This window comes from Modestobacter lapidis (assembly GCF_054780755.1).
Window position 1 is genome coordinate 230,687 of the sequence record NZ_BAAGVS010000001.1, and the last position, 56,561, is coordinate 287,247.

Annotated in this window: 52 protein-coding genes (1 of these 52 cut by a window edge); 25 read left to right on the forward strand and 27 right to left on the reverse strand. The window is 73.9% G+C overall.

Annotated elements, in window-relative coordinates:
- Positions 1-34, reverse strand: partial view of a thiamine pyrophosphate-requiring protein gene (locus ACYVG5_RS01040; protein WP_222045177.1) — the 5' portion only. It extends 1,754 nt beyond the left edge of the window; only the first 34 of its 1,788 coding nucleotides appear in the window; its start codon is at positions 32-34; its stop codon lies off the left edge, out of view.
- Positions 31-732, reverse strand: coding sequence for a DsbA family protein (locus ACYVG5_RS01045; protein WP_222045179.1), 702 nt, complete (start codon positions 730-732; stop codon positions 31-33). The genes ACYVG5_RS01040 and ACYVG5_RS01045 overlap by 4 nt, the downstream gene beginning before the upstream one ends.
- 132 nt (positions 733-864) lie before the next feature.
- Between ACYVG5_RS01045 and ACYVG5_RS01050 the strand changes: the two genes are divergently transcribed.
- Both ACYVG5_RS01050 and ACYVG5_RS01055 read left to right on the forward strand, forming a co-directional pair.
- Positions 865-2,430: an alpha/beta hydrolase fold domain-containing protein gene (locus tag ACYVG5_RS01050; RefSeq protein WP_222045181.1), complete on the forward strand. Its 1,566-nt coding sequence runs from the start codon at positions 865-867 to the stop codon at positions 2,428-2,430.
- Complete coding sequence (locus tag ACYVG5_RS01055; RefSeq protein ID WP_460682898.1) at positions 2,427-3,536, forward strand: L-dopachrome tautomerase-related protein; 1,110 nt, start codon at positions 2,427-2,429, stop codon at positions 3,534-3,536. The genes ACYVG5_RS01050 and ACYVG5_RS01055 overlap by 4 nt, the downstream gene beginning before the upstream one ends.
- A gap of 73 nt (positions 3,537-3,609) precedes the next feature.
- Here the strand turns inward: ACYVG5_RS01055 and ACYVG5_RS01060 are convergent, their stop codons facing one another.
- The 3 genes from ACYVG5_RS01060 to ACYVG5_RS01070 form a co-directional block, all read right to left on the reverse strand.
- Positions 3,610-4,821 (reverse strand): zinc-dependent alcohol dehydrogenase, encoded by a 1,212-nt coding sequence (locus ACYVG5_RS01060; RefSeq protein ID WP_222045183.1) that lies wholly within the window; start codon positions 4,819-4,821, stop codon positions 3,610-3,612.
- 85 nt (positions 4,822-4,906) lie between these two features.
- A complete protein-coding gene (locus ACYVG5_RS01065; RefSeq protein ID WP_222045185.1) occupies positions 4,907-5,149 on the reverse strand; it encodes an acyl carrier protein in 243 nt (80 codons plus the stop codon).
- Between the two features lie 98 nt (positions 5,150-5,247).
- Complete coding sequence (locus tag ACYVG5_RS01070; RefSeq protein ID WP_222045187.1) at positions 5,248-5,682, reverse strand: hypothetical protein; 435 nt, start codon at positions 5,680-5,682, stop codon at positions 5,248-5,250.
- Between the two features lie 74 nt (positions 5,683-5,756).
- Here ACYVG5_RS01070 and ACYVG5_RS01075 point away from each other — a divergent pair, with 74 nt between their 5' ends.
- The 12 genes from ACYVG5_RS01075 to ACYVG5_RS01130 all read left to right on the forward strand — a co-directional run bounded on the left by ACYVG5_RS01075 (position 5,757) and on the right by ACYVG5_RS01130 (position 15,395).
- The gene (locus ACYVG5_RS01075; RefSeq protein ID WP_222045189.1) at positions 5,757-6,446 is read left to right on the forward strand and encodes a phosphoribosyltransferase; all 690 of its coding nucleotides are present in this window, start codon (positions 5,757-5,759) and stop codon (positions 6,444-6,446) included.
- A complete protein-coding gene (locus tag ACYVG5_RS01080) occupies positions 6,439-7,734 on the forward strand; it encodes an erythromycin esterase family protein (RefSeq protein ID WP_222045191.1) in 1,296 nt (431 codons plus the stop codon). The genes ACYVG5_RS01075 and ACYVG5_RS01080 overlap by 8 nt, the downstream gene beginning before the upstream one ends.
- Positions 7,724-8,413 carry a dienelactone hydrolase family protein gene (locus ACYVG5_RS01085; protein ID WP_222045193.1) on the forward strand — a complete coding sequence of 230 codons (690 nt, stop codon included), beginning with the start codon at positions 7,724-7,726 and terminating at the stop codon, positions 8,411-8,413. The genes ACYVG5_RS01080 and ACYVG5_RS01085 overlap by 11 nt, the downstream gene beginning before the upstream one ends.
- A 349-nt stretch (positions 8,414-8,762) precedes the next feature.
- Positions 8,763-11,102, forward strand: a complete 2,340-nt coding sequence (gene mbhE, locus ACYVG5_RS01090; RefSeq protein WP_222045195.1) for a hydrogen gas-evolving membrane-bound hydrogenase subunit E — start codon at positions 8,763-8,765, stop codon at positions 11,100-11,102.
- Entirely contained in the window at positions 11,099-11,635 is a 537-nt protein-coding gene (locus tag ACYVG5_RS01095; protein WP_222045197.1) for an MnhB domain-containing protein, read from the forward strand. Before mbhE ends, ACYVG5_RS01095 begins: the two co-directional genes overlap by 4 nt.
- Entirely contained in the window at positions 11,632-12,018 is a 387-nt protein-coding gene (locus tag ACYVG5_RS01100; protein WP_222045199.1) for an NADH-quinone oxidoreductase subunit K, read from the forward strand. The genes ACYVG5_RS01095 and ACYVG5_RS01100 overlap by 4 nt, the downstream gene beginning before the upstream one ends.
- Positions 12,015-13,550 carry a Na+/H+ antiporter subunit D gene (locus ACYVG5_RS01105; RefSeq protein ID WP_222045201.1) on the forward strand — a complete coding sequence of 512 codons (1,536 nt, stop codon included), beginning with the start codon at positions 12,015-12,017 and terminating at the stop codon, positions 13,548-13,550. The genes ACYVG5_RS01100 and ACYVG5_RS01105 overlap by 4 nt, the downstream gene beginning before the upstream one ends.
- The gene (locus ACYVG5_RS01110) at positions 13,547-14,071 is read left to right on the forward strand and encodes a Na+/H+ antiporter subunit E (RefSeq protein WP_222045203.1); all 525 of its coding nucleotides are present in this window, start codon (positions 13,547-13,549) and stop codon (positions 14,069-14,071) included. The genes ACYVG5_RS01105 and ACYVG5_RS01110 overlap by 4 nt, the downstream gene beginning before the upstream one ends.
- Positions 14,068-14,328 (forward strand): monovalent cation/H+ antiporter complex subunit F, encoded by a 261-nt coding sequence (locus ACYVG5_RS01115; protein WP_222045205.1) that lies wholly within the window; start codon positions 14,068-14,070, stop codon positions 14,326-14,328. The genes ACYVG5_RS01110 and ACYVG5_RS01115 overlap by 4 nt, the downstream gene beginning before the upstream one ends.
- Positions 14,325-14,669: a monovalent cation/H(+) antiporter subunit G gene (mnhG, locus tag ACYVG5_RS01120; RefSeq protein WP_222045207.1), complete on the forward strand. Its 345-nt coding sequence runs from the start codon at positions 14,325-14,327 to the stop codon at positions 14,667-14,669. The genes ACYVG5_RS01115 and mnhG overlap by 4 nt, the downstream gene beginning before the upstream one ends.
- Positions 14,670-14,785: 116 nt before the next feature.
- Positions 14,786-14,977 (forward strand): helix-turn-helix transcriptional regulator, encoded by a 192-nt coding sequence (locus tag ACYVG5_RS01125; RefSeq protein WP_222045459.1) that lies wholly within the window; start codon positions 14,786-14,788, stop codon positions 14,975-14,977.
- Entirely contained in the window at positions 14,967-15,395 is a 429-nt protein-coding gene (locus tag ACYVG5_RS01130; RefSeq protein WP_222045209.1) for a hypothetical protein, read from the forward strand. Before ACYVG5_RS01125 ends, ACYVG5_RS01130 begins: the two co-directional genes overlap by 11 nt.
- Before the next feature lie 26 nt (positions 15,396-15,421).
- Here the strand turns inward: ACYVG5_RS01130 and add are convergent, their stop codons facing one another.
- A complete protein-coding gene (gene add, locus ACYVG5_RS01135) occupies positions 15,422-16,441 on the reverse strand; it encodes an adenosine deaminase (protein ID WP_222045211.1) in 1,020 nt (339 codons plus the stop codon).
- Positions 16,442-16,649: 208 nt separating this feature from the next.
- On the opposite strand from add, the gene ACYVG5_RS01140 reads away from it, so the two are divergent.
- Positions 16,650-18,284, forward strand: a complete 1,635-nt coding sequence (locus ACYVG5_RS01140; protein WP_222045213.1) for an FAD-dependent monooxygenase — start codon at positions 16,650-16,652, stop codon at positions 18,282-18,284.
- 23 nt (positions 18,285-18,307) lie between these two features.
- Here the strand turns inward: ACYVG5_RS01140 and ACYVG5_RS01145 are convergent, their stop codons facing one another.
- Both ACYVG5_RS01145 and ACYVG5_RS01150 read right to left on the reverse strand, forming a co-directional pair.
- Positions 18,308-19,180, reverse strand: coding sequence for a universal stress protein (locus ACYVG5_RS01145; RefSeq protein WP_222045215.1), 873 nt, complete (start codon positions 19,178-19,180; stop codon positions 18,308-18,310).
- Positions 19,181-19,238: 58 nt separating this feature from the next.
- Complete coding sequence (locus tag ACYVG5_RS01150; RefSeq protein WP_222045217.1) at positions 19,239-20,051, reverse strand: isocitrate lyase/PEP mutase family protein; 813 nt, start codon at positions 20,049-20,051, stop codon at positions 19,239-19,241.
- A 254-nt stretch (positions 20,052-20,305) separates the two neighbouring features.
- Here ACYVG5_RS01150 and ACYVG5_RS01155 point away from each other — a divergent pair, with 254 nt between their 5' ends.
- The gene (locus tag ACYVG5_RS01155; protein WP_222045220.1) at positions 20,306-21,802 is read left to right on the forward strand and encodes an amidase; all 1,497 of its coding nucleotides are present in this window, start codon (positions 20,306-20,308) and stop codon (positions 21,800-21,802) included.
- A 70-nt stretch (positions 21,803-21,872) separates the two neighbouring features.
- On the opposite strand, the gene ACYVG5_RS01160 is transcribed toward ACYVG5_RS01155, so the two are convergent.
- Entirely contained in the window at positions 21,873-22,658 is a 786-nt protein-coding gene (locus ACYVG5_RS01160) for an alpha/beta fold hydrolase (RefSeq protein WP_222045221.1), read from the reverse strand.
- 287 nt (positions 22,659-22,945) lie between these two features.
- Between ACYVG5_RS01160 and coxB the strand changes: the two genes are divergently transcribed.
- From coxB to ACYVG5_RS01195, 7 genes are read left to right on the forward strand one after another with little or no spacing between them, the layout of a single operon-like run.
- Positions 22,946-23,584 (forward strand): cytochrome c oxidase subunit II, encoded by a 639-nt coding sequence (gene coxB, locus ACYVG5_RS01165; RefSeq protein ID WP_222045223.1) that lies wholly within the window; start codon positions 22,946-22,948, stop codon positions 23,582-23,584.
- Entirely contained in the window at positions 23,581-26,136 is a 2,556-nt protein-coding gene (locus ACYVG5_RS01170) for a cbb3-type cytochrome c oxidase subunit I (protein ID WP_222045225.1), read from the forward strand. The genes coxB and ACYVG5_RS01170 overlap by 4 nt, the downstream gene beginning before the upstream one ends.
- Positions 26,133-26,609 carry a hypothetical protein gene (locus tag ACYVG5_RS01175; protein ID WP_222045227.1) on the forward strand — a complete coding sequence of 159 codons (477 nt, stop codon included), beginning with the start codon at positions 26,133-26,135 and terminating at the stop codon, positions 26,607-26,609. Before ACYVG5_RS01170 ends, ACYVG5_RS01175 begins: the two co-directional genes overlap by 4 nt.
- Positions 26,606-27,496 (forward strand): cytochrome c oxidase assembly protein, encoded by an 891-nt coding sequence (locus tag ACYVG5_RS01180; RefSeq protein ID WP_222045229.1) that lies wholly within the window; start codon positions 26,606-26,608, stop codon positions 27,494-27,496. The genes ACYVG5_RS01175 and ACYVG5_RS01180 overlap by 4 nt, the downstream gene beginning before the upstream one ends.
- Positions 27,497-27,542: 46 nt before the next feature.
- On the forward strand, positions 27,543-28,811 hold the full coding sequence (locus ACYVG5_RS01185) for an ATP-grasp domain-containing protein (protein ID WP_222045231.1): 1,269 nt from the start codon (positions 27,543-27,545) through the stop codon (positions 28,809-28,811).
- 9 nt (positions 28,812-28,820) lie between these two features.
- A complete protein-coding gene (locus ACYVG5_RS01190; RefSeq protein WP_222045233.1) occupies positions 28,821-30,860 on the forward strand; it encodes a CocE/NonD family hydrolase in 2,040 nt (679 codons plus the stop codon).
- A gap of 23 nt (positions 30,861-30,883) precedes the next feature.
- Positions 30,884-31,795 (forward strand): diacylglycerol/lipid kinase family protein, encoded by a 912-nt coding sequence (locus ACYVG5_RS01195; RefSeq protein ID WP_222045236.1) that lies wholly within the window; start codon positions 30,884-30,886, stop codon positions 31,793-31,795.
- A gap of 68 nt (positions 31,796-31,863) precedes the next feature.
- Here ACYVG5_RS01195 and ACYVG5_RS01200 read toward each other — a convergent pair whose 3' ends face one another.
- Both ACYVG5_RS01200 and ACYVG5_RS01205 read right to left on the reverse strand, forming a co-directional pair.
- A complete protein-coding gene (locus tag ACYVG5_RS01200) occupies positions 31,864-32,262 on the reverse strand; it encodes a hypothetical protein (RefSeq protein WP_222045238.1) in 399 nt (132 codons plus the stop codon).
- Positions 32,259-34,067, reverse strand: a complete 1,809-nt coding sequence (locus ACYVG5_RS01205) for a carbon starvation CstA family protein (protein ID WP_222045240.1) — start codon at positions 34,065-34,067, stop codon at positions 32,259-32,261. Before ACYVG5_RS01205 ends, ACYVG5_RS01200 begins: the two co-directional genes overlap by 4 nt.
- A gap of 61 nt (positions 34,068-34,128) precedes the next feature.
- Between ACYVG5_RS01205 and ACYVG5_RS01210 the strand changes: the two genes are divergently transcribed.
- On the forward strand, positions 34,129-34,908 hold the full coding sequence (locus ACYVG5_RS01210) for a hypothetical protein (protein WP_222045242.1): 780 nt from the start codon (positions 34,129-34,131) through the stop codon (positions 34,906-34,908).
- Between the two features lie 224 nt (positions 34,909-35,132).
- On the forward strand, positions 35,133-35,915 hold the full coding sequence (locus tag ACYVG5_RS01215; RefSeq protein WP_222045245.1) for an AfsR/SARP family transcriptional regulator: 783 nt from the start codon (positions 35,133-35,135) through the stop codon (positions 35,913-35,915).
- Between the two features lie 70 nt (positions 35,916-35,985).
- Here the strand turns inward: ACYVG5_RS01215 and ACYVG5_RS01220 are convergent, their stop codons facing one another.
- The 16 genes from ACYVG5_RS01220 to ACYVG5_RS01295 are packed head-to-tail and all read right to left on the reverse strand — an operon-like array spanning position 35,986 to position 56,438.
- A complete protein-coding gene (locus tag ACYVG5_RS01220) occupies positions 35,986-37,767 on the reverse strand; it encodes an alpha-amylase family glycosyl hydrolase (RefSeq protein ID WP_222045246.1) in 1,782 nt (593 codons plus the stop codon).
- A 26-nt stretch (positions 37,768-37,793) separates the two neighbouring features.
- Positions 37,794-39,881: an alpha-amylase family protein gene (locus tag ACYVG5_RS01225; protein ID WP_222045248.1), complete on the reverse strand. Its 2,088-nt coding sequence runs from the start codon at positions 39,879-39,881 to the stop codon at positions 37,794-37,796.
- Between the two features lie 27 nt (positions 39,882-39,908).
- Complete coding sequence (locus ACYVG5_RS01230) at positions 39,909-41,021, reverse strand: hypothetical protein (protein ID WP_222045250.1); 1,113 nt, start codon at positions 41,019-41,021, stop codon at positions 39,909-39,911.
- A complete protein-coding gene (locus ACYVG5_RS01235) occupies positions 41,018-44,251 on the reverse strand; it encodes a hypothetical protein (protein WP_222045252.1) in 3,234 nt (1,077 codons plus the stop codon). Before ACYVG5_RS01235 ends, ACYVG5_RS01230 begins: the two co-directional genes overlap by 4 nt.
- Positions 44,248-45,681: a hypothetical protein gene (locus tag ACYVG5_RS01240; RefSeq protein WP_222045254.1), complete on the reverse strand. Its 1,434-nt coding sequence runs from the start codon at positions 45,679-45,681 to the stop codon at positions 44,248-44,250. The genes ACYVG5_RS01235 and ACYVG5_RS01240 overlap by 4 nt, the downstream gene beginning before the upstream one ends.
- Positions 45,674-46,156: a hypothetical protein gene (locus tag ACYVG5_RS01245; RefSeq protein WP_222045256.1), complete on the reverse strand. Its 483-nt coding sequence runs from the start codon at positions 46,154-46,156 to the stop codon at positions 45,674-45,676. Before ACYVG5_RS01245 ends, ACYVG5_RS01240 begins: the two co-directional genes overlap by 8 nt.
- A complete protein-coding gene (locus ACYVG5_RS01250; RefSeq protein WP_222045258.1) occupies positions 46,153-46,497 on the reverse strand; it encodes a hypothetical protein in 345 nt (114 codons plus the stop codon). Before ACYVG5_RS01250 ends, ACYVG5_RS01245 begins: the two co-directional genes overlap by 4 nt.
- A gap of 1 nt (position 46,498) precedes the next feature.
- The gene (locus ACYVG5_RS01255; protein WP_222045260.1) at positions 46,499-48,469 is read right to left on the reverse strand and encodes a hypothetical protein; all 1,971 of its coding nucleotides are present in this window, start codon (positions 48,467-48,469) and stop codon (positions 46,499-46,501) included.
- Positions 48,466-49,095: a hypothetical protein gene (locus ACYVG5_RS01260; protein ID WP_460682899.1), complete on the reverse strand. Its 630-nt coding sequence runs from the start codon at positions 49,093-49,095 to the stop codon at positions 48,466-48,468. Before ACYVG5_RS01260 ends, ACYVG5_RS01255 begins: the two co-directional genes overlap by 4 nt.
- 2 nt (positions 49,096-49,097) lie before the next feature.
- Positions 49,098-49,613 carry a hypothetical protein gene (locus ACYVG5_RS01265; protein WP_222045264.1) on the reverse strand — a complete coding sequence of 172 codons (516 nt, stop codon included), beginning with the start codon at positions 49,611-49,613 and terminating at the stop codon, positions 49,098-49,100.
- On the reverse strand, positions 49,610-50,794 hold the full coding sequence (locus ACYVG5_RS01270) for a polymorphic toxin type 4 domain-containing protein (protein ID WP_222045266.1): 1,185 nt from the start codon (positions 50,792-50,794) through the stop codon (positions 49,610-49,612). Before ACYVG5_RS01270 ends, ACYVG5_RS01265 begins: the two co-directional genes overlap by 4 nt.
- Complete coding sequence (locus ACYVG5_RS01275; protein WP_222045268.1) at positions 50,791-53,772, reverse strand: hypothetical protein; 2,982 nt, start codon at positions 53,770-53,772, stop codon at positions 50,791-50,793. The genes ACYVG5_RS01270 and ACYVG5_RS01275 overlap by 4 nt, the downstream gene beginning before the upstream one ends.
- Positions 53,773-53,775: 3 nt before the next feature.
- Positions 53,776-54,027, reverse strand: a complete 252-nt coding sequence (locus ACYVG5_RS01280; RefSeq protein WP_222045270.1) for a hypothetical protein — start codon at positions 54,025-54,027, stop codon at positions 53,776-53,778.
- A complete protein-coding gene (locus ACYVG5_RS01285; protein WP_222045272.1) occupies positions 54,024-54,458 on the reverse strand; it encodes a hypothetical protein in 435 nt (144 codons plus the stop codon). Before ACYVG5_RS01285 ends, ACYVG5_RS01280 begins: the two co-directional genes overlap by 4 nt.
- 31 nt (positions 54,459-54,489) lie before the next feature.
- Complete coding sequence (locus tag ACYVG5_RS01290) at positions 54,490-55,662, reverse strand: hypothetical protein (RefSeq protein ID WP_222045274.1); 1,173 nt, start codon at positions 55,660-55,662, stop codon at positions 54,490-54,492.
- Between the two features lie 32 nt (positions 55,663-55,694).
- Complete coding sequence (locus ACYVG5_RS01295) at positions 55,695-56,438, reverse strand: hypothetical protein (RefSeq protein ID WP_222045276.1); 744 nt, start codon at positions 56,436-56,438, stop codon at positions 55,695-55,697.
- Between the last annotated feature and the right edge of the window lie 123 nt (positions 56,439-56,561).

Consider the following 56,561-nt stretch of genomic DNA (forward strand, 5'->3'; position numbering starts at 1 on the left):
CGACGACGAGGTCGGCCACCAGTCGCTCGCTCACGCGGGCACCCCGCCGGCCGCACCCCGGGCCGCGTCGGCGGCGCGGCGCACCAGGTCGTCGTAGGCGGTCGGGTCGTCGGCGTCGACCACCGGGTAGCCCGCGTCCTCCCAGTGCAGTTCGATGCCCGGGTTGTGCACGCTGGAGCCGTCGGCGAGGAAGAAGTGCGGGCTGCCCTGCACCTCGTCCCGGTGCGCGCGGTAGTCGGCCATCATCGCGCCCCGCGCCCGCCCGTCGTCCAGGGCCGCGGCCACCGCATCGGCATCGACCCGGTCGCACGACCGCGCGACGTCGACGACCTCGTGCAGCATGCTGATGCACCGGCTGTCCCGGAAGAAGGCCAGCCGTAGCGCCATGTCCAGCTGCTCGGCCGCGGCCGGCGACTGCGCCGCGGCCGCATGCACCGCCTCGTTGGCCGGCAGGCTGGTGACCGGCCAGGCGGACCGGTCGGCCTGCCACGGGGTGAGACCGAGGTCCGGTTCGAGTGGGCCGACGACGGGGATCTCCGCATCGAGCATCCGCTCGGGGATCGCGAACCGGTTCACGTCCTCCAGCAGGAATAGCCGCAGGTCCAGTCGCACCTGCTCGTCCAGCCCCAACCGGGACCGGGCTGCGGAGAAGCGGTGCAGGGCGACCGTCGACCAGGCGCACACCACGTCGGTGTACACGGCCACGGTTCCGGGGGCGACGTCCACGGTCATGGTGACGTCCTACCCGGGGCGCGAGGGTCCACGCCAGACCGCACCGGCCGGGGGGACACCGTGTCCCCGGGCCGCCGGTGGGTAGGCGGGAGAGGACCGATCGCGCATTCCCAGCAACCGTGGAGGCTCCCGATGGCCCTGCAGTACCCGACGCAGCCCGGCGACATCGACCATCTGATCGCTGACGACCACGCCATCGTCGAGCGGCAGTTCCAGCACCTGGAGGCCGGCCGCGGCAACCGCCGCGTCCTGGTCGACCAGATCTCCTTCGAGCTCGCGGCGCACGCGTTCGCGGAGGAGACCGTGCTCTACCCGATCTGGCCCGAGATCGGGATGACCGACGAGCACGACGACGCTGAGCACGAGCACCAGAAGATCAAGGAGCACCTCGCCGTCCTCGGGCGTACCGAGCCCGGCGAGCCCGAGTTCGAGCAGGCGCTCACCCGGCTCATGGAGGTGGTCCGCCACCACGTCCACGACGAGGAGGACGAGGAGCTGCCGGAGTTCCGGGCCAAGGCCGGTGCCGAGCGGATGGCCGATCTCGGCAGGCAGTTCCTCACCGCGAAGCGGCAGGCACCCACGCGGCCGCACCCGCACGCCCCGGACGAGGGCATCGCCGAGCGGATCGCCGGGATGCTGGCCAAGCCGCTGGACATGGTGCGCGACATGCTCTCGGGCCGGCAGCAGGAGCTGGCCACCGACGCCTCCGGCCTGCTGGACCCGCAGGCGCAGGCGATCGTCGACGCGCACTCCTCGCTCGGTCCGCTGCCGTTCGAGATCCTCACGCCCGAGCAGGCCCGCAAGCAGCCCGGCCCCGACGACGCGGTGCGGAAGGTGATGGCCGACCGCGGCATCTCCGGCCCCGAGCCGGTCGGCTCGGTGCAGGACCTGACGATTCCGGACGGCGCCGGAGGTGAGCAGGCGCTGCGCGTCTACACCCCGGCGAACGCCGGGGCCGGACCGCTGCCGATCGTCCTGTGGATCCACGGCGGCGGGTGGGTGCTGTTCGACATCGACACCTACGACGCGTCCTGCCGCGGCATCTGCAACAAGGCGCAGGCCGTCGTCGTCAGCCCCGGCTACCGGCGGGCACCGGAGGCCGTCTTCCCGGCCTCCCATGACGACGTGCTGACCGCCTGGACGTGGGTGCGGGAGAACGCCGCGCAGCTGGGCGGGGACCCCGCCCGGATGGCCATCGGGGGTGAGTCCGTGGGCGGCACCATGGCCGCGGCCACGTCCCTGCAGCTGGCCGCCAACGGCCGGCCGGCGCCGCTGGCACAGGTCTGCGTCTACCCGCTGACCACCGGCGAGCAGTTCGGCGAGTCGATGGAGGACGCCGCCGACGGCCGCCCGCTGAACCGCGCGCTGCTGTCCTGGATGGCGATGCACGCCTTCGCGGGCAAGCCCGAGGCGGCGACCGACCCGCGGATCGCCCTGCTGGACTGGACCCCCGCGCAGCGGGCCGGCATGCCGCCGACGCTGGTGATCACCGACGAGCGCGACGTGCTGCGCAGCCAGGGGCAGCAGTTCGCCGCGGACCTGGAAGCCGCCGGCGTGCCGACGACGCACCGGTACTACACCGGGGTGATGCACGAGTTCTTCGGCGCCTCCGCCGTGCTGGACAAGGCCGAGGAGGCCCAGCAGGAGGCCGCGCAACACCTGCTGCGCGCCTTCGGCGCCCCCGGGGTGTCCCGGTGACCGAGGCAGCGCAGCCCGCCGGCCACGAGACCATCGGCACGCTCGAGGTCGTCCACCTGTTCACCGGGGCGATGCCGACCGGGGTGAGCGTCTCGCACACCGGCCGGGTGTTCGTCTGCTATCCGAAGTGGGGCGACGAGGTCGGGTTCACCGTGGGAGAGGTCCGGGACGGCGACGTCGTCGCCTTCCCGAGCCAGGAGCTCAACGACAACCGCTCCGACGCCGATCCCGACCGGCTGGTGTCGGTGCAGAGCATCGTCGTCGACCCGGCGGACCGGCTCTGGCTGCTGGACACCGGCAGCCCGATGTTCCAGCCCACCCAGCACGGCGGACCGAAACTCGTCTGCGTCGACCTGGCCACCGACTCGGTGGTCCAGACGATCCTCTTCCCGACCGACGTCGCGCTGCCCACGACCTACCTCAACGACGTCCGGTTCGACCTGCGTCGCGGGGCGGCGGGGACGGCGTTCATCACCGACTCCTCCGACTCGGGGCCGAACGGGATCATCGTGGTCGACCTGGCCTCGGGGGAGAGCTGGCGGCGGCTGCACGAGCACCCGGCCACCAAGGCCGTGCCGCCGCCGGACCTGCGGATGGTCGTGGAGGGCCAGGAGTTCATCGAGCGGGCCGACGACGGCTCGACCTCGCCGATCTGCATGGGCGCCGACGGGATAGCGATCGCCGCCGACGGCAGCCGGCTGTACTGGTGCCCGATGGCCGGCCGGCGGTGGTACAGCGTGTCGGTGGACGCGTTGGCCGACCGGTCGACCGGCGATGACGCGGTCGTGGCCACGGTCGCCGACGAGGGCGACAAGGGCTGCGTCAGCGACGGACTGGAGACCGACGACCAGGGTCGGCTCTACGTCACCGACGGCGAGCACGACGCGATCCACCGGCGGCTGCCCGACGGGTCGTGGGAGACCGTCGTCTCCGACCCCCGGCTGCTGTGGCCCGACACCATGTCCGTCGCGACGGACGGCCACCTCTACGTCACGGCCAACCAGCTGTACCGGCAGGCCAAGTACCGCGGGGGCGCGGACCAGCGCCGCAAGCCCTACGTGCTGTTCCGCACGCCGATCGACGCCGGGCCGGTGCAGCTGCGCTGAGCTCTCTCTGCCCCGGACGACGCAGCCCCCGCCGAGAGTCGGCGGGGGCTGCGTCGTGGTCGGGCGGAGCGGTTCAGGACGGCGCGATGACCGCCTTGGTCCAGCCGCTCTCCCGTCGGTCGAACGTCTCGTAGGCATCCAGCACCGTGGGCATGTCCTCCACCTGGGTGAGCACGGTGGAGGGGTCGATCGCGCCGGTGCGTACCAGGTCGAGCAGGCGGGGCAGGTACCGCCGGTGGTTGCAGTTGCCCATCTTCACGCTGAGGTTCTTGTTCATCGCCGCACCGGTCGGGAAGCTCGTCAGCTGCGGGGGGTAGACGCCGATGACGCCGATGCTCCCGGCCTTGGCGACCATCTCCACCGCCCACTGCAGCGCCTGGCTCGGCGCGTCGCCGGCGACGTAGGTACCGCCGTGCGGGTTCTGGTCCGGGGCGACCTGGGACCGCTCCTGCTCGAACGCCGCCGCCTGTTGCTGCGCAGCCTCGGCCGCCGGGCCGGACTTCGGCCGCTGGGCGTCGACACCGACCGCCTCGACGACCCGGTCGACGCCGATCCCACCGGTCAGTTCCTTGACCACCGCGACCGGGTCCTCGGTGTTGAAGTCGATCGCCTCGGCCCCGCGTGCCCTGGCCTGGTCCAGGCGGCTGGCCACCCCGTCGATGATCAGCACCCGGCCGGCGCCCTGCTGGAAGGCGCTGGTGACGGCGAACTGGCCGACCGGCCCGGCACCCAGGACCAGCACCGTGTCGCCCTGGCCGACGTCGGCCAGCCGGCAGCCGAACCAGGCGGTCGGGTAGATGTCCGACAGCAGGATCGCCGCGTCATCGCTGACCTCGTCGGGCAGCCAGACCGGCCCGACGTTCGCGAACGGCACCCGGGCGAAGTCTGCCTGCAGTCCGTCGACCGGTCCGGTGGTCTGCGGCCCGCCGAAGAAACACGTCCCGGCGGCTGCGCCGTTGGGGTTGGCGTTGTCGCACTGCGCGAAGTAGCCGGCCCGGCAGTAGGAGCAATAGCCGCAGCCGATGGTCGATGGGATCACCACGCGATCGCCGGAGCGCAGGTTGCGCACCCCCGGACCGGTCTCGCGGACGATGCCGACGGCCTCGTGACCGAGGATCGTGCCCTCGACCATCCCGGACATGGTGCCCCGCACGAAGTGCAGGTCGGTTCCGCAGATGGCGCTCGCGGTGATCTCCACGATGGCGTCGGTCGGGTCCTGGATGGTCGGGTCGGGAACGTCGTCCAGTCGGATGTCTCCGACGCCGTGCCATACCACTGCCTTCACTGCGTGCCTCCTGGCTCGTCTCCTGGCGGGTGGACCTGCCGGACTACCTCCGGGGCGCCCGTCGGGACGCCCCGGAGGAACTCCGTCATTGGGCGGCGGGGCCGGCCTGGTCGGTGCCGGACAGCTTGGCGAGGAACTGGTGGCAGCGGGCAGCTCGTTGCGAGTCGCCGTCCATGACCTCGCGGAAGAAGCCGGCCACGTCGTCCAGGCCGGCGTTCTCCGCGTCGCGCACGTACTGGCCGTAGTCGTGCCCGGCCTTGAGCGAGTGGTACTGGACCGAGATCAGGTCGAACATGACGTCCTCGAAGCCGGTTTCGCCGGTGGCCATGGTCTTCTCCTTGAGCGTCAGGGTTGTGACCCTCGGCTCCTGCCCGGGTAGCTGCCGGGTCACACCAGGGATCTCGATGTGTCGGTGGACCCGGGATCTCAGCGCGTGGCCAGACCACCGCCCTCGGCGCGGCTGTCGGGGTCGATGCCCAGGCTGCGGAGGAGATCGGCGTCCCGGACGGTGTCGACGTGCGCGTCGAGCACCTGCTCGGCTCGCGCGGCCTGCTCGGTCATGCCGCGGGTGCGCAACGTCTGGAGGACATGGCTCTTGTCGATCAGCATGGCGTAGGTCAGTCGGCGGGCGGGCCGGGCGCCGGCGGGGGAGCGGTGGGGTCGGTCGGGTTCGGCTGCGGCGAGGGAGCCGGTGGCGGCGGTGACACGGGGTCGACCGGGGACGGCGAGGGAGACGGCGGCTGCGGCATGGGAGACGGCGGTGACGTCATGTGCCGACGCTAGCCCCGGCAGCCGTGGCCCGCGCACCGGACCGAGGGGGGCCGCCGACACCGTGCGCCGGGTCGTTAGCGGACCGGTCACCGGGGTAGGCCCATCCTCGTCGAGCTGTGCGGGATGCCCGCCCGGGTGCCGGAGCCCGGCGAGGAGGGGAACCGATGTCACCTGACCAGAAGCCGTTCGCGGATCGGCGGGAGGCCGGCCGGGTCCTCGCGGACCGGTTGTCGGACTACGCGCACCACGACGTCGTCGTGCTGGGGCTCCCGCGCGGAGGAGTGCCGGTCGCCGCGGAGGTCGCAGCTGCGACCGGCGGGGCGCTCGACGTCCTCATCGTCCGCAAGCTCGGTCTGCCCGGACAGCCGGAGCTGGCCATGGGTGCGATCGCGGCCGTCGGCGACGCGGTGGAAACCGTCCGCAACCAGTCGGTGATCGAGGCCGGTGGCGTGGACGAGAGCGCCTTCGAGGCCGTTCGGCAGCGCGAGTCGGACGAGCTGCGCCGGCGCACTGAGGCCTATCGCGGCGGGCGGGCGGCCACCCCGGTCCACGGCCGGGCGGTGATCGTCGTCGATGACGGGCTGGCCACCGGGTCGACGATGCGGGCCGCGCTCGCCGCGGTGCGCAAGCAGCAGCCCCGACGGCTCACCGTGGCGGTTCCGGTGGCCTCGGGAGCCGTGTGCGACCGGCTCGCGGCCGAGGTGGACGAGGTGGTCTGCGTGTGGACGCCGGAGTTCTTCTCCGCGGTGGGCCAGGGGTACACGGACTTCTCCCCGACGCAGGACGACGAGGTCCGGGCCGCGTTGGCAGCGGCTGCCGGCAGCACCGGGGAAGAGGGCAGGGCGGATGTCTGATGACGACGGACGGGTGCAGGACATGGCCCGGCCCCTGCGTGATGCCGACGACCTGGATCCGTTGCTGGACCGGATCGGCGAGGCGCGGGTGGTGCTGCTCGGAGAGGCCTCGCACGGCACGCACGAGTACTACGCGTGGCGGGCGGCGCTCACCCGCCGGCTGATCACCGAGCGGGGTTTCTCGTTCGTCGGGGTGGAGGGCGACTGGCCCGACTGTCACCGGGTCAACTGCTCGGTGACCCTGGCCTCGGCGGCCGAGGACCCGCGGGAGGTGCTGCGCGGCTACGAGCGCTGGCCGACGTGGATGTGGGCCAACGAGGAGGTCGCGGAGTTCACCCGCTGGCTGCGGGCGCACAACGCCGAACGCCCGCCGGCCGACCGGGTGGGCTTCTTCGGCCTGGACGTCTACAGCCTCTGGGACTCCCTGCGGGCGATCCTCGGATACCTGCGCGAGCACGAGCCCGCGCACGTCGACACCGCGTTGGCCGCGTTCCGGTGCTTCGAGCCCTACGCGGAGGACCCGCAGGCCTATGCCCGGGCGACCCGGCTGGTGCCGACCAGCTGCGAGGACACCGTGGTCGGCATGCTCGGCGAGCTCCGCGCCGGCGCGGCGACCGATGGTGGGCCGGACCGGGACGCCGCGTTCAACGCCGAGCAGAACGCCCGGGTCGCCGCCGGCGCCGAGGCCTACTACCGGGCGATGGTCCGCGGCGGGCCCGACTCGTGGAACGTCCGCGACCACCACATGGTCGACACGCTCGACCATCTTCTGAACCACCACGGGCTGGGTGCCAAGGCGGTCGTCTGGGAGCACAACACCCATGTCGGGGACGCCCGGTACACCGACATGGGCGAGGCGGGCATGGTCAACGTCGGTCAGCTGGCCCGCGAGCGCTACGGCGAGGACGAGGTCGTGATCGTCGGGTTCGGCAGCCACCACGGCAGCGTCCTGGCCGCGGACAGCTGGGGTGCCCCCGTGCAGCAGATGCCGCTGCCTCCGGCCCGCCGGGGGAGCACGGAGGCACTGCTGCACGACGCGGTGGCCGAGGCGAGCGCGCTGTTCGTCTTCCCTCGGGAGCAGCCTCGGTGGCTGGCCGAGGAGCGCCCGCACCGCGCCGTCGGCGTCGTCTACCACCCCGGCGCCGAGCGCTGGGGCAACTACGTGCCCACGGTCCTGGGCCGCCGGTACGACGCCTTCTGCTGGTTCGACGAGTCCCGGGCGCTGACCCCGCTGCACGACGTCCACCCCTCCGGAGCGGAGCTGGAGACCTTTCCCGATGCCGATTGAGCAGCAGCCGCTGCAGCGCACCGTCGAGGTGCCCGCGTCCGGGGCGGAGCTCGCCGGCGATCTCGTCGTCCCGGCCGGGGCCCGCGGCGTGGTGCTGTTCGCCCACGGCAGCGGCAGCAGCCGGCACAGCCCCCGCAACCGGCAGGTCGCCGCCGCCCTCCAGGGCGCCGGCTTCGGCACGCTGCTGATGGACCTGCTGACCGAGGCCGAGGAGGAGGTCGACGCCGGCACCCGGGAACTGCGCTTCGACATCCCGCTGCTGGCCGGGCGGCTCACCGACGCCGCCGACTGGCTCGACGCTGCAGACGGGACCGCCGGCCTGCCACTGGCGACGTTCGGTGCCAGCACCGGTGCAGCCGCCGCGCTCATCACCGCCGCCGACCGGCCGGGCCGGGTCCGCGCGGTCATCTCCCGCGGCGGGCGGCCCGACCTCGCCGGGGAGGCGCTGGGTCGTGTGCAGGCACCGGCGCTGCTCATCGTCGGCGGCGCCGACCAGCAGGTGCTGGAACTGAACCGGACCGCCGCCGTCCAACTGGCGGGGGAGAACGACGTCGCCGTGGTGCCCGGCGCGACCCACCTCTTTCCGGAGCCCGGAGCACTGGAGGAGGTCATCGACCGGTCGATCGACTGGCTGCACCGATGGCTGCCGCTCCCACCGGCAGCCGTGGCCGCCCGCTGACCGGCCGGGCGGCCGATGTCCCAGGTGTGCCCACCCGGCGGCCGGGGCACACCGGGCATGGTCGAGGGCGGCGGGAACGGCGCCGCCCTCCGTCCCGCCATCGACCGGAAGTCACGGATCCGTCATGTGCACGGGCCGAGCCGCGGGTAGGGGGGACGGGTCCACATCGAGGTCGGACAGGACACGAGGAGGGCCGCGATGCCACGGATCGACGGGATCGCCGAGCCGTGGCGTCTGCGGGCGCCGTCCGGGAGCGGGGAGCGCAGGGCCGGGTCCGACGTGGGGGCGCCGGCGGCCCGGACGCCGGCCGGCTGATGGACGAACCGGCCGCGGCGACGGCCCGACGCCCGTGATCGCGCTCCTCCTGGCCCATCTCGTCCTGGCCGCGGTCGCCGCGGCGCTGAGCACCCGTCTCGGGTCCAGGGCGCTGGCCGTGGGTGCGCTGGCCCCGGCGATCTCCTTCGCCTGGTTGGCCGCTGCCGCACCGGACGTCCTCGCCGGGCAGCCGCGGCGGGCCGCCTGGACCTGGGCGGACACCCTCGGCCTCGAGGTGCCGCTGCTGCTGGACGGGCTGTCCCTGCTGCTCGGCCTCGTCGTCACCGGGGTCGGGGCCCTCGTCCTCCTCTACGGCGTGCACTACTTCGCCGGCCGGGAGCACGGGATGGCGCGGACGTCCGCCGTGCTGGTCCTCTTCGCCGGCGCGATGCTGGGGCTGGTCCTGGCCGACAACGTGCTGGCGCTGTACGTCGCCTGGGAGCTGACCACCGTCTGCTCCTTCCTCCTCATCGGGGACGAGGGGCGGGACGGCGCACACCGGTCCGCGGCGCTCCGGGCGCTGCTGGTGACGACCGGGGCCGGCTTCGCCCTCCTGCTCGGGCTGCTGCTGCTGGGCGACGCGGCCGGCACCTACCGCCTCTCCGCGATCGTGGCCGCGCCGCCCGAGGGCGCGCAGGCCGCCACCGCGGTGGTCCTCGTGCTGGTCGGTGCGCTCGCGAAGTCCGCCCAGGTGCCCTTCCACCCCTGGCTGCCCGCCGCGATGGTGGCACCCACACCCGTCAGCGCCTACCTGCACGCCGCGGCCATGGTGAAGGCCGGGCTCTACCTCGTCGCCCGGCTCGCCCCGGCGTTCGCCGAGGTGCTGCCCTGGCGCCCGATCGTGCTGGCGGTCGGGGTGGCGACCATGGTGCTGGGCGGCTGGCGGGCGCTGGCCCAGACCGATCTCAAGCGCCTGCTCGCCTACGGCACGATCGCCCAGCTCGGCTTCCTGCTCGTCCTGCTGGGAGCGGGCACCCGGACCGCGGCCCTGGCCGGCGCGACGATGCTGCTGGCGCACGCCGCCTTCAAGGCCACCTTGTTCCTGGTCGTCGGGATCATCGACCACGAGGCCGGGACGCGGGACCTGCGGGAGCTCAACGGGGTGGCCCGCCGGGCGCCCGGCCTCGCGGCGGTCGCCGTGCTGGCCTGCCTCTCGATGGCCGGGCTGCCCCCGACGCTCGGGTACCTGGGCAAGGAGGCCGCCTTCGAGGCCTTCCTCGAACCCGGGACCGGGCACCGCTGGGTGCTGGCCGGGATCGTCGCAGGGTCCGTGCTCACCGTCGCCTACACCCTGCGGTTCCTGTGGGGGGCGTTCGCCGACCGGCCCGGGGTCGAGCAGCGGCTGGAGCACCGGCCGCCGCCGGGCTTCCTCGCCCCGGCCGCGGTGCTGGGCGGTGCGGGGCTGCTCGGCGGCCTCCTACCCCCGGTGGTCGACGCGCTGGCCGGCGGGCATGCCGATGCCTACCCGCTCGAGCACAGCTACCACCTGGCGCTCTGGCACGGGTTCTCGCCACCGCTGTTCCTGTCGCTGTTCACGCTGGCAGCCGGGGCCGCCCTGCACCTGGGCCGGGACCGGGTCGCCGCGGCGCGGAGCGCGCTGCCCGCGGGGCCGTCGGCCGAGGGCAGCGAGGACCGGCTGGCCCGCGGGGTCCTCGCCGCGGCGGGTGCGTTGACCCGGCGGACGCAGATCGGCTCGCTCCCCGGCTACCTGGTCGTCGTCCTGCTCGTGGTCTGCGTGGGGCCCGGTGGCGTCCTCCTGGTCCAGGTCGGCCTCCCGGCGCGCTTCCGGGCCTGGGACACCCCGGGCCAGGCGATCGTCGGCGCCGTCGTCGTGGCAGCCGTCGTGGGCGTGGTCCTCATCCACCGCCGGATCACGGCGGTCCTCGTCCTCTCGGCGGTGGGCTACCTCGTCGGGCTGCTGTTCCTGGTGCACGGTGATCCCGACCTGGCGCTCACCCAGGTGCTGGTAGAGACGCTCACCCTGCTGGTCTTCGTCCTGGTCATCCGCCGGATGCCGCCGGAGGTCCGCCGGCCGCCGGAGGTGCTGCGCGGTGCCCGCGCCGGCGTCGCGCTGCTGGTCGGGGCGCTCGCCACCCTCGCGACCCTCACCATCAGCGCCCGGCACGTGCCCTCCCGCTCCATCGAGGGCTACTTCAGCAAGGCCCCGGAGGCGGGCGGGCCCAACGTCACGAACGTGATCATCACCGAGTTCCGGGCCCTGGACACCGTGGGCGAGGTGACCGTCCTCGCCATCGCCTCGACCGGGGTGGCCAGCCTGGTCCTCGTCACCAGCCGGTTGCGCGGGACCCCGCGGGGCGGTCACCGGCAGCCGGCCGCGGCGCGGCAGGAAGCGGAACAGGAGGAGGCGTCGTGACCGACGACCATCGGCGGCCGGTGGCCGTGCCACGCAGCCGTCTCCTGGCGGCCGCCGACCGCCAGGACCCCGACGAGCGGTCACTGCTCCTGGAGGGCCTTGCCCGGATGGTCCACCCGAGCATCCTCGTCGTCGCGGTGTACCTGCTCTTCGTCGGTCTGCACCATCCCGGCGGCGGATTCGCGGCGGGCCTCGTCGCCGGCCTGGGCCTGGTCCTGCGCCGGTTGGCCGGCGGCCCGCAGGAACTCGCCACGGCGATGCCGCTGCCGCCGGGAGGGCTGCTCGGTGGTGGACTGCTGCTGGTGGCCGGGTACGCCGCGACCGGGGTCGTGGTCACCGGTCAGCTGCTGGCCGGAGCGGTGTGGAGTCTGGAGGCCGGGTTCCTGGGGCACGTGGAGATCCCGTCCTCGCTGGTCCTGGAACTCGGGATCGCGCTGATCGTCGTCGGGCTGACCCTCGACGTCCTCCGGACGCTCGGGGCCGACGAGCCCGCCGACGAGCCCGCCGATGGAAACGCGGAGCGGACGACGTGAGCAGCGGAAACCTCACGCTGTCCCTCGTCGTCGGGGTCCTGTTCACCGGCGGCAGCTACCTGCTCCTGCAGCGCAGCCTGCTGCGCGTCGTCCTGGGGTTCGTGCTGCTCGGGCACGCCGTCAACCTGGTGCTGCTCGTCGCCGGCGGCCCGGCAGGGCGGCCGCCCGTGGTCGGGGAGACGACGCCGGAGGCGGCCGCCGACCCGCTGCCGCAGGCCATGGCGATCACCGCGGTCGTGATCACCCTCTCCGTCACCGCGTTGCTGCTGGCCCTCGCCGATCGCAGCGTGACCCTGCGCGGGGTCGACGACGTGCCCGACGCCCTGGAGGATGCCCTCGCCGACGACGGCGACCGAGGCACCCCGGGGGAGGGGGACCGGTGAGCACCGCGGTGCTGCTGTCGGTGCCCGTGGTGCTGCCGCTGCTCGGCGCGGCGGTCTCGCTGCTGCTCAGCACCCGGCCGGTGGCCCAGCGGGTGCTCGGGCTGACGGTGCTCGTCGCGGTGCTCGCCGACGCCGTCGTGCTGCTCGTCCGGGTGGACGCGGCGCAGCGGCTGGTCCTCTACGCGGGCGGGTACGCGCCGCCGCTGGGGATCACCCTGGTCGCCGATCGCTTCGCCGCGCTCGCCCTGCTCGTGGCCGTCGTCGTCTGCTTCGCCGTCATGCTGTTCGCGATCGGCCAGGGCACCGCCGAGGACCGGATCGAGAACGTCCCCGCGGTGTTCCACCCCGCCTACCTGGTGCTGCTGGCCGGGATCGCGCTGGTCCTGCTGACCGGCGACCTGTTCACCCTGTTCGTCGGCTTCGAGGTCATGCTCATGGCCAGCTACGTGCTGACCACCCTCGGGCCGACCGTCGAGCGGGTCCGCGCGGGAATGATCTACGTGAGCACCAGCCTCACGGCCACGATCCTGCTGCTGACCACGATCGGGCTGATCTACGCCGTCACTGGCACGGTCAACCTCGCCCAGCTGGCCGATGCCGTTCCCGGGCTGTCCAGCGGGCTGCAGGAGTTCCTCGGCCTGCTGCTGCTCACGGTGCTGGGCATCAAGGCGGCCATGGTTCCGCTGCACTGGTGGCTGCCCGACAGCTACCCGGCCGCGCCCGCCCCGGTCACCGCGGTCTTCGCCGCGCTGCTGACCAAGGTGGCCGTCTACGCGATCGTCCGCACCCAGACCCTGCTGTTCCCGCGGGACGAGCCCTGGGTGCTGCTGCTCGTGCTGGCCGCCGTCACGATGCTGGTGGGCGTCCTCGGTGCCCTGGTCCAGGACGACCTCAACCGGGTGCTGTCATTCACCCTCGTCTCGCACATCGGCTTCATGCTCTTCGGCCTGGCGATGTCCTCGGTCGCCGGGCTGACCGGGACGATCCTGTACTTCGTCCACCACATCACCGTGCAGTCGGCGTTGTTCCTGGTCGCCGGGCTGGCCGAGCGACGACGGTCCAGCACCGCGCTGGCCGACCTGGCCGGGCTGGCCCGCAGCGCCCCGCACATCGCCGTCCTCTTCCTCGTGCCCGCGCTGAGCATCGGCGGCATCCCGCCGCTGGCCGGCTTCATCGGCAAGCTGGCCCTGCTGCAGGCCGCGGTCGGCGGCGCGACGGCACCGGTGCTCGTCGTGGCCGGCGTCGCGCTGCTCACCAGCCTGCTCACGCTGGCCGCCATGGGCCGGGTCTGGATGATGGCGTTCTGGGGGAAGCCGCCCGAGGAGGTGCCCCACGGGGGGGCGGGCACGACGACGGCCACCCGGCGGGCCGGCGGCCTCATGACCACCGCCGCGGCCCTGGCCGTCGCCGCCGGGCTGACCCTGGCCGTCGCCGCCGGGCCGCTGTCGGCCTACGCGAGCCGGGCCGCGGAGGACCTGGCCGACCGGGAGGGGTACCGCACCGCCGTGCTCGGAGAGGAAGGAACCTCGTGACCGACCGGATCCTGCTGACCGGCTGGCTGGTGGTCGTCTGGGTGCTGCTCTGGGGTGCCCTGACGCCGGCGGTCATCCTCTCCGGCGTGCTCGTGGCCCCGTTGTGCCTGGCGGCGTGCCGGCTCCCGGCGGTGCGGCTGCGGTCCCGGCCCCGCCTGGGCGGCTCCCTCCGGGCGCTCGGGCGCCTCGCGGTGGAGCTGGCGACGTCCACGGCCCAGGTCGTCTGGACGGTGCTGCGGCGCGGCCCGGCCACCCGCTCGGCCATCGTCGGCGTGCGGCTGCCGGCCCACGGCGAGCCCCTGCCGGACCTGCTGGTGGCGATGGCCGCCAACCGCCTGTCCGTGGTCCCGGGCACGCTCGTCGTCGACATCGACCGCCCGTCGAACACCCTGTACATCTACGTGCTGGACGTCCGCTCCGAGGAGGACGTCGAGGAGGCCCGCCGGGGCGCCGAGCGGGCGGTGCACGACGTGCTGGCGGCGGCCGGGTACGCCGGCCCGGAGCGGGAGGAGAGCCGGTGAGCGCGGTGCTGCTGATCACTGCCGCGCTGCTGCTGGTGGCGGCGGGACTCACCCTGTTCCGGCTGCTGCGCGGGCCGTCCCTCTACGACCGGCTGGTCGCCCTGGACCTGCTGGTGGTGATCATCATGGGCGGCATCCTGGTCGAGGCCCTGCAGCGCAACGAGAGCGCCAACGTCCTCCTGCTCGTGGTCGTGGCCCTGCTCGGCTTCCTGAGCACGGTCTCGGTGCTCCGCTTCGACGTGGAGGAGCGGCGATGACCGGCACCGAGATCGCCGCCTCGGTCCTCCTGCTCGGCGGCGCGCTGCTCGCGGTCCTCGCCGGCGTCGGGATGGTGCGGCTGCCGGACGTCGGGTCGCGGCTGCAGGCCGCCACGAAGCTGCAGGTGATCGGCCTGGTGGTGCTGGCGGCCGGGGCGGCGCTGCTGGTCCCCGTCTCCGAGGTGCTCAAGCTGGCGCTGGTCGTCCTCTTCCAACTGGCCACCGCGCCGGTGCTGGCGCAGCTCGTCGCGCGGGAAGCGCACCGCGCCGGGGTCGGGAAGCCGCTGGTCCGCGACGAGCTGCGGAACGGAGAGGGCCCTGGCGCACCGCCACCCCGGTGACTCGGCCGAGCTGCGCCGTGACGTCGCTCCCGTCCCCGAGTGACAAGGGCGCTTGACATCGCCTGTGACGTCAAGGACGCTTGTCCAGTCAAGCGTCCTTGACCATCCGAGGTGCGATGAAGAACGACGTCCGAGAGCTCCGGCTGGCCGCCGGGCTCTCCCAGCGGGAGTTGGCCGAGATGCTCGACGTGTCCCGGCAGACGGTGAACTCCATCGAGACCGGCCGCTACGACCCCTCGCTCCCGCTCGCCATCACCATCGCCCGCCACTTCCACCGCACCGTCGAGGAGATCTTCCATGTCGACTGAGGAACGGACCCGCACGAAGCGGGCGCTCGCGCTGGGCGCGGCCGTGGCTGCCCTGGCGTTGCTGATCGCCGCCGGCCTGCTGCTGCGCGAGTACGCGCCCGGCCACATGGGCGTGGGCTTCCTGCAGGGCTCGGCGGTCGGGCTGGTCGGGGTCGCGATCATGGTGTGGCGGGTGAGCCGGCGCCCGACGAGCGCGACGACCCTCGAGCGGGCGTGGACCCAGACCGGTGACGAGCGGGACGACGCCGTGCTCACCCGGGCCCTGGCGGTGCTCGGCCTGCTCGCGTTCCCGCTCACCGGTGCCGCGGCGATCGCGATCGGCCTGGGTGCCCTGCCGGAGATGGTGCTGACGCTGCTGCTCCTCGCCGAGGTCGCGGTGGGCGCGGTCGCCTTCGCCGTCGTCGACCGCCGCAGCTAAAGAGGTGGTGCGTGCGCGGGGCCGGCTCAGCTCGGGAGCGCGGCGTCGACCTCGTCGAGGAAGCGGGCCCGCAGCGTGGCCGGCAACCAGGCCATCTCGAAGGAGTTGCGGGCCAGGGTCGCGACCTCGGCGATGGCCAACGGCGTCTCCTGGTGCACGCGGCGGAAGCACTCGGCGACGTAGCCGTCGAAGTACGCCGGGTCATCGGAGTTCACGCTGACCAGCACGCCTGCGTCGAGCAGTCGCTTCGTCGCGCCGTCCCAGGCGGAGCCGCGGACGAAGCCGTTGGAGATCGGGCAGACGGTGAGCCCGATCCCGCGCTCGATGACCTCCGCGAGCAGCGCCGGGTCCTCCAGGATGTTGACGCCGTGATCGATCCGGTCCACCCCGATGACGTCCAGCGCCTGCCGGATGTGGTCGAGGGTGCCGGGCTGGTCGAGGTCGCAGTGCATGGTCAGCAGGTAGCCCTCCGCGCGGGCCCGGGCGAAGACCTTGTCGAACTTGACCGGGGGGTTGCCGCGCTCGTCGGAGTCGAGCCCGACGCCCACGATCCAGTCCTTGTAGGGCAGCGACTCCATCAGGGTGGCCATCGCGTACTCGGCGGAGAAGTCGCGCAGGAAGCACATGATCAGTGCGGCGTGCAGGTCGAGGGTGCGGCGCGCGTCGACGACGGCCCGGCGCAGTCCCCGCAGGACCGTGCCGAACTCGACCCCCCGCGACGTGTGCGCCTGGGGGTCGAAGAAGATTTCGGCGTAGCGCACGTTCTGGGCCGCGGCCCTGGTGAAGTACGCCATCGCCAGGTCGTAGAAGTCCTGCTCGGTGACCAGTACCTGCATGTTGCGGTAGTAGCCGACCAGGAAGCTGGCCAGATCGTGGAAGGGGCTCTCGCGCCTCATCTGGTCGGCGTCGGCATAGGGCAGGTCGATGCCGTTGCGCCGCGCGAGCTCGAACACCAGCTCGCCTTCCAGCGTGCCCTCGATGTGCAGGTGCAGCTCGCACTTGGGCACCGCCGCGATGAAGCTCTCCACGTCCTCGTCAGTGGTCATGGAGGCAGTCTCGCCCCAGCCGGTTCGGCTGCCGGCGCCACCCCCGCGCCAGGTGCCGCTCCGGCGGGGTGGCGCCTTGACACGCCCCCGGCCGGCAGCCATCGTGACCGGCACCACACAGCCGCCATGCGGACATCCGTCCGTTGCGGTCACCACGAGGGTCGGCCGGCTTCGCAGCGGGTCGGCACCTCCGCGAAGGGATGGTTCCGTGCCTGATCGCCATGTCCCGGTCCTCGTCGTGGGCGGCAGCCTCGTGGGGCTGTCCACGTCGGTCCTGCTGGCCGGCCACGGGGTACCGCACCTGCTGGTCGAGCGGCACCGTGGCACCGCCATCCACCCGCGGGCGGCGTCGTTCCACCAGCGCACCATGGAGATCTTCCGGAGCGCCGGCCTGCAGGAGGCGGTGGAGCAGGCGGCGGCGGAGGAGTTCGTCCAGAACGGTGCGATCGTGTCGGTCGAGACGCTCACCAGCGACGAGGTGACCTACTTCTACCGCTCCTTCAACGAGGGTGTCGAAGGGCTGAGCCCGACGTCGCGGCTCTTCATCACCCAGATCGGGCTCGAGCCGCTGCTCCGCGACCGGGCCCGGGACCGCGGCGCGGAACACCTCTACGGCACCGAGCTGGTCAGCTTCGAGCAGGACGACGACGGCGTCACCTCGGTGATCCGCAGCCGGGACGACGGGTCGGAGCAGACGGTGCGCTCGGACTACCTCGTGGCGGCCGATGGTGCCCACAGCCCGATCCGGCAGCGGTTGGGCATCGAGATGCAGGGGCGGGGCACCTTCGCCGAGTGCGTCACCATCTACTTCAAGGCCGACATGCGCGAGCTGATCCGGGATCGGCCGCTCAGCGTCGTCTACATCTCCCACCCGGAGCTCCTGGGCTTCTTCCGCTTCTCGTTCACCGGTGACTCCGGCTTCCTCGCCGTGTTCTCCACGACGAACCCCGACGGGACCCGCAACACGCATGCGGGCAAGGAGCTCGATGCCGCCGGCTGCGCTGAGCTGGTGCGGAAGGCGCTCGGCCGCCCGGACATGGCGGTGGAGGTGGACGACGTCCAGCCGTGGACCGCCGCCGCCGCGCACGCCGCCAGCTTCCGGCACGGACGGGTCTTCCTGGCCGGGGACTCCGCGCACACCATGCCGCCGACGGGGGGCTTCGGGGGCAACACCGGGGTCGCCGACGCACACGATCTGGCCTGGAAGCTCGCCATGGTGGCCGACGGCCGGGCCGGTGCCGGGCTCCTGGACACCTACGACGCCGAACGCAGGCCGGTGGGTGCCCTGATCGCCGAGCAGGCGTACACGCGTTACGTGCTGCGGGTCGATCCGAGCCTGTCGAAGGACAACCTCGCGGCCCCGCTCGACGACGCCTCGATCGAGCTCGGCGCCGTCTACGCCTCGGCCGCGGTCCTGGCACCGGAGCGCCCGGATCCGTCCGCTCCACCGCTGGACGACCCTCGTGCGCCGAGCGGGCGACCCGGCACCCGAGCAGCTCATCTGAGCATCACCCGCGACGGTGTCGACATGTCGATCCTCGATGTGTTCGGCGCGTCCTTCGTGCTCCTGACCGGACCGAACGGGCGGGCGTGGCAGCAGTCGGCGGCGAGCCAGGTGCCGGATCTCGTCGCGTTCCGGGTCGCTCCGGACGGCGACCTGGTCGCTGCCGCCGGCGCCCTCGAGGACGCCTACGGCATCGGCTCCGACGGCGCGGTCGTCGTGCGTCCCGACGGCGTCATCGCTTGGCGGTCCACGGGCGCCGTGGCCGACCCGACCGGAGTCGTCGGGTCCGTGCTGCAGCGGCTGCTCTTCCGGAGTGGGGCGGGCGCGCCCGTCACGTGACGGTGGAACCGGTTCGCTGCGGATCAGGACCATTCTCCGCGGTTCGCCGGCGGCTGGATCGGCACCACGGCCACGGGCCCGGTGGCCCGGTGCAGGACGGCATGTGTCGTCGACCTCAACGTCGCGAGGGGTCCGCGGCGGCGGTGTCCGATGACCAGCAACTCCGCCGTCAGGGCTGCGGCGAGCAGGATCTGGGTGGTCTTGTGCCGGGCGATCACCTGACGGACGACGACATCGGGCCACTCCTCCTGCCGCCCCGCCAGTGCCCTGCTGAGCACGCGCTCCTCCCCGTTGCGGACGGCGGCCCAGTCGATCACCGGGCCGTCCGACTCGTACTCGGCCGGCGGGATGTCCCGCCAGGCATGGACGGCAACGAGGTCCGTTCCGCGGAACGAGGCCTCCTGCAGGGCGAAGCCGAGCACCTCGTCGGCGTGCCGGTGCGCTTCGACGCCGACCACCACCGAGCGGCGACCGCGGACGACGACCGACGTCGTGTTGTCGGGCACCACCACGACGGGGCAGCGGGCGGAGGCGGCCACGCCGTTGGCCGTCGACCCGACCCGCGGGCCGTCCAGCCGCCGGGTGCCCCGGCCACCCATGACCAGCAGCTGTGCCTCCGCGGAGATGGCGCGCAGGACGTCCACCGGGTCGCCCTGCTCGATCGACCACTGCACCCCGACGTCCCGGTCGGCCTCGGTGAGGGCCTCGGCGACCTGCCGCACGGTGGTGTTCGCGTGCGTGCGCAGCAGGTCGGGGACGTCGAGCGAGGCGTGCAGCAGGTGCAGCGGCGCACCGCGTCGACGGGCTGCTTCGGCGGCGAACCGGGCAGCCCGGTAGGAGCTGCCCGATCCGTCGATCCCGGCGACGACCGGGCGCTGCGCACGGTCAGCGGTCATCGCGTCCCCTGGTCATCGCCGAGCCGGTCCGGCGACCAGGCCGTGACGGGCCGCCGCACTACCGCTCGCGGGCCGGCGGCGCGGCAGCCACGGTCTGCTGCAACGGGCCGTAGCCGATCGCCGGAAGTGGGGACGGGCCGCCCTCGGCCGCTGCCCGTGCGGTGGCGACCGCCGCCGCGAGGGCGGAACGGTAGAGCGCCGAGCCGGTGCTGACCCGCCGCACGCCGACGGCGCCCAGGCCGGCGAGCGTCGCGCCGGGCTGCCACAGCAGGTTGAGGGGCAGGGCCACCTCGGCGACCAGGGTGGCGACCACGGCGGGATCGGTGAGGCCGGGGACGAAGACGCCGGCCGCTCCCGCGTCCCGGTAGATCCGCAGCCGCCGTCCCGTCTCCGCCGGCCGGCCCGCAGCGGGCCCGGGCTCCAGCCAGTAGGTGTCCGTACGGGCGTTGACGAAGAGGTCCGGGGCGGCGGCGGTGACCGCGGCGATCACGGCGGCGTGCTCGGCCGCCGGTCGCAAGCTCCCATCGGGCCGCCCGTCCTCCAGGTTGACGCCGGCGACACCGGCGTCCGCGAGCCGCCTCGCGATCCGCGCCACCTCCCGCGGATCGTCGCAGTAGCCGCCCTCCAGGTCGACGGTCACCGGCACCCGCAGCCGGACCGCGAGCGTCTCGGCCAGGGCGATGGTGAGGTCGCGGCCGGCACCGGCGCCGTCCGGCAGGCCCGCGGCCGCGGTCACCCCCAGGCTCGTGGTGCCGACCGCCGGGAACCCGGCGTCCTGCAGGAGGAGGGCGGAGGCGACGTCCCACGCGTTCGGCAGCAGGAACGGCACCGGCGACCGGTGCAGCCCGGCGAAGGCCGCCTGGTGGCTCATGCCCGGCCGATCAGGACGCTGGCCGGCTTCGGCAGGTCGGGCGGGAGCTCGTTGTCCGGCACCGCATCCGCCAGGGGCTGCACGTCGATCACTCCCTCCGGGTTCCCGAGGTGGCGCAGCGTAACTCGTGCGGCATCTCCACCGCGCCGGCCGCCCGTTCCCTGGACGCGCTCGATGTTGACCGCGCGGCTCGGTGCGTGGGTGGATGAGCTGGATCACAGGCACCTCGGCGAACCGAGACGACTGGAGTTTCCATGCCCCTCCCCAGGCCCACGCCCGCCGAGCTGGCCGGCATCGCCGAGCGACTCGGCTACCGCAGTGCGCTGGACTCGATCGACGAGTACACGGCCCTGGTGTCGGCGATGCTCGACGCCTACGACGCGGTGGATGCGGTCGGGGAACAGCCCGTCCTCGCCTCCCGGGGGCCGGTCGAGAGCCGGTTCCCGACGGCCGAGGAGGACCCGCACCACGCCTGGTACGTGCGCACGTCGATCCGGGGCGCCGCCGAGGGCCCGCTGGCCGGGATGAAGCTCGCGGTCAAGGACAGCGTCATGGTCGCCGGGGTGCCGATGATGAACGGCGCGGACCTCCTCGAGGGGTACACGCCCGACGTCGACGCCACCGTGGTGACGCGGGTGCTGGAGGCGGGCGCCGAGATCGTCGGCAAGACCGCCTGCGAGTATTTCTGCCTCTCCGGAGGCAGCCACACCAACGCCCACGGCCCCACCCACAACCCGCACCGGCACGGGTGGTCGGCGGGAGGCTCGTCCAGCGGCAGCGCGGTGGCGGTGGCCACCGGAGAGGCCGACCTCGCGCTGGGCGCCGACCAGGCCGGCTCCATCCGGATGCCGGCGTCCTTCTCCGGCATCGTCGGGCTCAAGCCGACCTACGGTCTCGTCCCGTACACGGGCATCGCCCCGATCGAGGCCCTGATCGACCACGTGGGGCCGATGGCCCGCACGGTCGAGGGCAACGCGCGACTGCTCCAGGTCATCGCGGGGGCGGACGGCGTCGACCCGCGCCAGCGGGACGTCCACGTCGGGAACTACACCGCGGATCTCGGCGCCGGGGTCCGCGGCCTCCGGGTCGGCGTGCTCCGCGAGGGCTTCGGTCATCCGGGCGGCGAGCCGGACGTCGACATCCAGGTCCGCCAGGCCGCCACGGTCCTGGAGAAGCTCGGCGCCGACGTGGCGGAGGTGTCCATCCCGCTGCACCTCCTCGGCCCGGCGCTGTGGACCCCGATCGCCATCGAAGGCCTCACCGAGACCGTGCTCCGCAACCAGGGGTTCGCGATCAGCCGGGACGACCACTACCCGGTCGACATGATGGAGCACCTGCTCCGCCGCCGCGGCGATGCCGATCGCCTGCCGGCCAACGTCAAGCTCTTCACGCTGCTCGGCAGCTACGTCCAGGACACCCTCGGTCGTACCTACTACGGCAAGGCCGTGAACCGGGTGCGGACGCTGCGGGCGGCGTACGACGCGGCCCTGCGGGACGTCGACGTCCTGCTGATGCCCACCACCCCGCAGAAGGCGCAGCCGCTGCCCGACCCGGCCGACGGCGTGGCCGAGTGGTGCCGGCGGGCCACCGAGATGTTCGCCAACACGTGCCCCTTCGACGTCACCCATCACCCGGCGCTCAGCCTCCCGTGCGGGGTGTCCGACGGGCTCCCCGTCGGGCTCATGCTGGTCGGCCGGCACTTCGACGAGGCGACCCTCTACCGCGTCGGGCAGGCCTATGAGCACTCCTGACGGGACCCTGCCGTCGTGCGCGGGCAGTGAGTCAGGCTGGCCTGCCATGTCCTGGAGCCGCCGACATCTGTCAGACGGCCGTGTTCCCGAGAATCAGGCGGATGGTCTCCTGCGGCTGGTCCCACATCGGGAAGTGGCCGCACCGGTCGAACCAATGGAGCTCCGCACCCGGGAAGCGTGCCATCGCCGCTGCCGCCTGGGCGGGTGTGACGACCCTGTCCTGGCGCCCCCAGCCGATGACGACGCGGCCCGGGGTGGAACCCACCGGAGCACCCTGCTGGTCGGGGCCGTGCACCAGCGCGTCCAGCAGGGAATCGTAACCGGCCGAACCGGCCCAGGACTGCAGTTCGCGCAGCACCAGCTCCTGCGGCAGGGCCCACGGCCTGCTGCTCAGCTGCGCGAGGAGTGCGGTCCGGCCGACCGGATGCGAGGTCAGCAGCGGCAGTGCGGGCTGCAGCGCGCGGACCAGACGGATCGACGTCCCGATCGACACCTGGAACGCCCGCTTCTGCATGGGGCTCCAGAACCCTCCTGGGTCCAGCGCCACCGTGTCGCCGCCGACCCCCCGGCGAGCCAGCTCGAGAACCAGACGGGCTCCGACCGAGCTGCCCACCAGATCGACCCCGGTGAGACCGTGATCGTCGATGAAGGTGGTCAGTGCATCGGCCAGCGCGGCGATCGTGAGGTCGCCGCTCAGCGGTGGCGTCTCGCCGAAGCCGGGCAGATCCACCACGATGACCTCGCGCCGTGCGGACAGGCCGTCCAGCACCGGCGCCCACGTGCGCCAGGTGGAGCCGAGGCCGTGCACGAGGAGCAGGGGAACGCCTTCGCCCAGTCGCTCATGATGCATCCGCATGGCTCACGGTGTCACGTTCCCGGACATCGCGGCCCATCGGATCGTCCCGACCGAGATCCGCGGACGACGAGGCCCCCGGGCCCGACGCACCGCGCCCCGGCGTTCCCGCGTCGGGTCGCCCCCGCCGCTCTGGTCCGGGTACGGTCGAGCGGCTCCGATCCTGGTGGAGGCGGCATGCCCGGTGTCCCGTCGGTCAGTGCACCGCGTGGCTCGCAGCTGCCCCTGGCCCGACCCCCGGCACCCGGCGGCGTCGCCCGGGTCGCTGCTGAAGCGCTGGCAGGCCGTCGGTGAACGACGCCGCCAGCGGCAGCCTCGATCCGAAGGGCCCCTCCGCGGAGGCGATCGCGGATCTCTGGTGGCTGATGCTGGCCCTCGGCGTGGCCGTGTTCGTCCTCTTCGCCGTGCTGCTCGCGGTGGGCCTGTTCCGGCGGCGGCCCGCCGACGAGAGCGCCGAGGGGAGGCAGCCGTCGGAGAAGCGCTGGATCGTGGCCGGCGGCGTGGTGCTGCCCGTGGTCGTCCTGACCGTCGTGTTCGGTGCGACGGTCGCCGCGATGCGCGCCATGCCGAACGAGAGCCCGCCGGAGGCGCTGGTGGTCGAGATCACCGGCCATCAGTGGTGGTTCGAGGTCTCCTATCCGGAGGAGGGGGTCACCGTCACCGACGAGCTCCACCTGCCCGTCGGGCGGCCGGTCACGCTCCGCCTGACCTCGGCGGACGTCATCCACAGCTTCTGGGTGCCCGAGCTGGGCGGCAAGATGGACATGCTGCCCGACGGCGTCAACGTCCTGCAGCTGCGGGCCGACGAGCCGGGGGAGTGGGGCACGCAGTGCGCGGAGTTCTGCGGGCTCGAGCACGCCACCATGCGGGTGCACGTCGTGGCCGAGAGTCCCGCTGCCTTCGCGACCTGGATCGAGCAGCAGCAGTGAGTGCCGACCGGGGCGCCCCGCGTCCGGGCCCGGGGACGCCGGAAGTCACCGACCCGGGGACGGCCGAGCAGCTCGACCGCATCTGGGACGACCCGCCGGGGCTGCGGGGCCAGCTGACCGGCGTCCAGAACGACCTGGTCGGCAAGCGCCTGGTGCTGACCGGCTTCTTCTTCCTGCTCCTCGGCGGCAGCTTCGACTCGCTCATCATGCGCCTGCAGCTGGCCTTCCCCGAGCAGGAGCTGGTCAGCCCGCAGTTCTACAACGAGCTGTTCACCAACCACGGCTCGGTGACGATGTTCCTCGTCATCCTGCCGATCTTCGAGGGCTTCGCGATCCTCATCCTGCCCTCCATGCTGGGCAGCCGGGAGATGCCCTTCCCGCGCCTCGGCGCCTTCTCCTACTGGACGTTCCTCTTCGGCGGGCTGCTCTACTACAGCAGCGCCCTGTTCCAGCTGGTGCCCGACGTCGGCTGGTTCGCCTATACCCCGCTGAGCGGGCCGGAGTACTCGCCCGACCTCGCGGTCGACTTCTGGATCCTCGGGCTGGGCGTCGCCGAGATCGGCGCCATCGCCGCCGGGGTCGAGATCATCATCGGCATCCTGAAGATGCGCGCCCCCGGCATGACGCTGACCCGGATGCCGCTGTTCGCCTGGGCGTTCCTGGTGATGGCGTTCATGATCCTCTTCGCCTTCACGCCGCTCATCATCGGCAGCCTGCTCCTCGAGCTCGACCGCGGTTTCGGTACCCAGTTCTTCGATCCCGAGCTCGGCGGCAGCTCGCTGCTCTGGCAGCACCTGTTCTGGATCTTCGGGCACCCCGAGGTCTACATCCAGTTCATCCCCGCAGTCGGCATCGTGGCGATGATCCTTCCGGTCTTCGTCCGGCACCGCCCGGTCGGCTACATCTGGTTCGTCGCCTCGCTGGTCGGCATCGGGTTCCTGTCCTTCGCGCTGTGGGCGCACCACATGTTCGCCGTCGGGCTGCCACCGCTGGTGCTCAGCTTCTTCGCGGCCGCGAGCATGGCGATCTCCATTCCTGCGGGCGTCCAGATCTTTTCCTGGCTGGCCACCATCTGGGCCGGGCGGCCGGTGTGGCGAACTCCGTTCCTGTTCGTCGTCGGCTTCCTGATCATCTTCGTCATCGGCGGGATCACCGGCGTGATGGTCGCCTCCGTGCCGTTCGACCTGCAGGCTCACGACACCTACTTCGTCGTGGGGCACCTGCACTACGTGCTCATCGGCGGCGTCGCCTTCCCGATCTTCGCCGGCGTCTACTACTGGTTCCCGAAGTTCACCGGCAAGCTGCTGGACGAGCGGCTGGGGAAGTGGAACTTCTGGCTGCTGTTCGTCGGCGTGAACGTCGCCTTCTTCCCGATGCACCAGGTCGGGCTCATGGGGATGCCGCGGCGGGTCTACACCTACGAGGCGGGTCAGGGCTGGGACATCTTCAACCTGATCTCGACGATCGGGGTGCTGATCATCGTGCCCGGCATCGGGGTGTTCGTGTGGAACGTCATCCGCACCATCCGGCGGGGGGAGCAGGCCGACGCCAACCCGTGGGGAGCCGACACCCTGGAGTGGGCGCTGCCGTCGCCGCCCAAGCAGCACAGCTGGACCGAGCCACCGATCGTGCGCAGCCGGCACCCGCTGTGGGACCAGGAGCGGCTCGACCGGGGCGACCCGCAGCTGATGCACTTCGTGCGCGGGCTCGGCCAGTGGCCGCTGAAGTGGCGGGCGGCGGTGGTCGTCGGCACCGCGGACGGTCGACCCGTGGAGGTCTTCCGCGTCTCGAACCCGTCCATCTGGCCGCTGGTCACCGCGGGCGGCGTGGTGCTGATCTTCCTCAGCGAGCTCGTCAAGCTGCGGTGGGGAGCGGGAGTCGGTGCCCTGATCATCATCGCCGCCGTCGTCGCCTGGAACTGGCCGCAGCCGGCGCCGATGACCGCGGACGAGGAGGATGCGTTCGAGCGTGAGTACGGCGTCCCGGTGAACGCCCACGGCAGCGTGATCGTCGCCCGGTCCGGAACGCTGCTCGCCATCCTCTTCGTCGCCGTGGCCTTCTCCGCCCTGCTGCTGAGCTACTTCTACCTGCGGCTGGAGAACCCGCAGTGGCCGGTGGCCGGTGTCCGCAATCCGCCGCTGGGCCAGGCGTCGGTCGCTGCCGCGCTCGTCGTGGCCGGTGCGGCCGGCGTGCCGTTCGCGCAGCGGCAGATCGGCCGGGGCGACATGCGCGGTTTCCGCGGCGGGCTGCTCGCTGCCCTGCTCCTGGCCGGTGGCGGGGTGGTGGTCCAGGTCGTCGACCTGGTGCAGCTCGACGTGGGCTGGACGGCGCACGCCTACGGCTCGATCTTCTACACCCTCGCCGGCTTCGTCGTCGTCGTCGCCTCCGCCGCGTTGATCATGCTGGCGATGGTCATCCACTGGGCCTCCCGCGGGACGTACACGTACCGCCGGCACGCCCCGATAGCCAACGTGGCCCGCTTCTGGGTGGCGATGGCGGTCATCTGGGTCGTCGGTTTCGCGACGCTCTACCTCGGGCCGGCCCTGACATGAGCACTTTCGACCCCGCGGCGCGCCGCCCCCCGCCACCGGAGCCGGAGGAGGCGGCCACGGCGAGCGGTGGCACGCCGGCCCCGGTCGACGTGTCGGTCGACACCCGGGCGGTGACCGCCGTCGTCGTCCTGCTCGCCGGGCCGGTGATCAGTTCGGTCCACTTCCTGCTGGTCTACCTGGTGGTGGAGGCCGGCTGCACCGGCGGCGGTCCCGGGCTGGAAACCTTCGACCCGCCGGTACCGACCGTCGTCACCCTCGTCGCCACCGCGGTCGCCGCGCTCGCCTGCGCGGCGACCGCATGGTGGGGCCTGGCCCGGTGGCGGGCGCTGCACCGGGCCAGGCCGGAGGCGCGCACCGAGGAGCTCGTCGACCGGCAGCCGCTCGCCTTCGGCGGGTTCCTGCTGTCGCTGCTGGGCCTGGCCACCGTGCTCTTCGTCGGCCTCCCCGCCCTGTTCCTGCAGGCGTGCACGTGAGCCCCGGGACGCTCGCGCACGACGGCGCGCACCTGGTACCGGAGGAGCTCTGGACGGCCTGGAACGCCGACCCGGTGATCCTCACCGGTCTGCTGCTGGCCACCTGGGCCTACCTGCGGGGCCGCAGCCGCGGTCGGGCCCGGGCCGCCCAGACGTGGCGGGCGCGGTGCTTCGCCGGCGCGCTCGCCGCGATCGTCGTCGCCCTGGTCTCGCCGCTGGACGCGCTGTCCGACGCGCTGGCGTCCGCGCACATGGTGCAGCACCTGCTGCTCACGCTCGTCGCCGCGCCGCTGCTCGTGCTGAGCGCCCCGGGGGGCCGGCTGCTGCGCGGTAGCCCCGCCGTCGTCCGTCGCGCGATCAGCCCGTCGCGACGACGGCTGCGCCTGGCCGCGGTGACGCATGCGCTGCGGCATCCGGGAACGGCGTGGCTGCTGCACGTGGGGACGTTCTGGGCCTGGCATGCGGCCGTGCTGTACGACGCCGCGGTGCAGAACGCCGCCGTCCACGCCCTCGAGCACGCGACCTTCCTGATCACCGGCGTGCTGTTCTGGCGAACCGTCATCGGCGTCCGTGCGGCGCGGGTCCCCGCCGGCCTCGGCGTCCTGCTCGTCTTCGGCATGGCGATGTCGAGTGCGCTGCTCTCCGTGCTGCTCACGTTCGGCCGGAGCCCCTGGTACTCCGCCTACGCGGCGACGACGCACACCTGGGGGTTGGCGCCGCTGGCGGACCAGCAGCTGGCTGGCGCCATCATGTGGATCCCGGCCGGGCTGGTGCACGTCGTCGTCGCACTCGGTCTGCTCGTCACGTGGATCCGCGGAACCGAGGACGACGAGGCCCCGGCCGCACCCGTGGTGACCCGGGACCACCAACTCCAGGCGCCGAGGTGAACGGTTCCGCTGTGTGATCAGCGGACCAGTGGGTAGCGGGCCGACGATGCCTGCACACATCTTCGTACTGGGCCTGGACGCGCTGAACCTCGAGACGCTCCGGCATCTCGAGCCGGACGAGTTCACGTTCCACGAGCTGCTTCCCAAGGACGAGCTCATCGGAATCGAGAACATCGACCTGGCCGGACTGCTCGATCGGGCGGCGCAGCAGCTCGAGGCGTTCGACGGTCCGATCGATGCGATCGTCGGCTACTGGGACTTCCCGGTCAGCTCCATGCTGCCCATCCTGTGCCGGCGGTTCGGTGTTCCGGGCCCCCCTCTCGACGCCGTCGTGAAGTGCGAGCACAAGTACTGGAGCCGGATCGAGCAGCGGAAGGTGATCGAGGAGGTTCCCGAGTTCGCGCTCGTCGACCTCGACGAGCACGAGGGTCTTCCGCCGAACCTTCGTTATCCCGTGTGGCTCAAGCCGGTGAAGTCGGTGTCCTCGGAGCTCGCCTTCCGCGTCGGCGACCGCGACGAGCTGAACGCGGCGCTGACGGAGATGCGCCAGGGCATCGACAAGTACGGGGAGCCGTTCGAATTCGTTCTCGGACAGCTGGACCTGCCACCGGAGATCGCCCGAGTCGGAGCAACCGCCTGCCTGGCCGAAGAGGCCGCTGTCGGCCAGCAGGTCACCGTCGAGGGATACAGCGTCGGGGGAGAGGTCCACGTCTACGGCATCGTCGACTCGTTGACCTATCCGGACACCTCGAGCTTTCTCAGGTACCAGTATCCGTCGCAGCTCCCGGAGCGAATCCGTGCCCGGTTGGCGGAGATCTCGCAGAAGGTGGTCGAGCAGCTGGGACTCGACTCGATCACCTTCAACATCGAGTACTTCTGGGACCCCGACAACGATCGGATCCGGCTGCTCGAGGTGAACCCGCGGCACTCGCAGTCGCACGCCCTGCTGTTCGAGCACGTCGACGGCGTCTCGAACCACGAGGCCATGATCAAGCTCGCTCTCGGCCGGACACCGAGAAGACCGGCAGGCGAGGGACCGTACGACGTGGCGGCCAAGTGCTATCTCCGGGCATTCGACGACGGCGTCGTGGTGCGAAGCCCGTCGCGCGCAGAGGTCGAGCGAATCGAGCAGGAGCTCGACGGTGTCACCGTGCGCGTGGTGGCGGAGACGGGAAGCCGGTTGTCGGACCTCGCCCAGCAGGACAGCTACAGCTACGAGTTGGCTCAGGTCTTCGTCGGTGCACGCGACGAGGCCGAGCTGATCGAGACGTACGAGAGGTGTGTCCAGATGCTCGCCTTCGAGATCCAGAACTGAGCACCCGCGATGGCCGATTCCCCACTCCTCGCCGTGCAGGAGCTCCCGTACGACGTCATCGAGGAGGAGCACGTCTGGATTCCGATGACCGACGGCACCCGCCTGGCCGCCCGGATCTGGCGTCCGCCCGAGTCCGATGTCGAATCCGTGCCGGCGATCCTGGAACTGATCCCCTATCGGAAACGCGATCTGACGGCCTACCGCGACTCGATCCACCATCCCTACATGGCGGGCCACGGGTATGCCTGCGTGCGCGTCGACCTGCGGGGCAGCGGTGACTCCGAGGGAGTGCTGACCGACGAGTACCTCGAGCAGGAGCTCCGCGATGCCGAGGACGTCCTCGCCTGGCTCGCGGACCAGCTCTGGTGCGACGGCAACACGGGGATGATGGGCATCTCCTGGGGTGGCTTCAACGCACTGCAGGTGGCCGCCCGCAGACCCGCCGGGCTGGGCGCGATCGTGACGGTCTGCTCCACCGACGACCGGTACGCCGACGACGTCCACTACATGGGTGGCTGTCTGCTCAGCGACAACCTGTCGTGGGCCTCGACCATGTTCGCCTACAACTCCTGCCCACCCGACCCCGCCCTGGTCGGGAACCGATGGCGGGACATGTGGCTGGAGCGGTTGCAGGGCAGCGGCCTGTGGCTGGACACGTGGCTGCAGCACCAGACGCGCGATACCTACTGGGAGCACGGTTCCATCTGCCAGGAGTACTCGGAGGTCGACTGTCCGGTCCTCGCGGTGAGCGGGTGGGCCGACGGCTACTCCAACGCTGTCTTCCGGATGATCGAGCACCTCGACGTACCGCGCCAGGGCCTGATCGGACCGTGGTCGCACAAGTACCCGCACCTCGGTCAGCCCGGACCGGCCATCGGCTTTCTCCAGGAGGTGGTCCGGTGGTGGGACCGCTGGCTCAAGGGCATCGACAACGGCACCACCGACGCGCCGATGCTCCGGGTCTGGATGCAGGACAGCGTTCCGCCGCTGACCGCGTACGAGGACCGCCCGGGCCGCTGGGTGGGAGAGCCGAGCTGGCCGTCACCGCACGTCGACGAGGTCGCGCATCCACTGGCGCGGAACCGGATCGCCGCTCCGGCCGACGTGGTGGCCGAGGAGATCCTGGGCATCGAGTCCCCGCTGTCGGTGGGGCAGTTCGCCGGCAAGTGGTGTTCCTACAACGCTCCTCCGGACCTGCCCTACGACCAGCGCGAGGAGGACGGTGGGTCGCTGGTGTTCGACTCCGATGTCCTCGGGGAGCGATACGAGATCCTCGGCGCCCCCGTGGCCGAGTTCGACATCAGTGCGAGCCGCCCCGATGCCATGGTGGCCGTGCGCCTGTCCGACGTGGCGCCCGACGGGCGGGCGACACGGGTCACCTACGGCCTGCTCAATCTCACGCACCGCGACGGGCACGCAGACCCCCGGCCCCTCGAGCCCGGCCGGCGCTATCGCGTCCAGGTGCGGATGAACGGCGTCGCCCATGCCTTCGCGCCCGGGCACCGCCTGCGGCTGTCCGTCTCGTCGTCGTACTGGCCGCTGGCGTGGCCGTCACCGGAATCGGCACGGCTCGAGGTGCACACGGCGTCGAGTCGCCTGATCCTGCCGACCCGCCCGCTGCGGGAGTCGGACGAGGTGTCCGGCCAGCCGTTCGGGGAGCCCGAGGGCGCGCTGCCGATCTCGGTCACGCCGCGCCGGCCCGGTGAGCACAAGTGGGCGGTCACCCGAGACCTGATCGGCTACGAGTCCGCGCTCGAGGTCGTCAACGACCTGGGTGTGCTGCGCTTCGACGACATCGACCTGGAGGTGACACGACGGGCAGCGGAGCGGTACAGCTCGGTCGCCGACGACTACGGGTCGATCCGCGGGGAGACGAACTGGACCATGGCGTTCCGCCGCGGCGACTGGCACGTGCAGACGGTGACCCGCACGGTGCTGACCTCCACGGCCACGGACTTCTGCCTGTCCGCCCAACTGGATGCCTACGAGGACGAACGCCGGATCGTCTCGCTGAACTGGAACCGCACGATCCCGCGAGATCACGTCTGACGTGGTAGGCCATGGGGAGAAGCATGCAGAAACTTCTCGTGCTGCTGAACCGGGACGCCGGAACCGCTGACGACGTCTCGGTGGAGGCGGCGCTGGACGAACTGCGCCGGGGCGCCGAGGTGACGGTGGCCGCCACCGCCGACGAGGCCGAGCTCCTCGAGGCGGTGGGCGGCCGCGGGGACCGCCGCCTGGTCGTTCTCGGTGGTGACGGGTCGGTGCATTCGGCGATCCGTGCGCTCGACAGCGCCGGGGCGCTGGGCCCCGGCGAGCCGGTCGGCGTTATCCCTCGGGGAACAGGGAACGACCTGGCCCGGACCCTCGGGCTGCCGCTGGATCCGGTCGCCGCGGCCACCGTGGTCCTCGCCGGGCTTCCATGCCCGGTGGACCTGCTGCGCGGCGACGACGGCGGGCTGGTCGTCAACGCCGTCCACGTCGGCGTCGGCGCCCGGGCCAGTGCCGAGGCCATCCGGTTCAAGGGTCGGCTGGGTACGGCGGCCTTTCCACTCGGGGCGGTCATCGCCGGCCTGACGACCAGGGGCGTGGCACTCCGGGTGGAGGCCGACGGCGAGGTCGTCGGCTCCGAGGCCGGGGGCTGGGCAGCCGACGGGAGCACCGAGGTGCTGCTGGTCGGGGTCTGCAACGGCCCGACGATCGCCGGCGGCACGTCCCTGGCACCCGGCGCGCTGATCGACGACGGGATGGCGGAAGTGGTGGTGTCCACCGCCACGGGTCCGGTGGTCCGTGGCGCGTTCGCGGCGGCGCTGCTCACCGGGGCGCACGTGGACCGCCCCGACGTTCAGATCGCGCGGGCCCGGCACGTGCGCATCCAGGGGGGCCCGGTCGACCTGGTCGCGGACGGCGAACTGCAGCAGGCCGTGGGATCGCGGACGTGGCGGGTCGACCCCGGAGCCTGGTCGGTTCTCGTGCCGCGCTGACACCGTTCCGCGACCGGCTCCCGGCATCGGCTGCGTATCCGAGAGGCGGGTCCGGGAACGGCCCGTGCTCAGCGGAGCGCGAGTTCCCGCCCGACCAGCGTGACGGCGTCAGCGGGCGCCGGTAGGCCTCCACGGACCAGCACCACGCCGTCGACGATGAGGGAGGAGACCGCCATCCCCGCCCGCACCGAGCGGCGGAGCTCGGCACCCCGTAGGCCGCGACGGCGGCCGCCCCTGATCAGCTCGGGCAGCAGCCACAGCCAGTTCGACGGCGAGACGATCTGGATGTCCACGTGGTCGGGCAGGGCGGAGCGCAGGGCCCGGTAGACCCCGCCGACCTCGTCCTCCGGCGGAACGTGGCAGTGCGAGCCCCCCTCGTCGAAAGGCCGGACGTCCCCGCCGCAGCACCCGCCGGCGGCCGGAGCCGCCGAGCGGGTGCCGCGGACGACGACGACGCGCGAAGTCACCGGCCGGCTCGCCCGGCCGGGCCCTCGGTGGACCCGGAGGTGGACTCCCCATGGTCGGGGTTGGCCCGGGCCACGACGGACTCCTCCCCGGCACCGCTCCCGCCCTCGGCGGGAACGGCCGTTCCCCGCTCGCGGAACGCCGACCGCAGGGCGAGCGCGGCCTCCACCACCAGCCACACCGCCAGGATGAAGACGATCGCGTCCAGCGGCGCCAGGACCCACTGCCCGGCGTCGACGAAGTTGCGCAGGTTGAGGATCAGCGCCCACGTGGTCACCACCAGCAGGAACACCAGCGGGACGAGCACCGCCGTCGGGTTCTTGCCGCGGCGGGTCACCCAGACCGCGATCACCGACAGCGCCAGGCCGGCGGTCAGCTGGTTCGTCGTCCCGAACAGCTGCCAGAGGACACCGAAGGTGTACCCGGCCTCGCCGCCACCGGGCAGCAGGGCCATGGCCAGCGGGATGACGACGGCCACCGTCGTGGCGAGGGTCAGGTTGCGCGCGAGGACCCGGATGCCGGTCAGCTCACCGATCTCCTGGACGACGTAGCGCTGCAGGCGCACGCCGGTGTCCATGGTGGTGGCCGCGAAGCTGATGACGACGACCGCCGCGAAGACCGCGGCGATGTCCAGCGGGACGGCGAGGTTGTTGGCGAACTGGGCGACACCGTTGACGAAGTTGCCCGTCGCGCCGCCCGAGGCGGTGGCGAAGTCGGGGTACAGCGCCTCCCAGTCGGCCTGCGTCGCGGCCACACCGGCGGTGGTGGCGAGCACCGCGCCGGTGGCCAGTGACCCCTCGCCGACGGCGCCCATGTAGCCGATGTAGCGCCCGTCGGTCTCCTTGTCCAGCTGCTTCGACGACGTCCCCGAGGACACCAGCGCATGGAACCCGGAGATCGCCCCGCAGGCGATGGTGATGAACAGGAACGGGAAGAAGCTCGGCGCCCCCTCCGGCACGTCGTTGACCACCGGCGCCTGGATCCTGCTCATGCCGACGATCACGCCCAGCGCGATGACGCCGAGCGCGATGAACAGCTGGTGGCTGTTGATGTAGTCGCGCGGCTGCAGCAGCACCCACACCGGTATGCGGGAGGCGATCCAGGTGTAGGCGAACAGCAGGACCACCCACAGGTTTCGGGTCTGCTCGAACCCGAGCGCCTCGGCCAGGCCGTCGAGCGAGACCGGGACGGCGTTGCCGACCAGGATCAGCGCGTACAGCACCAGGACCCCGACCAGCGAGGGCAGCAGCGCCGACGACCGGGTGCGGTAGATGTACACCCCGATCCCGATGGCCAGCGGGATCTCCGCGACGATGGGGATGACGGCTCCGGGCTGGGCGACGAACAGGTTCCCGATGACGACGGCGAACACCGCGTTGACCAAGGTGAGCAGGAAGAAGATGATCGCCAGGAAGAGGAAGCGGGCCCGGCCGTTGATGACGTCACCGGCGAGGGTGCCGATGCTCCTGGCCTTGTGGCGCACCGAGACGGCCAATGAGCCGAAGTCGTGCACGCCGGCTGCGAAGATGGTTCCCAGGACGATCCAGGCCAGCGCCGGCCCCCAGCCCCAGAACACCGCGATCGCCGGTCCGACGATGGGGGCGGCGCCGGCGACCGACGTGAAGTGGTGCCCGAAGAGGACGTGCTTGTTGGTCGGCACGAAGTCGACACCGTCGTTGAACTGGTGGGCCGGCGTGACGAACGCCGGATCCAGGGCGTACACCTTGCGCGCGAGGTACCGGGAGTAGTAGCGGTATCCGAGGAAGAACAGGATCCCGACTACGGCGCCCACGACGAATGCCGGCACTGGCTGCTCCTAGGACGGGGCGGCCCCTGTGCCGCCACTGCAGGGAGTAGACAACCGGGTGATGAATGCCACAAGCCTGGGTGCAGCGGTCGCCTCGGCCGGTGTGGCCGAGTTGCTGTGGCGGGCGCCTCCGGGGCCGCCGGGCGCGGCCGGCGTCGTCCCCCTGCTGCTGGACGGCCGGCCGGCGGTGGCACTGCCCTGGGCACACGTCGATGCGGCCCGGGTCGCCGGGGCGGCGGAGGAGGCCGCGCTGGTCCTCTCCGACCCGCGGCTCACCGGTTCGGCATGGCGCCCGCTGATGCTGTCCGGGCGGCCCACCCTGATCGAGGACGGCGACGGAGCCCTGTTCAGGGAGCAGCTCCTCGATCAGGAGCTGCGCAAGCACCCCCCGTCCCGGGCGCTGGCCGACTCACCGATGCTGCGCCGGGAGCACTGGTGGTACCTGCCGCGGCTGGTCGTCGTGCTGGAGGCGGCGCGGATGAGCGACCTGCATCGCCGGGCCGGGCCGGCCGACGCCGTCCTCGCCGTCGACGACGCGGGACTGCACGTCCGCACCGTCCACGTGGCGGACTGGGACGCCGGGCCGATCGCCCTGCGGAACGCTCCACCCGACGTCCGTGGTCCCGCGGTCCTGATCGGACAGGAGATGTCGGTTCCCGACGTCGAGCAATGGACCGTCCACACCACCGTCGGCCACTACGCCGACGGCCGGCTGACGGACGCGCGTCCGTCCGGCTCCCGGGAGCTCGAGCCCGTCCCGGGCCTGCTCGCCCGCGTGCGCCGCCAGCGGGCCCTCGAGCGGGCGTGCGTCAGCGCACTGCGCGCCGCCGGCCACGCCTGAGGCGTGCCACGCCGGGCGGATCTCCGGGGAACGACAGCCACCGGACCCGTACGCACCGTGACGCTGCCGGTGCCCTCGGTGTACCTGCGGCCGGTGTCGGATCACGCCGCCCGACGCGATTGACACTGCTGCGTCCGGGTCGGGACGATGCGGTGCGGTGCGGTGATCGCGCTGCCGGTGCGTCCGGACGCACGACCAGAAGGCGCCACAAGGGGGGACACCCGGTGGACCTTGCCTCGGCGACGCGCGTCGCACTGCTCGACGGGTTCGCGCTGGAGCGAACCCATGCCGGTGCCCCGGCGGCGGGGAACGACCTCCCACACAGCGCTCAGCGCCTGATCGCCCACCTGAGCCTGTTCGGCCACCCCGGCCGGAGCGCGATCGCCGGGCAGCTGTGGCCCGACGTGCCCGAGGAGCACGCCCACGGCAGCCTCCGTTCGGCGTTGTGGCGGGTGCAGAAGGCGGTGCCCGGCCTGGTGGACGTGTCCGGCGGTGCGCTCGGGCTCGCCGCCGGGGTGCGCGTCGACGTGCGCGAGCTCAGCGACTGGGCGCGGCGGGTGCTGGACCCGCTCGCCGCCGTGGACGACATCGTCGCGCCAGACGTCGGCCTGCGCGGCGAGTTGCTCCCCGGGTGGTACGACGACTGGGTCCTCTTCGCCCGCGAACGCCTTCGCCAGCTCAAGATGCACGCCCTCGAGGTGCTGGCGGACCGGCTGGTGGACGGCGGCCGCTACGGCGACGCGGTGCAGGTAGCGTACGCCGCGGTCGGTACCGAGCCGCTACGGGAGAGCGCCCACCGGGCGGTCGTCCGGGTCCACCTCGCCGAGGGCAACACCGCCGAGGCGCTGCGCGCCTACGAGGCCTTCCGGGAGCTGCTCGCGGACGAGCTCGGGATAGCGCCCAGTCCGCTGATGGAGGAGTTGATCCGCCCGGCCCGCCCCGGCACCGGGCCCCGGTCCCGTCCGGTGCGCTGCCCGGTGCAGCCGCTGCCGCCGGCCCGCGTCTGAGCGGCCCGGTGGCTGAGCCGCCCGGTGTGTCCAGCCGCTGCGGCAGTGACCCGGGCGCGGATCCGGGCGGTCAGTCCTGCGAGAGGACGAGGACCGAGTAGCCGGCGACGCCGACGTCCGCGGAGAACGCCAGACCGTCCCAGGCGATCGGGTCGGTGACCGGGTCGTAGCCGGGCCGGCTGGAGAAGGACGGGTCGTAGCCGGACCAGTCGGAGTTGAGCCGCACCCGCCACCGGCCGGCCCGGGGCAATCCGATGCGGTACGCGGAGTGGTCGACGCAGCCGAGGTTGGCGACGACCACCACGTCGTCGCGGGGGCCACCCATCGACCAGCGGTGGAAGGCGAGGAGCTTGCCGGCGTGGTCGACGTGGTGCACGTTGATCCCCTGCCCGGTCAGGCCCCGCGTGGTGTCGTACCAGTTGCGGCGCAGGTGGACCAGGTCGCGGTACAGCTGCGTGATGCCGTGGAACCTGGCGAGCTTGGTCCAGTCCAGCGTCCGGTCGTCGCTCCACCACGTGTCCTCGAGGAATTCCTGCCCCTGGAAGAGCAGCGGCAGCCCCGGGGCGGTGAGCACCAGGGCAGCGCCGAGCGTCGACCGCTTCTTGGCGAACACGTCGGCGGCCGCGCCGGGGGAGATTTCCTCCGGCAGCCGCCGTCCGCCGTTGCCGTTCTCGTCGTGCGACTCGGTGTAGACCACCCGCGGGAAGGCGCCGTCGTAGCTGCGGGTGAGGGCGGCGGCCACCCGGCCGACGTCGCGGTCCCGGTCCCAGGGCGTCACCAGCGCGGCGCGCAGGTCGTGCACGAACGGGTCCCACTGCACGTCGAACCCGAGGCCGCCGGAACCGACCGGCCGGGTCACCGCCGCCCCGCCGGCGAAGTCCTCGGCGATCATGGTCTTCCAGGGCTGGTGCCGGTCCACCGCCTGGTTCAGGTCCTGCAGGAGCCGCCAGCCCTCGGGGAGGAACTGCCCCGAGGCCGCCCACGTCTGCGCGGTCTGGTCGATGCGCAGCCCGTCGACGCGGAACTCCTCCAGCCACATCAGCACGTTGTCCACGACGAACCGGCAGACCTCGGGGCGTCCGTAGTCGGGGCGTGGCGACTGCCAGGGCGTGTGCATGCGCCAGTCGTTGTAGAAGTAGACGCCGCCTCCCTCGCCCTCGTGCCACCCGTCGAAGCGCCACAGGCTGTGCTCGAGATCGGCCGCGCCGAAGTGGTTGAAGACCACGTCGAGGAGGACGGCGATGCCGTGCCGGTGCGCCTCCCGGACGAACTCCTTGAGCGCCGTGCGCCCGCCGTAGTCGGACTCCACGGCGAAGGGCAGCGCCGGGTTGTAGCCCTTGGAGGAGATCCCGCCGAACTCGGTGACCGGCATCAGCTCGACGGCGTTCACGCCGAGGTCCCGGAGATGACCCAGCCGCTCCGCCGCGGAGCGCAGCGTCCCCACGCCCCCGCCGGGGGAGTCGTTGAAGGTGCCGACGTGCAATTCGTAGAGCACGACGTGGTTCCAGGCCGGTGTCCGGTAGTCGTCCTGACCCCAGTCGAAGTCGTCCGGGGCGCAGACGATCCCGTCCCCGATGGAGCTCGTCACCGCCCGGACCCGTGGGTCGATCCGCCGGACGAGTTGGCCCTGGGCCGTCGTGACGGCCAGGCGGTAGCGCTGGCCCACCCGGGCGCCGGGGACGTCGGTGGACCAGTGACCACCGGGCTCGGCGGCCATCGGGTTCGCGTCGTCGTCCCAGCCGTTGAACTCGCCCACGACCGCCACCGCGGCGGCGAACGGCGCCCACGCGCGGAACGCGACCCCGCCGGCGAACGGAACGGCCCCGAGCCCGAGGTGCGCGGAGGGTGGCACGAGGGCTCCCGTCGTCGGTCCGGCAGTCAGTGCACGCGCTGGAGCTCGAGCACCTGCACCTGGCACGGCTGCAGTCCGGCCGGCAGGCCCTCCTCGAGGAGCTGCCGGCCGGACAGGGGGCGGCGCCACATCGGGCGGTCCGGGTCCGTGCCGAGCAGGTCGAGCACCTGGTGGTGGGAGTCGGGGGCCTGCGCCAGCCGGCTGCCGAGCGAGCTGCCGACGTCGAGCTGCCCGCTCACCCAGGCCGTCCGGTCCAGGTTGCTCACCAGCAGCAGCGGGACGTCGCCGGGGTCGGCGCCCGACCGGGCGCAGGCGAATGGCACGGTCGGGGCGGCCGTCCGCCAGCCGAGCCGTTCGCGCTCGGTCGTGCGCAGCGCCGGCCGGCTGGACGCGAGGCGGGCGGCGGCGGCGATCCGGGCGGCCAGCGCCGTGTTCGCCGCCGGCAGCGTGCCCTGCCGCAGCTGCCACAGGGTGGGCACGCCACCACGGGACTTGAACCGGAGCTGCTGCCCCTCCGCGTACTCGTCACCGGCCAGCGTCGTCATCGGGCCGCCCATCAACCGCATGGTGACCACCGCGGTGCCGTAGGCGAGGAGGTCGCCGCCGAACCACCCGGAGCCGCGGATCTCGTCGTGGTTGCCGGTCCCCGAGAACTCCGCGTCGCGCAGCGGCGCGCCGTAGCTGCGCCACAGCCGGTCGACGTCCCGGTCGGCCAGGGCGTGCAGCAGCTCCTCGTAGCCCTTGGACTGGACGACGTCCCCCACCCGGGCGCTGTAGTCCTTGCGGTCGTGGTCCTCGAGCACGATGAGCAGGGAGCTGTCCGCGCCGCGCACCCGGCGGGCCTCCATCTCGACCACCGGCAGCACCTGCTCGAAGAAGGAGAACGGCATGCCCAGGGCGTGGTCCACGCGGAAGCCGTCGAACCCCAGCTCGGTCACCGCCCAGCGCATGGCCCGGCCGATGTAGTCGAGCACCCGCTGGTTCTGCGCCGAGGTAGCGACCCAGCGCTGCTCGCCGGCGTGACCGCCGTGGTTGAGGTGCTTCGTGTCCGCCCACCTGCCGTACCAGTCCGGCGAGTACGTCCGGTGCACGCTGCCGGCACCCCGCGGGTCGTACCGGCCGTCCGGCCCCCTGGTGGCGTAGAGCTGCGGCAGCATGTGCTCGGCGTAGTCCTTGATCCCCTCGTCGACCTCCGGTGACGCCAGCCGGGCCGCCACCTCCGCCAGCTGGGCGGCGTCCAGCGCCACCTGGGAGTAGTCGCGCCGCCGGACCTGCGCCGATCCGCCCTCCCCGAACACGTCCCGGAACACGTAGTTGTGCCCGACGTGGTTCGGCGCGATCTCGGAGATCACCGCCATGCCCAGGGCGTGCGCCGCGGCCACGAACCGGGTCATCGCGGCGTTCGCCAGCTCCCGCTGCCGGTCCCGGTCCCAGGGCGGCACGGCGCGTGCCTCCCGCGAGAGCTCCGGGTCAATGGAGAACCAGTCCGTGCTGGCGTAGTCGCTGCCCGCGTCGTCGAGGGCGGCCAGGCCGTCCCACGGGTCGAGGCGGTACGGGACCTGCACCCACACGCAGGTGACCCCCTCGTCGGCCAGCTGCCGCAGCGTGTACCAGCCCGGGCCGGTCTCGAGCATGTCCTCGATCGTGGAGATGTCGGTGCTGTCGGCCCGGGCGTTGGCCTTGTCGATGGGCACCTGCCGGACGTAGGTGGCGTCGACGGCGGGGTCGGACACCCGGTACACCAGCCGGTTCTGCAGGCCGTGCCGGGCGGCCGGTGACGGCGGCCCGGCATGCTCCTGGGCCCAGTGGCGCACCCCGTCGAGGACCACGTACCCGGTGGCGACGAAGGTGCCGCGGACGGCGGGCGGCAGCGTCACCTCGAAGGCGCGCTGGTGCTCGTCGGCCGGGACCGTGCCGGCCATGGCCACCGCGGAGAAGTTCCGCGGGTCCGCGGCACCGTGGTTGGTCCACACGAACGCCGTGGCCCCGGCCAGCTCGCCGGGGGAGGTCGCGCTCACGCCCAGACCCAGCGCGAGCGTCTCACCCGGGCGCAGCCTCGGCCGGCCCCTGCCGGGGCGCAGCTGGGCCGGGCCGAACCCGATGCGCTCGATCATGACCGCCCCTCCCCACCGGCCGGCCGGTCAGCCCAGGCCCCGCAGCGTGCGCGCCAGCCCGGTCCAGCGCGCCGCCGTCCCGGTGTCGATCTGGAGCCCCTGGGCCCGCAGCGTCTCGCCCAGGCCCTCCGCGGTGGCGTCGGCGAGCATGCCGACGTTGGTGATGCCCGCGGCCAGCAGCGCCGTCCGGGTCTCCGCCGGGAGCCCCTCCAGCTGCTCCACCCCCAGCGTCGTCGCCGACTCCGGCCGGGTGCGGATGCTGCCGCGCACGCTCGCGGCGAGAACGGCATCGGCGCCGCCGGTGGTCCGCAGCACCGCGGCCTGGCGCTCGGCGACCATGTCCTGCAGCGCCTCGGGCGACCCGATCACCTGGCCGGCGGGGAGGACCTCGACGATTTCCCGCAGGGTGACCCCCTCCTCGGTGACCAGGTCGCCGAACCGGCCGACCAGGTCCTCCTTGGTCATCGTCCCCGCCGAGAGGGCGGTGCCCAGGGCGGCGTCGTTCGCGACGGCCCGGCCGAGTGCGCCGGCGTACCGGAGCCGGCCGGCGCCCAGGCGGTCCCGCGGGATCTCCACCTGGGGCAGCACCTGGATCCCCGTGGCGGTGCGCACCGCGAGGACGTCCTTGCCGAAGAACGTCGTCGCCCCGATGAGCTCGGGCATCTCCAGCACGCCCGGGAACGGCTCGAGTCGGCCCGGTCGCTGCGGCCGCTCGGCCAGCCGCGCCAGGTCGGCGTTGACCCGGTTGAACTCCGCGGTGACGTCGGCGAGCAGGTGCGCGAGGCCGGCGCGCAGCCCGGCGATGCCGGCGTAGGCCCGGCGCAGCTCGTCACCCAGCGCGTCGAGGTCCCCGCGGATCGCGTCGAAGCGGCGGTTGAACCCCTCGATGCCCTCGGCCTGGACGACGTCGACCCCGTCCCGCCAGTCGTCGTGCTCGAAGGTGCGCACGAAACGGGAGGTGTCCGCGGCGTCGGTCGCCGGGAAGTCCACGGAGAAGCGGAAGATCCGTTGCCCGCCACCGACGTCGTCGATGATCCACCGGCCGATGGCCGTCTTGGCCTCGATCGCCGACAGCCCCTCGGTGGTCAGGAGGTCGAACATCCGGGACGGCGTCATCCCGGCCACGGTGATCTCGTTCACGGCTGACCTCCTGGGGTGGCAGTGCGGCCCGCCGGCCGGGCACCGGGCCGGCGGTAGAGCTGGAAGCTGCGGGCCAGTCGCGGCGGGATCGCCCCGCCGGTCCCGTCCCCGTGCACGTCGACCGCCCGGCTGCGGATCGGGTAGGTGTCGACCTCCACGGCCGCGGGGACGTCGGCCAGCAGCACGTTCATCACGAACTCGTACTCGTCCGGGGACAGCGCCGCCCCCGGCGGCGGCTCGACCCGCAGCCCGAAGGGCGCCGGCGCCGCACCCCGCTCGGTCCCCACCGCCACCAGGGCGGTCAGGCCGCGGCCGGTGGGGGAGAACTCGGTGACCGCGCCCCGTTCCCGGACCCGCCCGCCGTCGCCGACCACCGGGACGGCGTACCAGCGGAACTCCGCGGTGGCCCGCTCGGCGAGGTTGAGGCCGGCCACCGGCAGCGGCACCAGCGAGGTCACCACCACCGCGTCCCCCGCGCCGGTCAGGAAGAGCAGCCCCGCGGCCATCCCTGCGTCGGAGAGCAGCTCCAGCAGGCCGCGGAGCCGGTCCACGGCCAGCCCGGCCGCGACGTCGGCGGCCAGACCGGGATCGAGCCGCAGCACGCCCACCAGCTCCGCGGGCAGCTCGGGCGCCGCGGCCAGCGCGTCCGGGTGGCCGGGGTGCGGCATCCCGGCGTCGGCCAGGCCGGCGGCGGCGGCTCCGGTGGCCGGCTGCAGCACCGCCAGCAGGCCGGGCAGCTCCGCCGGCGCTAGCACGGTCCACGGCGGCCGCCCGGCCGCCGCCCACTCGCCGGCCGCCCGGTCGAGCCCGGACCGCAGCAGCTCGGCCGCCCGCTCGTCGCCGGCCCCGAGCAGGTGGGCGCGGTACTGCTCCCGCGGCCGGGCCCGCCACCCCGGCGACAGGTCCTCGGCGCCGGGGTCCGCGGGCACGGTGAGGTCGACCCAGCGTGCCCGGCCGGTGCCGGGGTCGGTGAGCACCACGGCCACCGTGCCCAGGTCCAGCGCGCCGGGGAGGCCGACGACCGTCGTCCACCCCTCCCAGCCGGTCGACCCGCCCAGCCGGCGCAGGGCCCGGACGGCGTCCCCGTCCACCTCGGCCTCGTACACCGCCAGCTCCCCGCGGGCCCGGTCGAACGCCACCAGCGGCTGCCCGGGTCCACGCCGGCGCCGGCCGGCGCCGGTGAAGACCAGGCCGGACAGCCCCGGTCGCCAGTCGGGCAGCGACAGCACCGGAGCGGGTTCGCCCCGGTGCAGGTCGACCGCCTCGACGCTGCCGGTGACCGCGTCGTAGGCGAGCAGCACCGGGCGCTCCCCGGCACCGTCCCGGGTCGGGTCGAACTGCAGCGTGCCGACGGCCAGCGACGTCCAGCCCGGCCGCCATCCCGGCAGGGTGCGCACCGGGACGAGCGCACCGCCGGCGATGCGGTGCACGGCCAGGTCACCGGAGACGGTGTCGTAGAGGACGAGGTCGCCGGGCACGTCCCAGCCCGGCGCGGACACCAGGTGCCCGCCGAGCACGAGAGTCCAGCGGGTGCCCACGTCCACCGGGGCCAGGAGCGTCTCCCCGCTGCCGGCGTGCACCACCGAGAACGTCCCGTCCTCCCGGGAGTAGAGGCCCAGCCCCCGCGTGGAGCTCGCCGGCAGGCCGACCAGCTGCGCCCCGGCGGGCACGGCCAGCCGCACCGGCGCCCGCCCGGGCCCACCGAGGGCCAGCAGGTCGATCCGCCCGGAGGCACGCTCACCCAGCACCAGCCGCACCCCGTCGCCGGCCCCGGCGGACAGCGCCACGTCGTCCCAGCCGCCGGGCTGGACCACCGGCGCCCCCTCCAGGACGAGCCCGCCGCTGTGCACCGGGGAGACGTGCAGCGTGCCGGCGCCGGTGCGGTGCACCGTGCGCAACCCGCAGAGCCGGAGCAGCCAGCGGCCCTCCTCGTCGTCGGCCGAGGCCAGGGGCACGGCGGCGGCGAGCAGCGCGGCCGCGGTCGGGTCGGTGTCCGGCCCCGGGGTGAAGGCGGCGGCCCGGGCGGCGAGGTCGTCCAGGTCGGCCGCCGGCAGGACGGCGAGGTCGGCGCCGAGGCCGAGCTCGTACCGGCTGCCGGTATCGGCCTGCGCGGCGCTGAGCGGCCACGGGTCGGGAACGCCCAGGGCGGCCCGGCAGGCGGCGAGGCGGCCCAGCGCGGCGGCGAGGGAGGGGGCGAAGGCGGGGTCGGCCGCCGCGCCGTCGACAAAGGTGAAGCCGGCGCGCAGCGTGGCCCGCAGCTGCTCGAGCCGGACGCGGGCCTCCGGCGGCAGCAGCCGGGCAGCGGTGTCGGCGTCCCCCTCGGCGGCCGGGCGCACCAGCCGGTCGCGACGCAGCCAGCCGAGGAACGAGTCGCGCAGCCCCGGGTCCCCGGCGGCGACCAGCCGGACGGCGACGGCGAACGGGGCGGGGCGGTCGAGCACGGTGAAGCGGCCGAGCGGCGCCGTCCGGCCCGGGTCGAGACCGGCCACCGGGCCGGTGTTGGGTCCGCTGCTCCCGTCCGGTCCGTTCAGGTGCTCGCGCAGGGTCCGGTGCGTGGGCAGCCGCAGGCCGCGGTACAGGCGGAGCCTTTCCCGGTAGTGGGCGTCGTCCTCCGGCGCGGAGGCCAGCACCAGCTCCCCGCCGGCACCCTGCAGGCGGGTGGCCAGGCGGGGCAGCGCGGTGTCCCGGCCGTGCCGGTCGAGCGCCTCGCCGTGCGCGAGGTCCAGCACGCGGGCCGCGGCGACGGCCCGGGCCTGCCGGCGCAACCGGGCCTTCTCGGCGCCGAGCACGTAGAGCAGCCGGCCGAAGGAACCCTCGACCAGCACGAGGCAGACGGCGCCGGCCACCTCCTCCGCCGGCAGCGACCCGTCGGCGGTCCCGGCGGTGACGACGACCGCGGCCGGCTCGGTCAGCGGCGAACGGGCCGGCCACCACACCGGAAGGGTCGTACCGGCCGCCGACCACGGGTCGAACCGCACGTCGCCGAGCGACCGGCCCGCCTCGTGCACCGCGACCGTGAGCACCTCGTCGCCCAGGTCCCGGGCCAGTTCGGCCAGCAGCACGGGCTCCCGTCGCCAGCGCAGGGTCGCGGCGCCCGTGCCGTCGGGCGGGAACCGGGAGAGCGAGGCCCCGGCGGTCAGCGGGCCGGCCAGGTGGTCGACCTGGGCGGCGAGCGAGGCCGCGCCCGGCCCCAGCAGGCCGGCGCCGGAGACGATCGTGCCCGGTGTCATGCCCGGCTCACCACCAGCCGGGACGGGTCGTCGAGGAACACGGCGACCTGCGCGGCGGACATGGCGAGGTTCTCGCCGGCGGAGCGGGCCTCGGCCGGGCCGGGCACGGCGCCGCCCGCGGTGCGGAACCGCTCGAAGGCCACCGGTGCGCGCAGCAGGGTCAGCGAGCGGAGGTCGACCACCCCGGGCTCGCTCATCAGCGCGTAGGACACCTCGGCGGCCCGGACCGGCTCGCCGAGCCGGAGGCGGTCGACGTAGCCGCGCACCCGGGTCAGCAGCCGCTCCCGCAGCGCCGTGGCCGCCGCGGAGCCGTTGACCGCCGCCGCGTCGCCGGTGGGCAGCGCGACCCCGTCGACCACCACCGTGCCGGCGATCCCCACGCCGACCTCCTCGGCCGGCTCGATGCGGAGCTGCACGCCGGCCGGGCGCAGGTCCTCCAGCGCCTCCTCGAGCTCCTCGTGCAGCCCGCCGGGGCCGCTCCACACGGCGCCCCGGGAGGGCACCACGACGACCTGCAGGTAGGCCGGGGCCGCCGGGTCCCGGGCGGTGGAGAACAGCCGTTCGAGGAAGTTGAAGTTGCCGAAGATCGAACGCTCGAGGTCCAGGCCGCCCCACGGGTCGCGCACCTGCACCTGCCGCACCCCGGGCACCAGGGCGGCGGCCGACTCGACGGCCTCGACGGTCCACAGCGACCGGGGGGCGCGGAGCAGGACGTCCCGGTACCGGTCGTCGTCCCAGCGGCGGGTTCCGCCGGTGAGCGGCGCGGAGTGCGTGATCCGCACGTCCACCGCGCCCCCGGTCGCGCGGCGCAGCGCCAGCAGGTCGGCGAGGGCCGGGTCCCGCTCCTCCCAGCGGTCCAGCCGCTCGCCCGGTTCGCCCGGGTCCAGGTCGTGTCCCGGCCCGGGGACCAGCGCGACGACCCGGGCGCCCGGCGCCGGGGAGCCCGGGCCCAGCCGAGCCGACCGGTCCAGCGCCACCCGGTGACCGGAGGAGGTGGTGAGCCGGGCGCCGGCGGGCAGCACCACCTCGGTGGTCCCGTCGGGCAGGTCCCCGGCCAGCGCCAGGTCCACGGTGCCCTCGGCGGCGAGGTACGGGCGGGGGACGCCGAGCTCGGCCCCCAGCCGGGTCAGCGCCTCGCCGCGGGCCGTGGCCACGAACGAGTCGTCGTAGGCCCGGCCCAGCGCCGCCCACGTGCGGGCGTCCTCGAGGGCGGTGAGCTCCAGCAGCCGGCGCAGGACCGAGCCGGACGTCAGGTCGACGTCGGCGCCGAACAGGGCCTGGGCGAGCGCGATGCGCTCGGCGAGCAGCCGGGCGAACGGCTTGGCGAGGAAGCCGCCGGCGGTGATGCCGAAGGCGTCGTCCCCGCTGGCCGCGAGGACGCGGGCGTCCACCGCCCGCACGTCGTCGGGGGAGAGACCGGGCTCAGGCACCGTCCACCGTCCTCAGCACGCCCAGCACACGCTGGTCACCGGTGACCGCCTCGAAGGCCACCTCGACGTCCAGCCGGCCCCACCGGTGGGCGCGCTCCGCCGGGGAGGCACCGCCGGCGTCGTCCGACCGGTCGGGGTCCAGCCGCAGGTCCAGCACCTGCCGGACCCGCCGGTCCCGGGACAGCACCTGGACGACGGAGATCCGCACCCGTTCCCGGGCCAGCACCGGGTCCGGCTCGCGGGCCACCACCGCGACGCCGTCGAAACCGAAGTCGACGTTGAACACGTCGGCGCCCAGCGCGGTCGTGAACGCCATCCGCAGGCACTGGTCGAGGTTGTCCAGGCCGCTGACCTGCTGCAGGTCCAGCCCGCCGGCCGTGGTCAGGGCGATGTCCATGCCGAGGTCGGCCTCGTCGACCCGAACCGCCCGGACACCCCAGCCGAGCTGCCGGCGCGCCGCTGCCTCGGTGGTCACCGGGCCACCTCCAGGTCGGTCTGCCCGGCGCTGCCGGGGACGGCGAGGGCGACGGTGTGCGTGGCGTCAGTCGGGCCGCGCACCGTGTCCAGCAGCACGCCCTGCCCGCCGACCAGCAGCGACGTGGACACCCCCGCCGTGGGGGCACCGGTGAGCAGCGTGCAGCCGCCCTTGTCCTTGGTGACGGGGCAGGTGACCGTCCACGGCGGGCTGCCCGGCCAGTCCGCGGCGGTGAGCACCGGCGCGCCACCGACGAGCAGGCCGGACCGGCCCGGCCCGATGCCCACCGGCCCCTTCGCGGTGCAGGCGAGGTCGGCTGCCGACGTCAGTGGTCGCGGCACGTCAGTTCACCTTCATCTGCGCGCAGGTCACCGTCACGTCTCCGGACCCCGCGTCGAGCGTGATGCCCTGGGCGCCGGACAACGCGAGCGTGCCCGTGGCGACGATGCTCACGTTGCCGTCCTCGTCCACCGTGATCCGGGTGGTGCCGTCGGCGTGCTCGACCGAGACCACGCGCCGGGCGGCGGTCGGCTCCGGCCGGGTGCCGGGAGCGGCCAGCCCCGCCGGGCCCACCCGCACGGTCAGCCGGCCCACCTCGATCCGGCGGTCCCCGTCGGCGTCGACGAGGTCGTTGGTCGCGGTGGCCGCCGTCGGAGGCACCGCGCCCTCCTGGCCGGCGGCCGACCGGTCGCGCACCCCGACCGGCAGGCCCAGCCACCAGTCCCCGGGGTGGGAGTCCGGCCCCTGACCCGACGTCCACATCGCCCCGACGTCGACCGGCTCGGCGGCGTACCCGTTGCGGTGCGCCAGCAGGACCCGGGTGCCCGGATAGCGGGGCACCACCAGGCCGCACTTCCCCCAGGCGAACGGGGTCAGGTACGGGACGCCGTCGACCTCCTCGGGGTCCTTCCGCTCGACGTCCACCCGCCGGACGGCGCCGGGCCGCCCGTCGTCCCCGGTCAGCCCGCGCCACACCCGGGTGGTCTGGCCGGGGGGCTCCGCGCTCCCGGCGGTGTGCTGCTCGCGCACCTCGCCGACGTCGGGCATCGCCAGGTCGTCCAGCGCACCGGCCACCACCCCCCGCACGGCGTCGGCCGCGGTCACCGCCGGATCCGGGGAGGTCGCCGCGGCCGCGGCCGCCGAGCGCCGGCGGACGGCCGGCTCGGTGCTGCGTGGCCACGCCTCGTCGCCGTCCTCGAGGACGATCACCGACAGCGTGCTGGTGAAGCCGGTGCGGGCGGCGACGGAGTGCTTGACCCCGGACACGTACGCCCGTCTCAGGTCGCCGCCGGCGCCCGGCAGCAGCGCCCCGGCGATCCCGGTGAGCCCGCTCAGCACGGCGGCGCCGGTGGTGGGCAGGGTGGACGCGTCGGTGACCTCCGGCGGCGCGACGCGGACGACGTCGCCGGGCCGCAGGTCGCCGCGTCCGCGCAGCAGCACCCGCAGCTGGGGCCGCTCGCGGCCGTCGCCGAGGGCGATGGGGGTCTCCCGGTCGACCGACAGCAGCCCGGTCTCCGGGGTGAGGTCGCGCGGCCCGCCGGCCAGCGGCACCGGGCGGGTGCCCACGTGGACCGCGCCGTCCCGCACGAGCAGGAGGCTGCGGCCGAACGTCTCCCGGCCGTGCCCGAGCGTGGCCGCCAGTTCCCGGAGGACGTCGCGCCCGGTGCTGCGCTTGCCGAAGGTCCGGCTGTCCGTCCCCGGGCGGTCGGGGGCCAGCGGTGCGGGATCGGGGGAGTGCACGGTGATCGGCACGCCCGCCCGCCCGGCCAGCGTCGCGGCCGCGGCGTCGGTCGACCGGGCGGTGATCGGCGTGCCCAGCGGGCGGGCCAGCGCCGTCCAGGCCCGCTCGACGAGGGTCAGCACCGTCTCGTACTGCCGGGCGCCGACCCGGCGGCCGACCCGCTGCACGGCCAGCTCCGCGGCCCGTAGGGCATCCAGTGCGCCGCCGCCGGTCCCGCCCGGCAGGGCGGCCGACAGGCCCGGCAGGCCGGCGGCGCCGGCCAGGTAGCCGAGGACGCTCTGGTTGACGTCCCGCCAGTACAGGTGCAGCCGGACGACGCGCAGGTCGCCCGCGGCACCGGTGCGCCCGGCCAGCGCGGCGTGGTGCGCGTCGGTGCAGCCGTGCAGGACGACGGTGTACGAGCCACCGGCGAGCCCCGCGGGAAGGGTGGCGTCGATGGTCGCCTCGTACTCCTCGCAGCTGAGGGTGAGGCCGGCCGCGGCGCCGGGGGCCGGGGCGAAGGTCAGCAGCCAGCCGGGGGAGTTGCCCAGGCTCACCGCGCCGGCGGGCAGGACGGCGTCGAGCAGGCTCATGGCAGGTCCTCGGGCCGCCGCACCGGGTGCGGCCCGCGCCGGCTCCGCAGCGACCGCCGCTCGCGGCCGAGCACGGCCCGGGCGGCCGGCGCGGCGGCGGCGGTGGCGGCGCGGTCGCGCACCCGGGGCCGGACGGCGGTCCCCGGCGGGGTGCGGTCGCCGGCCGGCCACCACCAGGCGAACTCGATCCACGAGCCGCTCGCCCCCGGCCCGACCAGCGAGCCCAGCGCCAGCCGCCAGCCGGCCAGCACCAGGTGGACCACCACCGCGCCGTCGGCGCCCGGCACGGCGCCCGGCCCGCCGGCCACCGCCGGGTACGCCGCCAGGGTGGCGGTGCGGTCGCGCACGGCGAGCGTCGGCCGGACGACCGCGGTGGCGGCGGCCGTTCCCGGGTCGAGGTCCGCCGTGCCCGTGCCCCCGGCAGAGACGACCAGTTCCGCCGGAGCCGCCCGCCAGTCGCCGAGGGCGTCGGGGAGGAGCACGGCCAGCTCGAGCTCGCCGGTGAGGGGGACGGTGGCGGGGAGCCCGTCGAGCAGCGCGTCCCGCACCCGCCGGGCGCCGGCCGGCAGCACGGCCGGCCGCCGCGGGTTGAGCAGCGGCAGGACCACCGCGGTGGGGTCGATCACGGTCACAGCGCTCCCTTCGCGGCACCGAAGTCCCGCAGTCCGCCGACGCCCAGGCTCGCCAGGTCCAGCAGCTTGCTCAGCGATCCGGGCCGGGGCACGTGCACCATCGAGATCGAGACGTCCAGCGCTTCCCGTTTGGCCGCGGACGCGGTGAAGGACAGCGACTGCACCTGCATGTCGGTGCGGATGGTCAGCGAGGTGACGAGGATCAGGCCGCCGACCTTGCCGCCGGTGAAGGTGGCCAGGGCACTGCCGCGCTTGCTCGACTCGGCGAGGTTCTCCAGCAGCACCTTGAAGGCGTAGCGCTGCGGTCCGACCAGCAGGCCGGTCAGCGAGATGGTGTCGTCGTGCACCGGCATCGTCGCCCGGGCGCCCTGGGCGACCAATGGCGGCAGCGAGTAGGTCTCGGCCAGCTGCAGCGTGGTCACCGCCCACAGCGGCACCGTGGCGACGCCGTCGGAGAGCACGGCCGAGGGCACCCGGAGGACGTCCTGGAAGCTCAGCCCCTGGTCGCTCACTGCGCACCGTCCCGTGGTGGCGGCGTCCGCCCGATCGGCCGGGCCTGGTCGATGCCGGCGAACATGGCGTGCACGTCGGCCATGTCGATGCCGAGCAGCAGGGCCTGCGCTCCCGGGCTGCTGCCCACGACCACCGAGTCCGGAGGGATGGTCAGCCGCGGGTTGCGCACCTCGCCGCCGACCTCGATGCGGAACTGCATCAGCCAGTCCCGGTTGCCCCCGTGCACGGCGTCCACCCGGTAGTCGATCGACTGGAGCCGCAGGGTGCCGGGCACGGTGGCGGTGGTCGTGCTGGCCTCCAGCTGGAGGTCGGGGTAGTCGGAGCGGGGGAACCGATCGCGGAGCCGCCGGAGGAACAGCTCGATGCCCCACCGCTGGACGCGCTGGTTGACCTCGCCGGCGGCCAGCCGGATGGCGTGCGGTGCCTCGAACCCGGTGCCCTGACCGGCGGCGTGCGCCCGCTCCAGCAGGGCGTCGGCGTACTCGGGCAGGTCGTACTCCGAGCGGGCCGGGAGGTCCTTCTCGTAGCCCGCCCGCCCCCGGCCCCGGCCGAGCACCCACTCGATCACGATCTCGCCGGACGGGGTCCGCCACACGCGTTCCCCGCCGGGGAAGACGTGCATCTCGTTGCGGCCGAGGGCGGGGATGTCCCAGCCGCCGCGGACCCGCCGGGGCGTCACCTGGACGACGTTCTCCGCCGGGATGTGCGCCGGCCGTGGCCGGTCGGTCAGCCGTCGGGGTGGGGGCGGGGGGCCGGGGCGCACCGGCGGCGGGTCGACGAGGTCGGCGACGCCGCGGCCCTGCAGCTGGGCCGCGGGCTCACCGATGTCGTCCAGGGCGGCGGTCAGCTGCTGGGTCAGCGCCTGCAGCCGGGTGGTGACCGCGCCACCGACGCCCTGGGGGTTCTCGGCGACCTGGGCGATCAGCCGGGCGTACTCGGCCTGCAGCCGGCCGGCCATCTCCATCACCGCGCCGATCCGGGCCGCGGTGCGCCCGGCGGCCCGCCCTCCGCCCTGGATCACCCCCAGCACCACCAGGTTCTCGCAGAAGGCCTCCAGGTGCTCGCGCGGGACCGTTCCGCCCAGCCGGGCCTCGAGCTGGTCGACGTGGGCGCGGAACTCCGGCTTGGCGCGCAGGCCCAGCTCGGGCAGCCGCAGCCGGAGCGCCCGGACGGTGGTCACGGCGCCGGCTCCGGCCCCGGGTCCAGCTCCGCGTCGACCTGGGCCTCGTAGCGGGCCACGTACAGGTCGAGGAACGGGCCGTCGACGCCGCTGGGCCCGTTCTCCAGGTCGGCGGCCACCAGGGCACCGATCACCGGGCCGAGCACCGCGGCCATCACCGCGTCGAGCACCGCCCCGACGGCCAGCGCCTTGACGAACTCGACGGCCAGTTCGTCGGCGGCCCGGCGCACCGCCGAGGTGACCGCCCTGGCGGCCGCGGCGCGGGCGGCGGTTGCGGCGGCGGCGTCGGTGGCCCCGACGGCGGCCGCCTCCGCGCTGGCCTTCAGCGCCACCCGGGCGAGGGCGACGATCTCCGCGGCGATGACGAGGAAGCCCAGCGCCATGCCGAGCCGGGCGGCCCACAGCTCGGCGTCGACCTCGGCCCAGGACTTGACCTGGTCCGGATCGAGCAGCGCCCGGTACGTCGTCTCGGACTCCGCGGCGCTCATCAGGTGCACCCCGGCCACCACCAGACCGACCACGGCACCCAGCGGTGGGCAGAGCACCGCGATGAGCGTGACGCCGATGAACTCCAGCGCGCCGGCGAGGCTGGCCGCCCCCACCTCGGTGTCGAAGAGCCAGGTGACCCCGGCGACGTACCGCCCGCTGCCCGCGAACGCCGGCGTCAGGACACCGTCGGCGAGCTGGTGGATGCCGCGCAGCTGGTAGGGGATGCGGCCGGGGCGGGCGGGCAGCCGCTCCGAGATCGAGCTGCGGCCGAAGGCGTACAGCGCGTCCCCGCGCACCTGGCCGGCGATCTCGAGATTGGCCTCGTGCATGGTCTGCAGCAGGCCGGTGAGGGTCTCCTGCAGGCCCCGGGCCGGGTCGCGGACGGCGGCCATGAAGTCCGGCAGGTCGGTGAGCTGCTTGGCCAGCGGCTCGAAGCTCTCCACGGTGGTGAGGGTGAACGTCCGCTCCTGCTCCAGCTGCTCGGCGGTGAGGGCGCGGCCGCGGCCGTCGTGCACCACGAGCACGCCGTCGTCCCGCCGTTCGACGCCGGCCCGCTGCGGTGGCCGTGGCAGGTGTGCCCACGGGGAGGGATCGGGCGCGCCGGCGCCCTGCCCCTGGCCGGGCTCCGGCACGCCGGCGTCCACCGGCCCGGTGCCTGCGTCCTCCGGCAGCGGCGGCAGGTCGTGGACGCCGGCGATCGGGTCGGCGGACAGGTCCACGGGGACGATGCCCGACTCCCGCAGCCGCAGCGCCTCCCGCAGGTCGGCGAGGCCCTCGACCCGTTCCAGCAGGGGCAGCACCGCGGTCCCGAAGGCACGGGCGTAGGCGGCCGGATCGGACTGCCGGGTCTCGATGCCCTTGCGGGAGACCGCGAGCAGATCGAGGAAGAGCACCCGGCAGGTCTGGACGAACAGCGCGGCGACCGGGCGGCGGAAGGCGTCGAGCGCGTGCTCCATCACCAGCCTGGCCAGGCGCGTCCCGCCGGGGACGGGCGGCTGGGAGTGCAGCAGCACGTCGACGTAGGCGAATGTCAGGTCGTCCAGCAGCGACAGCAGGCCGGCCAGCCGGCGCAGGGCCGCCACCTCGGTCTCCACCCCGGGGCGGAAGTCCACCGGGCCGAGATTGCCGTTGTCGCTGCGGACGAGCACCCCGTGCGTGCCCACCGCGCTGGCGGCGACCCGGGACGCCAACACGGTGACCGCCTCCAGCGCGTACGCCAGGAACCCGCCGAGGTAGCCGCACGGCGGAATCCCCAGTTCGGTGGCCAGGGTGGCCATCCGGCGCTGCAGCGCCCCGCCCGCCTCGCCCAGATCGGCCAGGACCGGCTCGCCGTCGACGGAGGGCTCGCACGGGGTGGCCAGCCGGCGCCCGGTCCCCGGCCGGGGGTCCAGCGGCCACGGCCGGGGGCCGGTGCCGGTCGCGCCGCCGGTCCCGCCCGGTGCCCCGCCGGCGCCGGTGGGCTCCTCGGTTCCCTCCGCCGCGGTGACGACCTCCTCGGTGAGCGGGACGAGCTCGGCGTCCAGCCGTTCGGGCACGTCGAACCGCAGCGGGAGCAGGAACGTGACCCCGTCGGCGACCAACCGCAGCAGTGACTTCGCCCCCGCGGTGGAGGCGAGCACCCGTTCGTGCACCTTCGGTGTCGCCCGCGCCACGGCCCGGTCCACCTCCTCGGGCGAGCCCTTCGCGCTGCGGCCGAGCCGTCGCCGCATCAGGTCGAGGAGGAACTCCTCGGTCCGGGCGGCGACCTCGCCCGCGCCGCACATGTAGGTGATCCGGTAGGCCGATGCGGTCGGCGGGACGCCGGTGACGGACTCGACGACCTCCTTGCGGCTGGTGTCCAGCACCAGGGCGGTGGCGAGCTCGAACCCGACGTCCAGCAGCACCGTCCGGGTGGCCAGGTCCCGCACCCACACCACGTACAGGCCGTCGGCACGGGCACCGATCACACCGGCCTGGCCGGTGGACGTCGGGAGCCCGCGGGCCCGCCGGCCGGCCTCCAGCACCTGCGCGGCGTGCGCGGCGTCCCGGAGGACGGCGAACCGCACCGGCAGGGCCCGCAGTTTGGTGGTGCGGCCCACGGGCCGCACGGTGACGGCCGCCCGGGCGCCCCGGCCGGCGTAGGAGGGGACCATCCGCAGGGCCGGACCCTCGGCGACCGCCGCCGCCACGTCCGTTTCCCGGCCGGCCGGCGGGCGCCGTCCGGTCGGCAGCCGTCCCGCCGTGCACGCCGCCCGCACCGCCCGCTCCACGGCGGCCGCCGCGGCCGCCAGCTCCTCCGGCCGGGCCTGCCGGAGCCCGGGTCCGGTGAAGTGCACCTGCGGTGCGCCCGGCCGGGCGCCGGCGTAGGGCCGGCTGGGAAAGACCTGCGTGCGGGAGCGGGCCAGCGCCCGGGTCAGCGACTCGGTGAGCGCGGCCTCCAGGGCCGGGGGCGCGGCGGGCAGGGCGGCGACGTCGAGCTCCACCCGCACCGGTACCCGGACCCTGGTCATGGCTCAGCCGTGCCGCAGCTGCTGACCGAGGTCGGCGACGCCGTACGCACCGTCGGCGGGTTCGGCGGGCAGCACCCGCAACGCCACCTCGACCGGGAAGACGTACTCGACGGTGGACAGCGCATCGTCCTGCAACGGGCCGAGGACCGCCGGTCGGGCGACCCCGGAGACCACCGCCTCGCCCTCGTGCAGCATGGCCAGCCCGGTCTCCTCGACCCAGGCGACGTCGGCGGCGAGGCCCTCCGGCCCGGTCACGGCACCTCCACCCGGGCGCCGGCCTTCGGCTCCGCGGCCGCCTGCAGGCTGAAGCCGGAGAACGTCGCGGCGGGAGCCCCGGAGATCGTCGCGTTCGTGGGGTTGGCCGAGGTGAGGATGCAGTCGCTGAGGACCAGCTTGGTGAACGACCAGTCGTGGCCGCCGTCGGCCTCCTGGAGGATCACGTTGAACCGGGCGCCGCGCAGCGCCAGCGAGGTCAGCTCGGCCGCGCTGGGGCCGATCGCCTTCACGGTGAGGGAGAAGGTGATGGACTTCGGGGAGTGCACCACCCCGATGTGGGTGGCCTCCAGCGAGTGCAGCACCTCGGCGTTGAGCGTGAACGTGGGGCTGAACGCGTCCACCGGGATCACGGCGTGCGTCTGGTTGTCGCTCTCGTAGAAGACCGCGAGGCGGGTGTTCCAGTCGGGCATGTCGACTCCGTTCCGTCGCGGGGCGCCGACGTCAGAACGTCGGTCGGAGGTTGAGCAGCAGGTGGTGGACGGCCGGCCCGTAGACGATCGTGACCGTGGCCTGCACGCTGCGGGTCTGCCGGGCGGTGCGGATGTCCGTGTCGTCGGACGACGTCCGGGCGGCTTCCGGGACGCTGAGCGCGTCGAGCACCGGGATCGCGACGGAGGCGCCGTCGAGAACCCCGCGCCGCACGAGCGGGCCGAGGATCCCCTCGATCCGGGTCTTCAGCAGCGAGAGCCCGCTCCGGGTGATCCGGGCGTCGCCGACGCTGCGCATCAGCCCGGCCTTGAGCCGGAACTCGACGTCGTCGATGGTCCGCAGGATGTCGATGAAGATCGGGTCGTCGTCGGCGAACAGCCGTCCCTCGGCGAGGTGCAGGCTCCGGCCGGGGATCAGTACCGGGTCGATCACCGGGTCGATGTTGAGGTTGGACAGGCCGACGATCTCCTCCGGTGTGTACTGCTGCGCCTTGGGGATGGACAGGCCGGCGACCGTCTTGAGCACGAGCGAGATGTGCGGCTGGTGACCGGCGATCGTGGCGGTGACCGCGGCTGCGGCGTCCCCGTCCGCCCCTCGCGCGGCCACGAGCACCAGGCGGGGGCTGCGCAGCGGCTCGTACGCGGCCCCGACGTCCCGGACGTAGTCGGGGGAGCGCTCGATGGCGGGGTCGATCATCGCCACCCCCAGGCGGCGGGAACCGTCGCCGGACGCCTTCTCGACGTGGGCCACCAGTGCGCGCAGCCCGGTGGCGGGCGGGCCCTCGTCCCCGACGTGGGTGGTTCCGGCCAGGCACACCAGGGTCACGTCCCCGAACTGCTCGAGGGCGGCCAGCGCGGCGGCGACCTGCCCGCCCTGGGCGCGGACGCCGTACACCGTGCTCGGCCGGGGGTCCTGCTGGAGGGCCAGCTTCAGCGCCCGCGACAGGGCGGTGTCGGCCACCAGCCGGCCGTCGGCAGCGGTCTCGGCGAACAGCTTCTCGGCGGCCGACGAGGTGAGCACCAGCGCCGGGTCGTTCACGCCCTGGGTGCCGCCCGCCGCGTCGTCGGGACTCTCGCCGACGATCGCGATCACCCCTGGTGCCCGCTGGGCGGTCGAGGCGATGCCCGACCTGTCGATCGTGACCTCGATGAAGGGAAAGGCAGGCGGGGCGGCGATCTCGGTCATGCGCTGTCCTCAGGTCTCTCGGAGTGGCCGATTCATGCGGGGATGGGGACGAGCGCGAGTCCGGTCGTGGACAGCCACGCGCCGGCCCGGGCCCGGCGGGCCGCGCGCCGGGCGGCCGCATCCATGGCGGCCGTGCCGCCGGGCCAGGCGTCGTCGTCGAAGACGGTCTCCGGGAGCACCCAGGCGACGACGACCGGGTGCCGCTGCGGGCGGTCCGGGTCCGGCGCGGCACCGAACCCGGACTCGGCCAGGTCGTGCCGGACCCGGGCGGAGGTGCGCAGCAGCTCGGTCAGGCTGGCCCCCGCCGGGCGCACCAGCAGGGCCACGGCGACGGCGATCGGCCGGGCCGCCGCCTCGACCTCCCGGGGCGGGGCGTAGGTGACGGTGACGCCGGCCCGGTGGTCACCCGGCGGGCCGGCGTCCCAGTCCAGCGCGAGGCCGGTGACCGGCTCGCCGCCGCGCCGGGACCGGGCCACCACCGACCCACGCCACAGCGCCTCGACGGGGGCCTGCTCGGACCGCAGCCCCGAGGCGCGCAGCGCCACCTCGACGCTGGCACCGCCCAGGGGTTGCCAGCTGCCCCGCACCGCGCTGGCCGGCTCCACGAAGGGGCCGATGGCGATCTCGTCGAAGACCGCCGAGTAGGGGCCCTCGATGCCCAGCAGCTCCGGGTCGTGGCCCGCGGCGAGGATGGCGGCCAGTGCGTCGTCGTCGAACAGCGAGCTCCGGGCTCCCGGGTCTCCCAGCCGGACCAGCACGCTGTCCACGAAGTCCACCCGGGAAGAGTGTCCGGCGACCCGTCACCGCACCGTCACGGTGCCGTGCTCCCTCGCGTCACCGGGGAAGCGGCGCGGTGTCCGGATCCCGGGGTGACGCCGTCAGCCCGGGGGGAGGGCCGG

Excerpts from the sequence above, each read along its gene's own strand:
- add (WP_222045211.1), bottom strand. The coding sequence starts at position 16,441 with ATGACCACTGACGAGGACGTGGAGAGCTTCATCGCGGCGGTGCCCAAG.
- ACYVG5_RS01190 (WP_222045233.1), top strand. The coding sequence starts at position 28,821 with ATGGCCGATTCCCCACTCCTCGCCGTGCAGGAGCTCCCGTACGACGTC.
- ACYVG5_RS01285 (WP_222045272.1), bottom strand. The coding sequence starts at position 54,458 with ATGCCCGACTGGAACACCCGCCTCGCGGTCTTCTACGAGAGCGACAAC.
- ACYVG5_RS01050 (WP_222045181.1), top strand. The coding sequence starts at position 865 with ATGGCCCTGCAGTACCCGACGCAGCCCGGCGACATCGACCATCTGATC.
- ACYVG5_RS01080 (WP_222045191.1), top strand. The coding sequence starts at position 6,439 with ATGTCTGATGACGACGGACGGGTGCAGGACATGGCCCGGCCCCTGCGT.
- ACYVG5_RS01175 (WP_222045227.1), top strand. The coding sequence starts at position 26,133 with ATGAGCACTTTCGACCCCGCGGCGCGCCGCCCCCCGCCACCGGAGCCG.
- ACYVG5_RS01145 (WP_222045215.1), bottom strand. The coding sequence starts at position 19,180 with ATGACCGCTGACCGTGCGCAGCGCCCGGTCGTCGCCGGGATCGACGGA.
- ACYVG5_RS01155 (WP_222045220.1), top strand. The coding sequence starts at position 20,306 with ATGCCCCTCCCCAGGCCCACGCCCGCCGAGCTGGCCGGCATCGCCGAG.
- ACYVG5_RS01210 (WP_222045242.1), top strand. The coding sequence starts at position 34,129 with ATGAATGCCACAAGCCTGGGTGCAGCGGTCGCCTCGGCCGGTGTGGCC.
- ACYVG5_RS01045 (WP_222045179.1), bottom strand. The coding sequence starts at position 732 with ATGACCGTGGACGTCGCCCCCGGAACCGTGGCCGTGTACACCGACGTG.
- ACYVG5_RS01185 (WP_222045231.1), top strand. The coding sequence starts at position 27,543 with ATGCCTGCACACATCTTCGTACTGGGCCTGGACGCGCTGAACCTCGAG.
- ACYVG5_RS01255 (WP_222045260.1), bottom strand. The coding sequence starts at position 48,469 with ATGAGCCTGCTCGACGCCGTCCTGCCCGCCGGCGCGGTGAGCCTGGGC.
- mnhG (WP_222045207.1), top strand. The coding sequence starts at position 14,325 with ATGACCGGCACCGAGATCGCCGCCTCGGTCCTCCTGCTCGGCGGCGCG.
- ACYVG5_RS01160 (WP_222045221.1), bottom strand. The coding sequence starts at position 22,658 with ATGCGGATGCATCATGAGCGACTGGGCGAAGGCGTTCCCCTGCTCCTC.
- ACYVG5_RS01235 (WP_222045252.1), bottom strand. The coding sequence starts at position 44,251 with ATGACACCGGGCACGATCGTCTCCGGCGCCGGCCTGCTGGGGCCGGGC.
- ACYVG5_RS01085 (WP_222045193.1), top strand. The coding sequence starts at position 7,724 with ATGCCGATTGAGCAGCAGCCGCTGCAGCGCACCGTCGAGGTGCCCGCG.
- ACYVG5_RS01225 (WP_222045248.1), bottom strand. The coding sequence starts at position 39,881 with ATGATCGAGCGCATCGGGTTCGGCCCGGCCCAGCTGCGCCCCGGCAGG.
- ACYVG5_RS01065 (WP_222045185.1), bottom strand. The coding sequence starts at position 5,149 with ATGGCCACCGGCGAAACCGGCTTCGAGGACGTCATGTTCGACCTGATC.
- ACYVG5_RS01075 (WP_222045189.1), top strand. The coding sequence starts at position 5,757 with ATGTCACCTGACCAGAAGCCGTTCGCGGATCGGCGGGAGGCCGGCCGG.
- ACYVG5_RS01150 (WP_222045217.1), bottom strand. The coding sequence starts at position 20,051 with ATGAGCCACCAGGCGGCCTTCGCCGGGCTGCACCGGTCGCCGGTGCCG.
- ACYVG5_RS01290 (WP_222045274.1), bottom strand. The coding sequence starts at position 55,662 with ATGACCGAGATCGCCGCCCCGCCTGCCTTTCCCTTCATCGAGGTCACG.
- ACYVG5_RS01275 (WP_222045268.1), bottom strand. The coding sequence starts at position 53,772 with ATGACCAGGGTCCGGGTACCGGTGCGGGTGGAGCTCGACGTCGCCGCC.
- ACYVG5_RS01125 (WP_222045459.1), top strand. The coding sequence starts at position 14,786 with ATGAAGAACGACGTCCGAGAGCTCCGGCTGGCCGCCGGGCTCTCCCAG.
- ACYVG5_RS01130 (WP_222045209.1), top strand. The coding sequence starts at position 14,967 with ATGTCGACTGAGGAACGGACCCGCACGAAGCGGGCGCTCGCGCTGGGC.
- ACYVG5_RS01195 (WP_222045236.1), top strand. The coding sequence starts at position 30,884 with ATGCAGAAACTTCTCGTGCTGCTGAACCGGGACGCCGGAACCGCTGAC.